The organism is Streptomyces sp. NPDC053426 (assembly GCF_055585405.1).
In genome coordinates, this window is record NZ_JBVJKE010000007.1 from 172,304 (window position 1) to 227,344 (window position 55,041).

A 55,041-nucleotide genomic window follows, 5' to 3' on the forward strand; every position below is an offset into this window, starting at 1 on the left:
CGGCATCCCCTGGTGGTACTTCCACCGGCACGGCGGGCCGTACGACGGCCGCCGCCTGGAGAGCGTGGACCCGCGGGGCGCGGTCAGCGCGGTGCTCGCGCCCGAACGGGCCGTCGGCTGCGTCGTCTACGCGGCCACCGAACTCGAACAGCCCGGTGTGGTACGCCATGTGGAAGGCACCCGCTTCTCCATCGGCGAACCGGACCGCAGCGTCTCCGCGCGCTGTCTGGCCCTGAGCGAGGCGATGCGGGCCGGGGGCCTGAAGTGCCCGGTCGAGCCGGACCTGCGCAACGACATCTGGCTGAAGCTGCTGGGCAACATCTCCTTCAACCCGATCAGCGCCCTGGCGCGCGCCACCATGCGGCAGATGTGTCTGCACGGCGGCACCCGGCAGGTCATCGAGACGATGATGGCCGAGACGCTGGCGGTCGCCGGGGCCCTCGGCTGCGAGGTCGGCGTCTCCATCGAGCGCCGGCTGGCGGGCGCGGAGAAGGTCGGCGACCACCGCACCTCCACGCTCCAGGACCTGGAGCGCGGCAAGCCGCTCGAACTCGACGTCCTGCTCGCGGCCGTCGTCGAGCTGGCGGAGATCACCGGTGTCCCGGTGCCCACCCTGCGCACCGTGCACGCCCTGTCGGACCTGCTCGCGCTGAGGAGCGCCGCATGAGGAAACCCGCCCGCGGGCAACGCGACCGAAGCCCGAAGACCTACACCCGTCTCACCCACCCCCTCGTCCGGGACTCGCGCGACGCGCCCTTCCGCCGGGCGGGCTGGGACGAGGCGCTGGACCGTACCGCGCGGGGCCTGGCGGCGGCGCGCGGCGCGTTCGGCCTGTTCTCCTGCTCCCGCGCGACCAACGAGATGAACTACGTGGCGCAGAAGTTCGCCCGGGTCGTCATGGGCACCAACAACGTCGACTCCTGCAACCGCACCTGCCACGCCCCGTCCGTGGCCGGCCTGTCGGCCGCGTTCGGCTCGGGCGGCGGCACGTCGTCGTACGAGGAGATCGAGCACACCGACGTCATCGTGATGTGGGGCTCCAACGCCCGCTTCGCCCACCCGATCTTCTTCCAGCACGTGCTCAAGGGCATCCGGGGCGGCGCCCGGATGTACGCGGTCGACCCGCGCCGGACCTCCACCGCCGAGTGGGCGGAGAGCTGGCTCGGCCTGAACGTCGGCACGGACATCGCCATGGCGCACGCGATCGGCCGCGAGATCATCCACGCGGGCCTGGTCAACGAGGCGTTCGTCCGGCGGGCCACCACGGGGTTCGAGGAGTACGAGGCGCTCGTCGAACCATGGACGCTCTCCCTGGCCGAAAAGGTGACGGGCGTACCGGCGGCCGCCATACGGGAGTTGGCGCACGCCTACGCCCGCGCGGAGCGCGCCCAGCTCTGCTGGACCCTCGGCATCACCGAGCACCACAACGGCACCGACAACGTCCGCGCCCTGATCAACCTCTCCCTCCTGACCGGCCACGTCGGCCGCTACGGCTCGGGCCTGCAGCCCCTGCGCGGCCAGAACAACGTGCAGGGCGGCGGCGACATGGGCGCGATCCCCAACCGCCTGCCCGGCTTCCAGGATCTCCTCGACCCCGGCATCCGGCTGAAGTTCGAGTCGGCCTGGGACACCGTCATCCAACCGCACCACGGGCTGACCCTGACGGAGATGTTCGAGGCCATGGAGGACGGCTCCCTGCGGGCCGTCTACTGCATCGGCGAGAACCCGGCCCAGTCGGAGGCGGACAGCGAACAGGCGGTACGGCGCCTGCGGGAGCTGGACTTCCTGGTGGTCCAGGACATCTTCCTGACGAAGACCGCCGAACTCGCCGACGTCGTCCTGCCCGCGACCGCCGGCTGGGCGGAGACCGAGGGCACCACCACCAACAGCGAGCGCCGGGTGCAGCGGGTGCGCCGGGCCGTGGTCCCGCCCGGCGAGGCGCGCGAGGACATCGACATCCTCTGCGACCTCGCCACCCGCCTCGGCCACGACTGGAAGTACGCCGGCGCCGAGGCGGTGTGGAACGAGCTGCGCTCGGTCTCCCCGGACCACTACGGCATGACGTACGAGCGTCTGGACGAGCACCAGGGCATCCAGTGGCCGTGTCCGAGCACGGACGCGCTCGAACCGACGTACCTGCACGGCCGTCTGTGGGACCCGGACCCGGCCGGGCGCGGCAGGCCCGCGCCCTTCGGCATCGTGCGGCACGACCCGCCGGTCGACCTCACCGACGAGCACTACCCGATCCGGCTGACCACGGGCCGCCGTCTCGACTCCTACAACACGGGTGTGCAGAGCGGCGGTTTCGCGTCACCCCTGCGGCGCGGCGAGTACGTCGAACTGTGCCCGGAGGACGCCGAGCGCTACGGGGTGGTGGTCGGCGAGGAGGTGCGGGTGACCTCGCGGCGCGGCTCGGTGCTGGCGCCGGTCTGGGTGGACACGGGACTGCGGCCGGGCCTCGCGTTCATGACGTTCCACTTTCCCGACGAGGTGGACACCAACCTGCTGACGATCGAGGCGAACTGCCCGATCGCGGGGACGGCGGAGTTCAAGGCGTCGGCGATCCGGATCGAGAAGGTGAGCACCCATGGACCTGCACTTCGGTGACAGCAAGCCGACGGACGAGGAGCGCGCGGCCGTCGACGCCCTGCTCGGCCCTCCCGAGTCCTCCTGGGAGGGCGCCGACCGCTCCGACGCGGACCTGCGCTGGGCCCGCGGCGGCAGGGAGGCCCGCGACCGCCGCGACCTGCTGCTGCCGGGGCTGCACGCCGTCAACGACCGGGTCGGCTGGATCAGCGAGGGCGCCCTGGACTACCTGTGCCGCCGCCTGACGGTCCCCCCCGGCGGAGGCGTACGGCGTGGCCACCTTCTACGCGATGTTCTCCCTCCGCCCCCGCCCGGCGACGGTCCTGCACGTGTGCACGGACCTGGCCTGCACGGCGGCGGGTGCGACCGAGCTCTGCGCGGACGTCGAATCCCGCCTGACCCCGGATTCCGGCGTCCAGGTGGAACGCAGCCCCTGCCTGGGCCTGTGCGAAAGAGCCCCGGCAGCCTTGGCGATCCGGGCCGGCGAAACAGCCCGTCCGGCACTTGAGCACAAGGCCCTTTCAGGGCCGAACGGGGGGTCCGGGGGCAAAGCCCCCGGGGACGATGGGGGTCCCTCCCGCTCGAGCGAAGCCGAGAGTGGGGGAGGGAAGGGGCGGCGGGGGCGAGAAACCACGAGGGCCACCGCAGTCTGCGCCCCGGCCACCCCCGAAACCGCAGTCCGAGCAGCCACCGCCCCCGAAACCGCACCCCCCGAACCCCCACCCACCACCGCGGTCCCCCAGGCCGGAGCCGGAACCCTCACCCTCCTCCACCGCATCGGCACAACCGACCCCACCGACCTGGACGACTACCGGGCGAACGGCGGCTACACCGCCCTCCGCCGCGCCTTCGCCCTCGGCCCCGCCGCCGTCATCCGCGAGGTCACCGACTCCGGCCTCCTCGGCCGAGGCGGCGCCGCCTTCCCCACCGGCCGCAAGTGGCAGGCCACGGCCTCCCAGCCGGACCACCCCCACTACCTCGTCTGCAACGCCGACGAATCCGAACCGGGCACCTTCAAGGACCGCGTCCTCATGGAGGGCGACCCGTTCGCGCTGGTCGAAGCCATGACCATCGCGGGCTACGCGACCGGCGCCCACCGCGGCTACCTCTACCTCCGCGGCGAATACCCCAGGGCCCTGCGCCGCATGGAACACGCGATCGCGCAGACCCGCGCCCGCGGCCTGCTCGGCGACGACATCCTCGGTCAGGGCTACGCCTTCGACATGGAGATCCGACGCGGCGCGGGCGCGTACATCTGCGGTGAGGAGACGGCCCTCTTCAACTCCATCGAGGGCTACCGGGGCGAGCCCCGCACCAAGCCCCCCTTCCCGGTGGAGAAGGGCCTGTTCGGCAAGCCGACAGTCGAGAACAACGTGGAAACCCTGGTCAACGTCCTGCCCGTCCTGACCATGGGCGCCCAGGCCTACGCGGCGATCGGCACGGAGAAATCCACCGGCCCCAAACTCTTCTGCGTCTCGGGCAGCGTCGCCCACCCCGGCGTCTACGAACTCCCCTTCGGTGCGACCCTGGGCGAACTCCTCCACCTCGCCGGCGTCCGCGACAACCTCCGCGCGGTCCTCCTCGGCGGAGCCGCCGGCGGCTTCGTACGCCCCGACGAACTGGACGTCCCCCTCACCTTCGAAGGCACCCGAGCAGCGGGCACCACCCTCGGCTCCGGAGTCGTCATGGCCTTCGACGACACCGTCCCGCTCCCCCGCCTCCTTCTCCGCATCGCCCAGTTCTTCCGCGACGAGTCGTGCGGCCAGTGCGTCCCCTGCCGCGTCGGCACCGTCCGCCAGGAGGAGGCGCTGCACCGGATCGTCGACCGCACGGGCGCCGACGCCGCCACCGACATCACCCTCCTGCGCGAGGTCGGCCGCGCGATGCGGGACGCCTCGATCTGCGGTCTGGGACAGACCGCGTGGAACGCCGTGGAATCCGCCATCGACCGTCTGGGGACGTACGAATGACCGTGACACCGCTGGGGATCCCCCGCCGCCTGCTGGAGTTCACCCTCGACGGCGAGCCGGTCCGGGCGCCCGAGGGATCGACGATCCTGGAGGCCTGCCGGGCGGCCGGGAAGGACATCCCCACCCTCTGCGAGGGCGACACCCTGGCCCCGAAGAACGCCTGCCGGGTCTGCGTCGTGGAGGTCGAGGGCTCCCGCACCCTCGTCCCCGCCTGCTCCCGCCGGGCCGAGCCCGGCATGGAGGTGCGCACCGGCACCGAGCGGGCCCGGCACAGCCGCAAGATCGTGCTCGAACTCCTCGCGTCCTCCGTCGACCTGTCGACGCCTCCCCGGGCCGCCGAGTGGATCGAGGAGTACGAGGCGAAACCGGACCGCTTCGGCCCGGACGCCGCCCGCCTCAACGAGGAACCGAGGGTCGACAACGACCTCTACGTCCGCGACTACGACAAGTGCATCCTCTGCTACAAGTGCGTGGACGCCTGCGGCGACCAGTGGCAGAACACCTTCGCGATCTCGGTCGCGGGCCGCGGTTTCGACGCCCGGATCGCCGTCGAGCACGACGCCCCGCTGACCGACTCGGCGTGCGTGTACTGCGGCAACTGCATCGAGGTCTGCCCCACCGGGGCCCTGTCGTTCAAGTCGGAGTTCGACATGCGGGCGGCGGGTACCTGGAACGAGTCGCGGCAGTCGGAGACGACGACCGTGTGCGCGTACTGCGGTGTCGGCTGCAACCTCACCCTCCATGTGCAGGACAATGAGATCGTGAAGGTCACCTCGCCGCACGACAATCCGGTGACCCACGGCAACCTGTGCATCAAGGGCCGCTTCGGCTACCAGCACGTACAGAACCGGGACTGAGCGGAACTGGTGGGAACATGGGACGAGTCACGGAACGACGCAAGGTGCTCCGCATCCGGGACGGAGCGGTGTCCAGCCGCCCGGACACACTCGTCGCCGAGGAACCCATGGAGATCCGCCTCAACGGCAAGCCCCTCGCCGTCACCATGCGCACACCGGGCGACGACTTCGCGCTGGCGGCCGGGTTCCTGGTGAGCGAGGGGGTCCTCGCGACCGCCTCCGACCTGCAGAGCGTCGTCTACTGCGCCGGGGCGACGGGTGGGGGAGGGTCGAACACCTACAACGTGGTCGACGTGAGGACGGCCCCCGGCGTGGTGATCCCGGACATCACGCTGGAACGCAACGTCTACACCACCTCCTCCTGCGGCCTGTGCGGCAAGGCCAGCCTGGACGCGGTGCGCACCACGGCCCGCCACCCCATCGCCGACACTCCCCCGCTGCGCGTGGAGCCGGAGCTGCTGGCGAGCCTGCCCGACCGGCTGCGCGCGTCCCAGCGGGTCTTCGACCGCACGGGCGGCCTGCACGCGGCGGCCCTGTTCGACGAGGACGGCGAGCTGCTCGACGTACGGGAGGACGTGGGCCGGCACAACGCGGTCGACAAGCTGGTCGGCCGTGCCCTGCAGAGCGGGAACCTGCCGCTGTCCCGGACGATCCTGCTGGTCTCCGGCCGGGCCTCGTTCGAGCTGGCGCAGAAGGCGGTCATGGCCGGCGTTCCGATGCTGGCGGCGGTCTCGGCGCCGTCCTCGCTGGCCGTGGACCTGGCGGCGGAGACGGGCCTGACCCTGGTGGGCTTCCTGCGGGGCGGTTCCATGAACGTGTACGCGGGTGAGGACCGTATCGCCCTGCGGGCCGCGGCCGCCCGGGGCTGACCGGTTCCTCCTCGCTGCACGGCGGCGGGGCCCCATCCGGCGGGGAGCGCCCCCTGCGCCGCGGGGTCCCGCCTCGGCGTGAGGCCCCCATGGACCCGGGCGGTCCGGTGCCCGGCCACGACGTGAACCTGCTGCGGGTGGCCGTACCGCTCAGCCGGAACGTGTCCCCGTACCGACCCCGGTCCGCGGACGTCCGGCTCGGTCCTGGACGGTGGCCTCCGGCTCCTCGACGGGGTCGTGCGAGCGGCGCCTGGCGATCACCGCGCACACCATCAGCTGCATCTGGTGGAACAGCATCAGCGGCAGCACGGCCAGCGAGGCCTGCGCCCCGAACAGCACGCTCGCCATGGGCAGCCCGGCGGCCAGCGACTTCTTCGAGCCGGCGAACTGGATCGCGACCCGGTCCTCCCGGCCGAACCGCAGCGCCTTGGCGCCGTACCAGGTCAGCAGCAGCATCACGGCGAGCAGGACGGCCTCGACGGCGAGCAGTCCACCGAGCCGGGCGGGGCTCACCCGGTGCCAGACGCCCTGCACCATGCCCTCGCTGAACGCGGTGTAGACGACGAGCAGGATCGAGCCGCGGTCGACCAGCCCCAGCACCTTCCGGTGCCGGGAGACGAATCCGCCGATCCAGCGGCGCAGCAACTGCCCGGCGACGAACGGCACCAGCAGCTGGAGCACGATCCTCACCACCGACCCGGCGGAGAACCCGCCCCCGCCGCCGCCCAGCAGCGTCGCCGCGAGCAGCGGGGTGACGACGATGCCGACCAGCGAGGAGAAGGAGCCGGCGCAGATCGCGGCGGGCACGTTGCCGCGGGCGATGGAGGTGAACGCGATCGACGACTGGATGGTGGACGGGACCAGGGTGAGGAAGAGCAGGCCCTGGTAGAGCGGGTCGGTCAGGAACACCGGGACGAGTCCGCGGGCGGCCAGGCCCAGCACCGGGAAGACGACGAAGGTGCAGGCCAGCACGGTGACGTGGAGCCGCCAGTGCTTCAGCCCGTCCAGGGCCTCGCGGGTGGAGAGCCGGGCGCCGTAGAGGAAGAACAGGAAGGCGATCGCGGCGGTGGAGGCGCCGGAGGCGATGTCCGCGCCGGTCCCCCGCGCGGGGAGCAGCGCGGCGAGGCCCACGGTCCCGAGCAGCAGCAGGACGTACGGGTCGATCGGCATCCAGTTCGGCCAACGCAGGCGTTTCACGGTGCTCCACTTGCTCCTGTGCTCGGTGCCCGGGTGTGCACGGGCGTCCCCTCCCCATCCTGCTCCCTCCCGCCGTGATCGGGAATCCGGTATACCGCTCTCACTGTCATCACGTTCCGCGATGACCGCCGCTACCCTGGCCGCATGTACGACCCGACGCGGTTGCGGACCTTCCTGTCGGTGGCGCAGACCCTGAGCTTCACGCAGGCGGCGCGGCGGCTCGGGCTGCGCCAGTCGACGGTGAGCCAGCACGTGCGGCGGCTGGAGGAGGCCACCGGGCGGCAGTTGTTCACGCGGGACACCCACTCGGTGGAGCTGACCGAGGACGGCGAGGCGATGCTCGGTTTCGCCCGGCGCATCCTGGACGTGCACGAGCAGGCGGCGCAGTTCTTCACCGGTACCCGGCCGCGCGGACGGCTGCGGTTCGGCGCGTCGGAGGACTTCGTGCTGACCCGGCTGCCGGAGATCCTGGAGCGGTTCCGGCACGAGCACCCGGAGGTCGATCTGGAGCTGACGGTCGAGCTGTCGGGCATCCTGCACGAGCGGCTGGCGGCGGGCCGGCTTGACCTGGTGCTGGCCAAGCGGCGGCCGGAGGATCCGCGGGGCGAGCTGGTCTGGCACGACGAGCTGGTGTGGATCGGCGCGCCGGGGCTGCGGCTGGACCCGAACCGTCCGGTGCCGTTGATCGTCTATCCACCGCCGGGCATCACCCGGGCCCTGGCCCTGCGGGCGCTGGAGCGGGAGGGCCGCCAGTGGCGCATCGTGTGCACCAGCGGCAGCCTCAACGGGCTGCTCGCGGCGGCCCGCGCCGGGCTCGGCGTGATGGTGCACTCGCGCGGGCTGATCCCGCCGGGGCTGGTGCGGATGCCGGAGCGGGCGGGGCTGCCGGAACCGGGCGAGGTGGACTTCGTGGTGGTGCACGGGCGGCGCCGTCCCTCCGCGCAGGGCGCGGCGGACGCGTTGGCGTCGGCGATCCTCGCGGGCGGCGACCGGCTGCACCGGGGCGGGCGGGGGTGACGTTCCGGGCGGCGCGCACGCTGGGACCGGTGGGGCCCGTACGACGCCCCAAGGGGCGGTCATGGGGTCGTACAGATTCGGTGGAGATTGCTCCACCGAAACTTACTCCTCGGTCAGGTTTCTGTCCGACCCTTCCCCATGTGAGCGCATTTTCCTCCCCTGACCAGCGCGGACGAGAGCTCCGCCCGGGTTTCGGCCCCCTCCCGCCCTCCGTCCGCGTGGGGTAGCTTTCACGGCGCCGTGCGGGACGAGGGCGTCGCCGCACCATTCCGGCGCCGAGGAGCGGAGGGCGGGAGTGCGCGAGTTCACCAACCCTCCGTCGGCCTTGGAGCCTCCGGTGGGCGGTCTGGCCGACGTGGTCTTCCGGTATGCCGAGGAGGACCCGTCGCGCGTCGCGCTCGGCCGCAAGGACGACACCGGCCGGTGGCGGGACGTGACCGGCGCGGAGTTCCGCGACGAGGTGCTCGCCCTCGCGAAGGGCCTCCTCGCGGGCGGCGTCCGGTTCGGCGACCGGGTCGCGATCATGTCCCGTACCCGGTACGAGTGGACGCTCTTCGACTTCGCGCTGTGGACGATCGGCGCGCAGGTCGTGCCCGTCTACCCCACGTCCTCCGCCGAGCAGTGCCTGTGGATGCTGTACGACGCGGAGGTGACGGCCGCGATCGTGGAGCACGAGGACCACGCGATGACGATCGCCACCGTCATCGACCGGCTGCCGCGGATGCGCCGGCTGTGGCAGCTCGACGCGGGCGCGGTGCAGGAGCTGTACGACGCGGGCGCGCACCTCGACGACGAGGTGGTGCACCGGCACCGGCAGGCGGTCACTCCCGACTCCGTCGCGACGATCATCTACACCTCGGGCACCACCGGCCGCCCCAAGGGCTGTGTGCTCTCGCACGGCAGCTTCATGTACGAGGCGGACACCGTCATCGAGCGCTGGGAGCCGGTGTTCCACTCCCGCCGGGGCGACGAGGCGGCGACACTGCTGTTCCTGCCGCTCGCGCACGTCTTCGGGCGGATGGTGGAGGTCGCGGCGATCCGCGGGAAGGTGAAGTTCGGCCATCAGCCGCAGCTGAACGCGGCGGCGCTGATGCCCGATCTGGCCGCGTTCCGGCCGACGTTCTTCCTGGCCGTGCCGTACATCTTCGAGAAGGTGTTCAACGCGGCGCGGCGCAAGGCGGAGCGGGAGGGCCGCTCGGGGCCGTTCGAGAAGGCCGTCGAGGTGGCCGTCAAGTACGCGGACGCGATGGAGGCGAGGGCCTGGGGCACCGGGCCCGGCCCGTCCGCGGCGCTGCGGATGCAGCACCAGCTCTTCGACAAGCTCGTCTACGCCAAGATCCGGGCGGCGATGGGCGGCAGGATCCGGCACGCCATGTCGGGCGGTTCGGCGATGGACCGCCGGCTCGGGCTGTTCTTCGCGGGCGCGGGCGTGCACGTCTACGAGGGGTACGGCCTCACGGAGTCGACGGCGGCGGCCACCGCCAACCCGCCCGAGCGCACCCGGTACGGGACGGTCGGGCAGCCCATCCCCGGGGTCACCGTGCACATCGCGGACGACGGCGAGATCTGGCTGCACGGCGACAACGTCTTCGACGGCTACCTCAACGACCCCGAGGCCACCGGCGAGGCCCTGCACGACGGCTGGCTGGCCACCGGCGACCTCGGCTCCCTCGACGAGGACGGCTATCTCACCATCACCGGCCGCAAGAAGGAGATCCTGGTGACCTCCGGCGGCAAGAGCGTCTCGCCGGGGGTGCTGGAGGAGCGGGTGCGGGACCATCCGCTGGTCAACCAGTGCGTCGTCGTCGGCAACGACCGGCCGTACGTCGCCGCGCTGGTCACCCTGGACCAGGAGGCCGTCGAGCACTGGCTGGCGATGCGCGGCAAGGCGCGGATGTCACCGGCCGAGCTGGTGCGCGACGCGGATCTGGAGACGGAGGTGCGGCGGGCCGTGGTCGCGGCGAACACCCTGGTCTCGCAGGCCGAGTCGATCCGTACGTTCCGGATCCTGGCGCAGCCGTTCACCGAGGAGCACGGGCTGCTCACGCCGTCGCTGAAACTGAAGCGGAGGGCGATCGAGAAGGCGTACGGGGCCGAGGTCGAGGCGCTCTACCAGGCATGAATTTCCCGGTCAGGAATGCGCCACGGGCCGTGATCGTTGACGATGGGGGTAACACCTGTAGTACCTGACCACAACCGAAGGATCGAGAGCTCGTGAGCAAGGTCCCCCCGATCATCCTGAACAACGGCGTCGAGATGCCCCAGCTGGGTTTCGGCGTCTGGCAGGTGCCGGACGCGGAGGCCGAGACGGCCGTGGCGACGGCGCTGGAGGCCGGCTACCGCAGCATCGACACCGCGGCGGCCTACGGCAACGAGGAGGGCACCGGACGGGCCCTCGCGAAGTCGGGCGTCCCGCGCGAGGACCTCTTCGTCACCACCAAGCTCTGGAACAGCGACCAGGGGTACGACTCCACCCTGCGGGCGTTCGACACGTCGCTGTCGAAGCTCGGTCTCGAGTACGTGGACCTGTACCTGATCCACTGGCCGACGCCCGCCCGGGACCGGTACGTCGACACGTACAAGGCGTTCGAGAAGCTGCTCGACGACGGCCGGGTCCGCGCCATCGGCGTGTCCAACTTCCTGCCGGAGTACCTGGAGCGGCTGATCGCCGAGACGTCGGTGATCCCGGCGGTCAACCAGATCGAGCTGCATCCGCATCTGCAGCAGCACGCCTCGCGCGAGTACCACGCGGAGCAGGGCATCGCGACGGAGGCGTGGTCGCCGCTCGGTTCCGGCAAGGGGATCCTGGAGATCCCGGCGATCGTGGCGATCGCGCAGAAGCACGGGCGTACGGCGGCACAGGTGGTGCTGCGCTGGCACCTTCAGCTGGGCAACGTCGTCATCCCGAAGTCGGTGACGCCGTCCCGGATCGCGGAGAACATCGACGTGTTCGGGTTCAGTCTGGACGCGGAGGACCTCGCCGCGATCAGTGCGCTGAACGAGGACCGGCGGATCGGGTCGCATCCGGCGGAGTTCAACGGGGGCTGACCGCAAGCGACGTCGGGGTGGGCCGGGGGTGGGTCGCGCGGCCCGGCGCTGACGGGGTGCCTCCCCCGCCGCCCACCCGTGCCGCCCTGGGGGTGCCTCCCAGGCCTTCAAGACACTGGGGGAGGCACGATTTGCCCGCGGAGACCGTCACACGGGGCGTGTCGCCGTGTGGACCGTGTGGGCCGACAGGACGAATACGTCCGGGCGGTGGTGGACGCTTGCCTTGTCGGCGGGGTCCAGGAGGCGGTCGAGGGTGGCGCGGTCGTCGGCGTCCAGGTCCTCACCGATGACCTCGCGGGTGCGGGTGAGGACGGTGATCACGTGGGCGCGGGCGCGGTCCGTGGCCGGGGCGGGGAGGTCGAGGAGGAAGGTGCGCGAGCGGGTGTGGCGCAGGCCGGCCGAGGTCAGCAGGGCCGGCCAGTCCTCGACGACGGCCACCGAGCCCGGCAGCTCTGCCCGCATCCGGCCGAACCGCTCCTCCTGCACCGCGTCGATGCGCGCCTGGAGACCGGGCCGGCCGAACCCGATGTCGCGGGGCAGGAACCGGGGAGGCAGTCCGCCCTCCATCACGGCCAGCGTGCCGCCGGGCGCCAGCCGCTCCGCGCAGGCGGCCAGCGCCGCGCCCTGGTCCCCGAGGTGGTGCACGCTGCGGCTGGCCCACAGCAGGTCGGCCGGGTAGTCCAGCTCGCCGAGCGCGTCGGGGAGTTCACCGGTGAGGGTGTCGAAACGGTCGCCGACGCCCTGGCGTCCGGCCCGGTCCCTGGCCCGCTCCAGCAGCGGTTCGCTGCCGTCGACGGCCAGGACCCGCGCGCCCGGGAAGGTCTCGGCGAACAGGCACGAGATGACGCCGGGGCCGCTGCCCGCGTCCACGATCAGTCCCGGTTCCGTCACCTCCTTCGCCAGCCAGTTCAGGGCCCGCTCGTAGAGCGGTGTGAACAGCTCCGCCTCGGATTCGAGCAGGGGGGCCATCTCGGCCCAGTCGATGTCGCCGTGGTCGTGCCCGTGCCCGTGCTTGTGCTTGTGGTCGTGCTTGTGGTCGTGGTCGTGCTTGTGGTCGTGGTCGTGCGCCATGGTGCTCAGCCTCTCCGCTCGGATGCCGCCAGAGTGCGACGGCGCACCGACGGAGGGCAAACGGCCTTGCCGTTCCCGCAAAAGGTGCCGTGCAAAGAGACGTGCGGCGGTCCGCCGGGGCAGGGCCCCGGCGGACCGGTGGTTCAGCCCGTCACGACAGCGGCGGGTACGCGTTCTTCATCAGCTCCTGGAACTGGGCGGAGAACCAGTGCCCGGAGATGGGGGCGTTGTCCAGCGCACCCGACATGTTGTTGTCGTTCCGCGGGTTGCCGGTGTACGTCGGGTCGCACATCCGGTCGAAGCCCTTGCCCTCGTCGTTGTCGATCGGCTCGCTCGCCCCGTCGGACTCGCCCGGAGGCTTCATCCAGACGTAGGCGTCGATCCCGGGCTCCGGGGAGGCCTGGGGCCGCTCACCGAGGCCGGCTCCCGACTGGTTGCACCAGTTGCCGGTGTTGAAGCGGCGGTCGTAGCGGCCGCCGTCGACGTAGGTGTCCACGCTGGTGGTGGCGCCGGGACCGGTGGGCCGGTTCGCGCCGCCCCAGCCGTTGCGGGAGGTGTCGATCAGCATGCCGATGTTCGAGTCGAAGCCGAGCGAGACCAGTTCCTCGCGCAGCGCCTGGGCGTACGACAGCTCGTCGACGTAACGGTTCCAGCTGACCCACTTGGACTCGCGCACCGACTTGCCGGCCACGTTGTCGTCGATGGAGAAGTGGTCCTCCTTCAGCGCGCTGTAGTTGGCCGTGTTGGCGATGAAGCCGTGCACGTCGGCGACGGTCGCGCCCTCGGCGGTCGCCGCCTGCTTGAACATCTGCGCGGAGGCGCCGAAGTTGTCGTCCCAGCCCAGCCAGCCGTGGTGGCCGGCGTCCACGTAGTTGTAGACGTTGGGGGCGTCGCCGAGCTTGTTCAGGGCGTAGCCGACGCCCTTCACGTAGTTGCCGTTGGCCTTCATGACGTCGCAGTTCTCGGTGACGGTGGGCCGCGGCGACACGTTGGTGACCAGGTTGGGCAGGGAGTCGATCTCGACCGTGGTGACGATCCGCAGTGAGGCGTACTTCGGGTCGGAGAGGATCTCCGCGATCGGGTCGATGTACTCCGTCTTGTAGCGGTCGATCTCCGTCGGGCCCAGCTCGCCGTTGGAGGCGAGGGCGGCGCAGTCACGGCCGGGCAGGTTGTAGATGACGAGCTGGACGACGAGCTCGCCGGAGCCCTTCTGGGTGAGGGCCTCGTCGAGGTGGTCGCGCAGGCCCATCTTGCCGTTGGCGCCGTTGATGGCGGCGATGCGGTCCAGCCAGACACCGGTGGGCTCGTCGGCGATGCGGCTGCCGCCCGGCTCGGCGGCGGCGTTCGCGGACCACTCGGGGTTCACGTACACCTGGGCGCCTTCATAGGGGTTGTTCACCCGGTCGCCCGGCTCCGGCGGGTCGGTCGGGTCCGGCGGGTCGGTGGGGCCGCCGGAGTCGACGTTGCAGGTCACACCGTCGAGGGTGAAGGTGGCGGGGACGGCGTTGCTGCCGCTGTAGGTGCCCTGGAAGCCGAAGGAGGTCGAACCCCCGGTGGCGAGGGTGCCGTTGTAGGACTCGTTGGCGGCGGTGACGTTCGCGCCGGACTGGCTCACCTTGGCGTTCCAGCCGCTGGTGACCCTCTGGTTGCCGGCGTAGGACCACTGCAGCGACCACGACGACTTGGCGGCGCTGTTGTTGGTGATCGTCACGGATGCGGTGAAGCCGGAGCCCCAGTCGTTCTGCACCTTGTAGTCCACGGTGCAGGGGACGGCGGCAGCCGCGCCGGGGGCGGCGGCGATCGCCGTCCCGGTGACGCCGGCGACCAGCGCCATGGCGGCGAGAAGCGCGGTTCTGGTGCGACTCATTGTGCGGGTTTCCTATCCGTAGGGGGCTGTCCTTCTTGGGCGCGCGCAGACGATCGCGCGGCCTGGTGCCTCACGGGTGGGGATGCCGTTCGGACCTGATGGGGGCAGGCCTGCGGTGCCGGCCGGGAGTCTCCGGGCAGCACGGACGACACATGGATCCCACGGGAACGAGCGACCCCGCGTCAGGTGCTCCACACGTGCACGGGGGTGGCTAAAAGTACTGAACGCGGGGGGTGGCGCATTGAGCGACTCCTTGCAGCTCGGACGCGTCGTGACGGACGCGTCGACTGATGGAACCGCTCCCACTGGTGTACATGAAGTTAGCGCCAAGTCACGGTGAAGAACAGAGGGGTCGCCGACTTTCACACAAGTTGAACCGTCGAATGTTTTCGATTCGCCACAAGCCTTGACCGCCCCCCACCCCATCCTCACTATGGGAGCGCTCCCACTGGTTCAAGGCTTGTCATGTCCGAGTCGCAGGAGGAACCAGCACCATGCATCCCCCACCCAGGAGACGCAGAGGCTTACGGCGGTCGCTGACGGCCGTCGCCGCTGCTCTCGCGCTTCCGCTGACGATGCTCTCGACCGGCTCGACTCCCGCTCAGGCGGCGGCCGTTCAGTGCAGCGTCGACTACAAGACGAACGACTGGGGTTCCGGATTCACCGTGGATCTGACCCTCACCAACCGCGGTTCGGACGCCATCGACGGCTGGACCCTGACGTACGACTACACGGGCAACCAGAAGCTTTCGAACGGTTGGAACGGCAGCTGGTCGCAGTCCGGCAAGACCGTCACCGTGGAGGACGCCGGGTACAACGCCCGGATCGCCGCCGGCGCCGCCGTCACGACCGGCGGCCAGTTCACCTACAGCGGCAGCAACGCCGCTCCCACGTCGTTCGCCATCAACGGCACCACCTGCGTCGGGGCCCACCAGCCGCCGATCACCGTGCTGACCAGCCCGGAGGCCGGCGCCGTCTACACGCAGGGCGAGACGGTCCCGCTCGCCGCCACCGCGGCGGCGGCCGACCAGGCCACCATCACCAAGGTGGAGTTCTACGACGACACCGAGCTGCTGGGCTCCGACACCAGCTCGCCCTTCGCGCTCTCCGTCGGCGGTTTGGCCGTGGGCAGCCATTCGCTGGTGGCGAAGGCGTACGACAGCATGGGCGCCTCCGCCGACTCGACCCCGGTCGGCATCACGGTCGCCTCGGGTCCCGCCGTGGTGGCCACGCCGTCCCAACTCGGCGTCCAGCAGGGCGAGTCGGGCTCGTACGAGGTGAAGCTGTCCAAGCAGCCGAGCTCGAACGTGACCGTCACCACGAGCCGGGCGAGCGGCAACTCGGGACTGTCGGTCTCCGCCGGCGGCTCGCTCACCTTCACGCCGTCGAACTGGAACACCGCGCAGGAGGTGACGATCGCCGCCGACTCCTCGGGCAGCGGCTCGGCGGTCTTCGAGTCCTCGGCACCCGGCCACGCCAAGGCGGCGGTCACGGTGACGCAGCTCGGCGCGGAGAAGACGTACGACGCGCGCTTCCTGGAGCTGTACGGGAAGATCACCGACCCGGCGAACGGCTACTTCTCGCCGGAGGGCATCCCGTACCACTCGGTCGAGACGCTGATCGTCGAGGCGCCGGACCACGGCCACGAGACCACCTCGGAGGCGTACAGCTACCTGCTGTGGCTGCAGGCGATGTACGGCAAGGTGACCGGTGACTGGTCGAGGTTCAACGAGGCCTGGGAGATCATGGAGAACTACATGATCCCGACCCACGCCGACCAGCCGACCAACTCCTTCTACAACGCCTCGAAGCCGGCGACGTACGCACCCGAGTACGACACCCCGAACGAGTACCCGTCGCAGCTCGACTCGGGCGTCTCGGTCGGCCCCGACCCGATCGCGGCCGAGCTGAAGTCCGCCTACGGCACCGACGACGTCTACGGCATGCACTGGATCCAGGACGTCGACAACGTGTACGGCTACGGCAACTCGCCCGGCAAGTGCGAGGCGGGTCCGTCGGACACCGGTCCGTCGTACATCAACACCTTCCAGCGCGGCCCGCAGGAGTCGGTGTGGGAGACCGTCCCGCAGCCCACCTGCGACGCCTTCAAGTACGGCGGCACCAACGGCTACCTGGACCTGTTCACCAAGGACGCCTCGTACGCCAAGCAGTGGAAGTTCACCAACGCCCCGGACGCCGACGCGCGTGCCGTGCAGGCCGCGTACTGGGCGGACCTGTGGGCCGGGGAGCAGGGCAAGGACGGTGAGATCGCCGAGACCGTCGCCAAGGCCGCCAAGATGGGCGACTACCTGCGCTACGCCATGTTCGACAAGTACTTCAAGAAGATCGGCAACTGCACCAGCCCGTCCTGCCCGGCCGGCACCGGCAAGGACGCCTCGCACTACCTGCTCTCCTGGTACTACGCCTGGGGCGGTGCCACCGACACCTCGGCGGGCTGGGCCTGGCGCATCGGCTCCAGCCACGCGCACGGCGGCTACCAGAACCCGCTGGCCGCGTACGCGCTCAGCTCCTACGACGACCTGAAGCCGAAGTCGGCGACGGGCGCGGCGGACTGGGCCAAGTCCCTCGACCGGCAGCTGGAGTTCTACCGCTGGCTGCAGTCCGACGAGGGTGCCATCGCGGGCGGCGCGACCAACAGCTGGGCGGGCCGGTACACCTCACCGCCGTCCGGGACGCCGACCTTCTACGGCATGTACTACGACGAGAAGCCGGTGTACCACGACCCGCCGTCCAACCAGTGGTTCGGCTTCCAGGCGTGGTCCATGGAGCGGGTCGCCGAGTACTACCAGCAGACCGGTGACGCCGACGCCAAGGTCGTCCTCGACAAGTGGGTCGACTGGGCGCTGTCGGAGACCACGGTCAACCCGGACGGCTCCTTCCGGATCCCGGCGACGCTGCAGTGGTCGGGCAAGCCCGACACCTGGAACGCGTCGTCGCCCGGCGCCAACAGCGGGCTGCACGTCACGGTCGCCGACTACACCAACGACGTCGGTGTGGCCGCGGCGTACGCCAAGACCCTGACGTACTACGCCGACCGCTCGGGCGACACGGAGGCGGCCTCGACCGCCAAGGCGCTCCTCGACGGCATGTGGGAGAACAACCAGGACGCGCTCGGCATCGCCGTCCCGGAGACCCGCGCCGACTACAACCGCTTCGACGACCCGATCCACGTCCCGAACGGCTGGACCGGCACCATGCCCAACGGCGACACGATCAACTCGTCGTCGACGTTCGAGTCGATCCGCTCCTTCTACCAGGACGACCCGGCGTGGTCGAAGATCGAGTCCTATCTGGCGGGCGGCGCCGCGCCCACCTTCACGTACCACCGGTTCTGGGCCCAGGCCGACATCGCCCTGGCCATGGGCTCGTACGCGGAGCTTCTCGAATAGCCCCCGCCGACGCTCCGCGTACCGGTTCCGGCACCTGACGCCGGGGCCACAAACGGCCGGGCGGTCCCACTCGCGCACGGTGGGGCCGCCCGGCCCTCGCACGCTCTCCCCACTCCACCTCCCCCCAAGAGGAAGGAACCTCCGTGCGAAGAACCCGTGTCCTCACGACCGTGCTCGCGCTGGCGGCCGGTCTGCTCGCGGGCGGCCCGCCCGCCCTGGCCGCCGGCGCCCCGGAGCCGGCCACCACGCTCGCCGCCGACACCTACACCTGGAAGAACGCGCGCATCGACGGCGGCGGCTTCGTGCCCGGCATCGTCTTCAACCGCGGTGAGAAGAACCTGGCCTACGCCCGTACCGACATCGGCGGCGCCTACCGCTGGCAGGAGTCCACGAAGACCTGGACCCCGCTGCTCGACTCGGTCGGCTGGGACGACTGGGGGCACACCGGTGTGGTGAGCCTCGCCTCCGACTCCGCCGACCCCGACCGGGTGTACGCGGCGGTCGGCACGTACACCAACGACTGGGACCCGGCGAACGGTGCCGTACTGCGCTCCACCGACCGGGGCGCGAGCTGGCGGAAGGCCGAGCTGCCGTTCAAGCTGGGCGGGAACATGCCGGGGCGCGGCATGGGGGAACGGCTGGCGGTCGACCCCCATGACAACGACGTGCTGTACCTGGGCGCGCCCAGCGGCCACGGCCTCTGGCGGTCCACCGACGCGGGCGCCACCTGGTCCGAGGTGACGGCGTTCCCCAACCCGGGGAACTACGCGCAGGATCCGAGTGACACCTCCGGGTACGCGTCCGACAACCAGGGCATCACCTGGGTCACCTTCGACGAGTCGACGGGCGGCGCCGGGACGGCGACGGAGACGATCTACGTCGGGGTCGCCGACAAGGAGAACGCCGTCTACCGTTCGACGGACGCGGGCGCGACCTGGCAGCGGATCGCCGGGCAGCCGACGGGCTACCTGGCGCACAAGGGCGTCCTCGACGCCGAGAACGGCTACCTGTACCTCGCGTACAGCGACACCGGCGGCCCGTACGACGGCGGCAAGGGCCGGCTGTACCGGTACGCGACGGCGACCGGCACCTGGACGGACATCAGCCCGGTGGCGGAGGCCGACACCTACTACGGCTTCAGCGGCCTGACCGTGGACCGGCAGAACCCGGGCACGGTGATGGCGACGGCGTACAGCTCCTGGTGGCCGGACACGCAGATCTTCCGCTCGACGGACAGCGGCGGCACGTGGACGCAGGCGTGGAGCTACACCTCGTACCCGAACCGCGAGAACCGCTACACGATGGACGTCTCCTCCTCCCCGTGGCTGACCTGGGGCGCCAACCCGTCGCCGCCCGAACAGACCCCGAAACTGGGCTGGATGACGGAGGCGCTGGAGATCGACCCGTTCGACTCCGACCGGATGATGTACGGGACGGGCGCGACGATCTACGGCACCCAGAACCTGACGAACTGGGACGACGACACGTCGTTCACCATCACCCCGATGGTGCGCGGTCTGGAGGAGACGGCCGTCAACGACCTGATCTCTCCCCCGTCGGGCGCCCCGCTGATCAGCGCGCTCGGTGACATCGGCGGCTTCCGGCACACGGACCTGACGAAGGTGCCGTCGATGATGTTCACCCAGCCGAACTTCACGTCGACGACCAGTCTGGACTTCGCCGAGTCGAACCCGGACACGGTGGTGCGGGCCGGCAACCTGGACTCCGGTCCGCACATCGCGTTCTCGACGGACAACGGCGCCAACTGGTTCGCGGGCACGGACCCTTCGGGCGTGAGCGGCGGCGGCACGGTCGCGGCGGCGGCCGACGGCAGCCGGTTCGTGTGGAGCCCGCAGGGCGCGGGCGTGCACCACACGACCGGGTTCGGCACGTCCTGGTCGGCGTCGAGCGGCATCCCCGCAGGGGCGATCGTGGAGTCCGACCGGGTGGACCCGAAGACGTTCTACGGCTTCAAGTCCGGGAAGTTCTACGTCAGTACGGACGGCGGCGCGACGTTCACGGCGTCGGCGGCGACGGGGCTCCCGGCCGGCGACAGCGTGCGCTTCAAGGCGCTCCCGGGTGCGAAGGGCGACGTGTGGCTGGCCGGCGGGGCGAGCGACGGGGCGTACGGCCTGTGGCACTCCACGGACTCGGGCGCGACCTTCACCAAGCTGTCGAACGTCGACGAGGCCGACACCATCGGCTTCGGCAAGGCGGCGCCCGGCGCCTCGTACCAGACCCTCTTCACCAGCGCGGAGATCGGCGGCGTACGCGGCATCTTCCGCTCCACGGACCAGGGCGCGACCTGGACCCGGATCAACGACGACGCCCACCAGTGGGGCTGGACGGGCGCTGCCGTCACCGGTGACCCGCGGGTCTACGGCCGGGTCTACGTGGCGACCAACGGCCGCGGTGTCGTCTACGGCGACACCTCGGACACCGGCGGCGGCACGGACCCGGAGGAACCGGAAGAGCCCGGGGAGCCCGGTCCGCCGGGCGCCTGCGCGGTGACCTACAAGGTCACCAACCAGTGGGCCGACGGCTTCCAGGCCGACGTCCAGCTCACCAACACGGGCTCGGCCGCCTGGAACGGCTGGTCCCTGAACTGGTCCTTCGCGGACGGCCAGAAGATCTCCCAGCTCTGGAACGGGTCCCCCACCCAGTCCGGTCCGGCGGTGACGGTACGCAACACCGACTGGAACGGCACGGTGGCGGCGGGCTCGTCGGTCGCCTTCGGCTTCACGGCGAGCAGGTCGGCGGCCAACACCGAGCCCACGGCCTTCAAGCTGGGCGAGGAGACCTGCACGGTAAGTTGACCCCAGTGCACCCCGGCCCGCCCGTACCCGGTACGGGCGGGCCGGGGTCGTGAGACCGCCGGGAAGGACACGATCATCATCAAGCTCTTGAAACCCGCCCTCGCTGTCGCGGCGCTGATGTCGCTCGCCGCCTGCGGTGAGTCGTCCGCGCCGAAAGAGCCGGCGGGCGCGACGAACAGTGCCCGGGCCGAGAAGGCACGGCCGTCGGCGGACGCCACGCCGGTCGCCGCCGTGATGCCCGACCTCGTCGGCGGTAACGCCGGGCGTGCCGCCGAACAGATGGGTTCCGGAGGCGATGTGGTCTTCGAGGACGCGAGCGGGCAGGGCCGTCCGGTGGACGACCCTGCCGCGTGGAAGATCTGCGGCTCCCGACCGGGACCGAACCAGCAGATCACCGACTACCCGGTGGTCCTCGACGTGGTGAGGACGTCCGAGAGCTGCGCGTAGGTCAGGGCGTGAACACCGTCGGCCGAGGAGGTGTCGGCATGTCGGCTCCGATGAAGAAGCCGGTGTGCGGGGGCTGGTTGTAGGCGGTGTTCTGCCAGGCCAGGGCCGTGCGGTACAGGGTGTCGTGGAGGAGGGTGGTGATGCGGCGGTCCGTGTCGTGGGGGGTGGAGTAGATGCGCAGGTTCTTGTTGTCGCCGGTGCGCCAGACGACCTCCTCGCGCCAGTCGCCCAGGATGTCACCGGACAGGACCGGGGTCGCCTTGGTGCCGTTGTTCGAGGACACGCCCGAGCCGGTCAGCAGGCGGGTGTCGGAGGACGTGCCGTACTTGTCGATGCGGGTGCCGTCGAGGAGTTCGCGGACCGGGTCTCCGTCCCACCAGGCCAGGAAGTTGGTGGAGGAGGGCTTGCGGCCCTTGGTGCCGCCGCCCTCGTCACGGATGCCGCCGTCGGAGGACGACCACATCTCGGGGCCGGAGTTGCCCGCATGGATGTCCCCCGCGACTCCGCGCCCGTTGTCGCAGCAGGCGGAGAGCTTCCAGCGGACCGCGCCGTTCGCGGGGTCGATGTACAGGGCGGCGGGCTGGCTCGTGGACTCGGAGACCTTGTAGTACTCCAGGCCGGACGTCGACGCGTCGAGGTCGCCGAGGTGCTGGGCGTCGCCGTGGCCGGTCCTGGTGGTCCACAGGCCGTACCCGTTGTCGTCGACGGCCATCGAGCCGTAGACGATCTCGTCCCGGCCGTCGTTGTCGACGTCCCCGACGGACAGGCTGTGCGAGCCCTGACCGTCGTACCCCTTGCCCTTGTTGGTGGAGGAGTCGGTGTCGAAGGTCCAGCGGCGGGTGAACCGGCCGTCCCGCCAGTCCCAGGCCGCGATGACCGTGCGCGTGTAGTAACCGCGGGCCATGATCAGGGAGGGGCGGGCGCCGTCCAGGTACGCGGTGCCGGCGAGGAAGCGGTCGACCCGGTTGCCGTAGGAGTCGCCCCAGGAGGAGACCGTGCCGCGGGCCGGGACGTAGTCGACGGTGCCCATCGCCTTGCCGGTCTGCCCGTTGAACATCGTCAGGTACTCGGGGCCGGACAGGACGTACCCGCCGGAGTTGCGGTGGTCGGCCGAGGAGCTGCCGATGACCGCGCCGGTGCCGTCCTTCGTGCCGTCGGCGGTCTTCATGGCGACCTCGGCCTTGCCGTCGCCGTCGTAGTCGTACACCTGGAACTGCGTGTAGTGGGCGCCGGAACGGATGTTGCGGCCCAGGTCGACGCGCCACAGCCGGGTGCCGTCGAGCCTGACGCCGTCGACGACGGTGTTGCCGGTGTAGCCGGACTGGGAGTTGTCCTTGGCGTTGGTGGGCTGCCACTTGAGCACGATGTCGAGGGCGCCGTCGCCGTCGAGGTCGCCGACGGAGGCGTCGTTGGCCTCGTAGGTGTAGGAGACGCCGTCGGGGGTGGTGCCGCCGGACGGAGCGCTGATCGGTACGTCCTTGTAGCCGGCGCGGAACTGGATCGCGTGGACCGAGTCGCCCTGCTCGGCGCCGTTCACCACCGCGCGGACGGTGTAGTCGGCGTGCGAGGGCGCGCCGGAGTGGAAGTAGGTGGTGGAGCCGGTGATCGGACTGGAGTTGACCTTGGTGCCGGCCCGGTAGACGTTGAAGGCGACGTCGTCCGGGTCGGTGCCGAGCCAGCGCCAGCTGACCAGGTTGCCGCTGCCGGTGTGGACGCTGACGACGCCGCGGTCCAGCTTCTCGACCTGCCGTGCGGTGGCGGCCTCGGCGGGCGCCTGTGACAGCGCGGTCAGACCGGCGCCGGCCAGCGCCGCCACGGCGAGTGCCGCGGGCAGGACGACACGGCGTCTGCGGTGCCTGTGGGGGTGTGTCACGGGACGGACCTCCTGGGAGGACGGATGGGTTCCGCCCCTCAGTCGCCGCCGGGGCCCTCCGGGTTGCCGTCCTTCCGCTTCCGGTACGCCCGGAGACTGAACACGGGGTCGGGGCGGGGCCGGTCCTGGTCGGGGAGCCGGGCCAGCCGGGCGGCGAACTCCTCGGCGATCGGTTCACCCGGCGGCAGGGTGACGAACCATCCGCGCCGCAGGTCGTCGATGGTGCGGCGGGGGCTGCGGCCCTGCCCGTGCCCCCGGAAGCGGGCCCGCCCCGCGGGCAGCAGACCGTGGGCCGCGGCGCAGGCGTCGACGGCGTCGGGGGCGTCGGGGACCGGGCTGCGCGGGCGGGCGGCGAGGACCGCGTCGATGTCGCTGCCGACGTTGTGCGAGGCCCCCTTGTGGACGGTGGTGACGTACACCCCGCCGGGCCGCAGCACGCGGGCGCACTCGGCGACGACCGCCCGTACGTCCTCGGGCCCCGGCATCAGGTGCAGCAGCCACACACTGGCCACGGCGTCGAACCGGGCGTCCCCGAAGGGCAGCCGGCGGCTGTCCGCGCGGACCACCGCGCCCGGCAGCCGGGCGACGGCCGTCCGGGTCATCGCCGGGGAGAGATCGACGCCCGTCACCCGCAGACCGGCGCGGGCGGCGGCCAGCCGCCGGGTCACTATGCCGGTGCCGCACGCCACGTCCAGCAGCTCCCGCGCCGGCGCCGGTACGAGGCTCAGCACGGCCTCCGCGGCGGCCGCCGCCCGGGGTTCCCCGCCGCGCAGGACGTCGTACCGTTCCGCTTCCTCGTCGTAGTCCAGCACGCGCCTCAGTGTGCACCGTGGCCGGGGGCCAGGTCCTCCACCCTGCGGGCGAGCTCGAAATCCTTCTCGGTGACGGCGCCGCCCGCGCTGTGGGTGTGCACGGACAGGGCCACCGTGTCGTAGCCGAGGGTGAGGTCGGAGTGGTGGCCGAGCTCCTCCTGCACCTGGGCGATGTGGACGGTCATCGCCGTCGCCGCGAAGTGCGAGCCGAGCCGGTAGGAACGGGTGAGCCGGTCACCGTCGAGAGCCCAGCCCGGCAGCCCGGCCAGCCGGTCCTCGGTCTCCTTCTGCGACAGCGGTTCGACGGGCATGGGCTGCGCTCCTTCGCCGGTTCGGGTCTCGTGGTCCCGTGGTCTCGTGCGGGACTCCCAGGCTGCCACAGAAGACCACCCGGAGCCCTGGCGGGAAGCGGGCGGCTCCCCGGTACGGCCGTTTCTCGATTACCGTCCTGGCATGACCACTGTCACGTCCGGTACCGCTTCCCGCACCGGGGGCGTGGGCCCGCTGCTGCGCGCCTGGCGGGAGCAGCGTCGGGTCAGCCAGCTGGAGCTGGCCCTGCGCGCCGACTCCTCCGCCCGGCACATCAGCTTCATCGAGACCGGCCGCTCCCGGCCCAGCGAGGAGATGGTGCTGCGGCTGGCCGAGCACCTGGACGTGCCGATGCGGGAGCGCAACGCGCTGCTGCTGGCGGCCGGTTACGCGCCGCACTACCCGGAGACCCCGCTGGACGATCCCGCGCTGGAGGTGGTGCGCGACGGCATCGAGCGGCTGATCAGCGGGTTCGAGCCGTATCCGGCGCTGGTGGTGGACGCGATGTACGACGTCGTGGCGGCCAACCGGGGGGTCATGACGCTGTTCGACGGCGTGCCTCAGTCGCTGCTGACGCCGCCGCTGAACGCGGTGCGGCTCACCCTGCACCCGCAGGGGCTGGCGCCGCGGATCCGGAATCTGCGGGAGTGGCGCGGGCACCTGCTGGAGCAGATGCGGCGGCACATCGCCCTGCACCGCTCGGAGCGGCTGCGGGCGCTGTACGACGAGGTGGCGGCGTTCCCCGTACCGGACTCCGCCGGCCTGCCGGAGGAACCGGCCGAGCCGGTGGCGTACTTCGCGCTGCCGATGGTGATCGAGCACGAGGGGCGGACGCTGTCGTTCGTGTCGTCGATCTCCACGTTCAACACGCCCATGGACGTGACCGTCGCCGAGCTGGCCGTGGAGACCCTGCTCCCGGCGGACCCGGCGACGGCCAAGTACCTTCAGTCCTGGCTGAGCTGACGCGCCTTCAGCGCCATGTGCTGGAGCAGGGCGAAGCCCGCCACGGTGAGCGCCTGGAGGACCGTCCACACCGCGCCCGCCGCGGTCGGGGTGAGCCACAGCGCGAGGGCGGCGAGACTCACCGCCGTCCAGGTGAGGTTGGCCTCGACGACGATCCGCACGCCGAGGGCGGGCGGGTGCGGCCGGGCGGCCAGCAGGCCCACGCCGGCGGCGTACACGGCGAGGAACGCGCCGAGTCCGAGCAGCAGACCGGAACCGGCCCCGAGGAACCGGCCGAGCGGTCCGGCCAGGGCGAGGTAGGCGACGGCGTTGGCACCGGTCACCACGGCGTCGAGGGCCAGGAAACGGCGCAGCATCCGCTGCGGCTCCACGGTCCGGGCGAGTACGGCGAGCTGGGTCGCGGACATGACGCATCATCCTCCGTCGGGGTCGGTGGCCGGGTCCCGGGCCGGAGTGCGCCGGCCCGGAACCCGGTGCGTCCACGATCCCGGGCACGCGGCGCCGGGTCGATTACCTGTCGGGTAATACGGCGGACCAGCGAAACTGGGCGGTTTCCCGTGGCCCGTGAGAGTGTCGGAAGAACATGACAGACTGAGCGCATGCCCGGGCGCGTTGGGGAGGCGTGGCGTGAGTGAGCGGCGGGCCGCACCCACCGTGGGCCAGGTGGTCCTGGGAAGGCGGCTGCAGGAACTGAGGGAGGCGGCGGGCCTCTCACGGGAGGAGGCCGCCCGCGTCCTGCGGGTGGCGCCCGCGACCGTACGGCGGATGGAGACCGCCGAGGTCGCGCTGAAGATCCCGTACGTCCAGCTCCTGCTGAGCGCCTACGGGGTGCCCGAGGGCGAGTCCGCCGCCTTCGTCGAGCTCGCCGAGGAGGCGAACCGGCCGGGCTGGTGGCAGCGGTACGGCGACGTGCTGCCCGAGTGGTTCAGCATGTACGTGAGCCTGGAGGGCGCCGCCCGTATCATCCGCTCCTACGAGCCGCACTTCGTGCCGGGGCTGCTGCAGACCGAGGGGTACGCGCGTGCCGTGCTGGAGGCCGGGACGATCGGGAACATCGGGCCCGACGTGGTCGAGCGGCACGTGGCGCTGCGCATGGAGCGCCAGCGGCTGCTGGAGCGACCCGATCCGCCGCACCTGTGGGTGCTGATGGAGGAGACGGTGCTGCGGCGTCCGGTGAGCGTCGACGGCCGGGTGATGCGCGACCAGCTCGACAAGCTCCTGGAGTACTCCGCGCGGGACCGGATCACTCTCCAGATCGCCGAGTTCGCGGACGGGCCCCACCCGGGTACGTACGCGCCGTTCTCGCTGTTCCGGTTCGCCGAGCCGGAGCTGCCGGACATGGTGTTCACCGAGTATCTGACCGGCGCCCTGTACCTGGACTCCCGCAAGGAGGTGTCGGCGCATCTGGAGGTCCTGGACCACATGACGGCGCGGGCGGCCTCGACACAGCGCACCGAGAAACTGCTGCGGGAGTGCCGCGAGCACTACTGAGCCGCGCGTCCGAGCAGGCCTTCGCACCCTTTCGACCCCTGAGGAGAAGACCGCCCATGACCGGATCCGACACCGCGCCCGCCCGCATCGACACCAGTCGGCCGCATCCGGCCCGGGTCTACGACTGGTGGCTCGGCGGCAAGGACAACTACCCGGTCGACGAGGAGCTGGCGCGGAGGATCCTCGCGGCGGACGGCACGGTGTTACGCGGGGCGCGGGCCAACCGCCGGTTCATGCACCGGGCCGTGCGCACCGTCGCCGAGGCGGGGACACGCCAGTTCCTGGACATCGGCACGGGCATCCCCACGGAGCCCAATCTGCACCAGGTGGCGCAGGGCGTCGCCGCGGAGTCCCGCGTGGTGTACGCGGACAACGACCCGATCGTGCTGCGGCACGCCGAGGCGCTGCTGCACGGCACCGCCGAGGGCAGCACGCGGTACGTGCACGCCGATGTGCGGGACGCGGACACGCTGCTGCGCCGGGCCGCCGAGTCGCTGGACCTCGGCCGGCCCGTGGCGCTGTCGCTGGTCGCGCTGACCCACTACCTGGACGACGATCCGGACGGCGACGACGTGTACGGCCTGCTGGAGCGGTACACGGCCGCGCTCGCGCCGGGCAGCTTCCTGATCCTCTCCCAGGTCACGCCCGATCTGAGCCCCGAGGCGGTCGGGCAGGCGGCGGAGCACTTCCGGCGCGGCGGCACGCCCTTCCACCCGCGCTCGCTGGCCGCCTTCTCCCGCTTCTTCACCGGTCTCGAACTGCTGGGCCCGGGGGTGATCCCGGTGCACGGGTGGCGCCCGGAGGCGGAGGACGTGGCGGCGCAGGCGGAGGGCATCGTGCCGGTGTACGCGGGGGTCGCCCGCAAGCCCTGACCGCTGCGGCGTACGGCGGTCAGGCCGCGCCGTCCTCCCGTCGGCCGGTGTCCTTGTCGTCGTCGACGATCTCCGCGTCGACGACGCCGTCGTCGTCCTGCGGCGGGGTGTGCTGTCCGGTGCCCTCCGAGGGGGTCTGCTGGGCCTGCGCGTACATCGCCTGGCCCATCTTCTGGCTGACGGAGGCGAGTTTCTCGACGGCGGCGCGCAGTCCGGCGGTGTCGGAGGACTGCTGCTCCAGCAGCCGCTTCACCTCCGTGACGGCCGACTCGACCTCGGCCCTGGTCTCGCCGGGCACCTTGTCGCCGTTGTCCCGCAGGAACCGCTCGGTCTGGTAGACGAGTTGTTCGGCCTGGTTGCGGGTCTCGGCGGCCTCGCGGCGGTTGCGGTCCTCCTCGGCGTACTGCTCGGCCTCGCGCATCATGCGGTCGATGTCGTCCTTGGGGAGGGCCGAGCCGCCGGTGACGGTCATCTTCTGTTCGCGTCCGGTGGCGAGGTCCTTGGCGGAGACGTGCATGATCCCGTTGGCGTCGATGTCGAAGGCCACCTCGATCTGCGGGACGCCGCGCGGGGCCGGGGGCAGACCGGTGAGGTCGAAGACGCCGAGCTTCTTGTTGTAGGCGGCGATCTCGCGTTCGCCCTGGTAGACCTGGATGCCGACCGAGGGCTGGTTGTCGGTGGCGGTGGTGAAGATCTCCGAACGCCGGGTGGGGATCGTGGTGTTGCGCTCGATCAGCCTGGTCATGATGCCGCCCTTGGTCTCGATGCCCAGGGACAGCGGGGTGACGTCGAGGAGGAGGACGTCCTTGACGTCGCCGCGCAGGACGCCCGCCTGGAGGGCGGCGCCGAGGGCCACGACCTCGTCGGGGTTGACGCCCTTGTGCGGCTCCTTGCCGGTGAGTTCGCGGACCAGGTCGGTGACGGCGGGCATCCGGGTGGAGCCGCCGACCAGGATGACGTGGTCGATCGCGGAGAGCTTCACGCCGGCGTCCTTGACGGCCTGGTGGAAGGGCTTCTTGCAGCGCTCCAGGAGGTCCTCGGTGAGTTCCTGGAACTGGGCGCGGGTGAGCTTCTCGTCGAGGTGCAGGGGCCCTTCGGCGGAGGCGGTGATGTAGGGCAGGTTGACGGTGGTCTCCGACGAGGAGGACAGTTCGATCTTCGCCTTCTCGGCGGCCTCCCGCAGCCGCTGCACCGCCATCTTGTCCTGCGCCAGGTCGACGCCGTACTGCCCCTTGAAGCGTTTGGCGAGGTACTCCACGACGCGCTGGTCCCAGTCGTCGCCGCCGAGGTGGGTGTCGCCGTTGGTGGCCTTGACCTCGATGACGCCCTCGCCCATGTCGAGCAGCGACACGTCGAAGGTGCCGCCGCCCAGGTCGAAGACGAGGACGGTCTGGTCGTTCTCCTTGTCCAGGCCGTACGCCAGGGCCGCCGCCGTGGGCTCGTTGATGATCCTGAGCACCTTCAGGCCGGCGATCTCCCCGGCCTCCTTGGTGGCCTGCCGCTGGGTGTCGTCGAAGTACGCCGGTACGGTGATGACCGCGTCGGTGACGTCCTCGCCGAGGTAGGACTCGGCGTCCCGGCGCAGCTTCTGCAGCACCCGGGCGGACAGTTCCTGCGCCGTGTAGCGGGTGCCGTCGACGGAGCCCTGCCCGGGGAAGCGCCAGTGCGCGTCGCCCATGTACCGCTTGACCGAGCGGGCGGTGCGTTCGACGTTCGTCACGGCCTGCCGTTTGGCGACCTCGCCGACCAGCACCTCGCCGTTCTTGGCGAAGGCCACCACCGAGGGGGTGGTCCGGGCGCCCTCCGCGTTGGCGATGACGGTGGGCTCACCGCCCTCCAGCACGGCCACCACCGAGTTCGTGGTTCCCAGGTCGATTCCGACCGCACGTCCCATCGCTGTCCCCTTCCGCCAGGGCACCTCTCCGGAATTCCAGCACAAAACTTGAGTGGCCCATTGTCAATAGTTTGAGCGGGTGGTTGTCAATGAGAGGGGTGTGCGTCACGCAGGGCCACGGCACGGCGGGGCCGGTCGGTGATCAGCACGTCCACGCGCGGATCGCCGAGGAAGCCGCGCAGCGCCGCGTCCTCGTTGACCGTCCACACCATGGTGAACAGTCTGTTACGGGCCGCCTCGCGCAGCACGCCGGCGCGGGCCAGCCGCCAGTGCGCGGCGACGCCGTGGGCGCCGCAGGCGCGGACGCGGCGCATGGGCAGCAGCTCGCCGATCCGGGTCCGCACCAGCCGGCCGCGGGCGATGTCCTTGCCGTCCCGGCCGAGGGACAGCACGGTGCGCACGCGCGGACGGGCGGCGGTGAGGGCGGCGACGGAGCGGTCCTCGAGGGTGGTGGCGACGAGTCCGTCCTCGCCGAGCAGGGCGACCGCGCGGTCGATCAGCTCCCGCTCGTGGCCGGTCTCCTTGAGGTCCAGATGGGCGACGAGCTTCCCGGCGACCAGTGCCATGACCTCGTCCACGACGGGCACGGGGTATCCGGCGCGGTCGTTCAGCTCGGCGTGGGTGAGCGTGGACAGCGGCGGGCCGGTGCGGCGTACGCGGGGATCGTGGTGGACGACGAAGATCCCGTCCGCCGTGCGCCGTACGTCGAACTCGACGTACTCCGCGCCGGACGCGAGCGCGTCCTCGTACGCCTCCCGGGTCGCCGGGGCGGCGCGCTCGGAGCCTCCCTGGTGGGCGGAGACGGCGGGGCGTGGCGTCATGGTGGTGCGGCTCCGGGGTGGGACGTGCCGCAGGCCGCCCCGGAAGGGGGGCGGCCTGCGGTGGTGCGGCGCGGCGAGCGGGTCAGGCGAGCTTCGCCGTCAGGGTGATGTTCGTGCCCTTCAGCGCCTGACTGACGGGGCAGTTCACCTTGGCGTCCTCGGCGGCGGCGACGAAACCGGCCTCGTCCAGGCCGGGGACGGTGCCCTCGACGGTGAGGTGGATGCCGGTGATGCCCTCACCGGGCACGAAGGTGACGTCGGCGGAGGTGGTCAGCTTGGTCGGCGGGGTGCCGGCCTTGTCGAGGCCGTTGGACAGGGCCATCGAGAAGCAGCTGGAGTGCGCGGCGGCGATCAGCTCCTCCGGGCTGGTCTTCCCGTTCGCCTCCTCGGCCCGCGACGCCCAGGTGACCGGCTGCTCGCCGATGCTGCCGGAGGAGTCGAAGGCGACGACCCCGCTGCCCTTGAACAGGTTGCCTTCCCAAACGGTGTGTGCGGAGCGCGTGGCTGCCATGACGCATCCTTTCGAAAATGTCCGGCCGTGTGTCCGGCGGTGCTCGGTCCGGGCGCCCGGATCACCGGGTGCCCGCCCCCCATCCGATCACATCACGGCTCAACTCACCCGGAAGACGGGCCCCCTCGCGGTGAACGGCAGCCGCGCGCCCCGCGGGATCAGATAGGCGTGCTCGCGCCGGACCCGCAGCACGTCGCACCAGCCGTCGGTGATGACGAGGACCGGCGCGGCGGGCGGGAAGTCGTCGGCGCGCTGGAGGAGGTCGATGCCGGGCTGCAGGACGGTGCCGCCCCGGCCGTGCACCCGCACCCGCCCCGCGATCTCGGTGACCGGTACGTATCCCGCGTCGTGCGGCGCCGCGTCGCAGAACACCACGCGGGCGGCCGGTACGTCGCGGGCCTCGGCGTAGGAGGCGATGGCGCCGAGCGCCTTGCCGAGCAGGACCCGGTCCATGGAGCCGGAGGTGTCCAGGACGACGCCGAAGGTGCAGCGGGCGATCTCCTCGGGCGGGAAGTAGCGTCCCGCGCGGGGGATGTCGGGGGTGGACGCCTGGCGCCGGGAGGGACGCGCGTACGACCGGAGCGGTTCGGGGCGGGGCACGAACTCGTCGAACCAGCGGGCGAGCCGGGCGTCCCAGGGCACCGGCGGATGGCTGAGCGCGCGGATCTCCTCGACCAGGCCGCCGGGCAGGAAGCCGCGCTCCTGCCGGTCGTGCAGGTCCAGGCCCTGGGCGAGGCCCCGGCGGTAGAAGCCGTCGAGGTCGACGTGGTCGCGGGGCGGGCCGAGCGGGCCGCCGAGGATGTCGCCGAGGCCCTTGCCGCGCAGGGTGGCCAGCCGGCGCATGCGCCGGAGGTCGACGGCGATCCGGTCGTAGACCTCCTCCGCGGACAGTCCGGCGAGCTCCTTGTCGTACAGCAGGCCCTCGGGCATGGTGCCGACCCGCATCTCCTCCAGCCAGCCGTTGACGACGTAGTCGCAGGCGACGTTGAACAGGTACGGGTCGCGTCCGCCGCGGCGGTCGCCGTGGCGCAGGGCGGCGTGGAGCATCTCGTGGGCGAGGACGAACCGCCATTCCTCCTCGTCCAGCCGTCGCAGCGGGTTGACGTAGATCTCGCCCGCCTCGGCGTCGACGGCGGCGACGGAGATGCCGTGGGCGCGGGCGAGTTCGGCGTCGGCGACGAGGGTGATGCCGGCCGCGATGCCGCCGAGCAGCGGGTAGGAGGAGACGAACCAGCCGAGCGCGCGCTCCCAGGGGCGTCGTGGGGCGGGCTTGCCGTCCAGGCTGTCGAGGCGGCCGGCCGCCATGTCCATCGCGGCGGACACGGTGCGGGTGAGGGCGGTGGCGAACGCGAGCTGGTGGTCCGGCGGCTGCCCGTACCAGCCGTACCACTCCACGAGCAGCAGGTCCGCCTCGCCGCCGGCCGTGCCGCAGCGTTCGTACACGGCCGGGACCCCGTCCCGCCGCCAGCGGGCGGCGAGCCGTTCCTCGTCGCCGTCGGGGTAGGCGGCGGGCAGGTGGTCGGGCGTCCTGCCGACGGGGAAGCCGAGCAGGAAGCGGTTGACGACCACGCAGCGGGCGGCGAGCTCGCAGTGGTCGGGCTGCTCGCGCGTGCCCTTGGCGGCCGGGACGTGGCCGAAGCCGAGGTGGAGGACGGCGTGGGCGAGGGCCCACGCCCAGGCCTCCGGGTCGGCCATGCGGTCCGGGTGGGCGTGCAGGACGGCCTCGGAGTCCACGCGCACCAGTCCGTCCCGGGGTGCGAGTTCGCAGTTCTCCCGGCGGCAGACCTCGAACTCGACGGCGGCCAGCGCGGGGTTGGCCCGCACCAGCCGCAGCCCGGCGTCGAACGCCTCCCCCGCGAGGTCCCGCTTCTTCGGCCCCTTCGCCCGGCCGCGGCTCACCGGCGCGCCTCCACCAGCCGGGGCATGTCGCGGGCCGCCTCGACGAGGAACCAGGACGGCAGGACCGGGTTGCCGTCGTCGTCGGAGGCGATGACGGTCTGGGCGACCTCGACGGAGATCTCGGCGAGCTGCACCAGCAGCGACTTGGCGCGGTACGCGGTCTGGCGGCCGTTCGCCGACATGTGCTCCTTGGTCGCCGGGAGTTCCTTGACGAGGCGTCCGCGGAAGGACTCGGCGAGGTAGTACAGCAGGTCGCGGTCCTCGACGCGGTGCGGCCAGCGGGCCTCGCCCTTGATCACGGCGTCGATGCCGAAGCGGCTGCGCACGATCTTGACGTAGCCGCAGAAGGCGGTGGCGTGCGCGGGGGTGAGCGTGCCGTGGGCGAGGACCTTCAGGGTGTCCTCGTCGAGGTCGCGGCCGAAGGAGTGCAGCGCGTCGGAGAGCATGTGCCAGGAGCGGGGCGTGGAGAACGGCTCCTCGGTCTTCGGCGGCTTGGACCACAGGTGGTCGGGGCGGTCGGTGAGGTGGTCGGTGATCCACGGGTGGATGCCGTTGTTCGCCGCCCACACCAGCCAGTCCTTGGGGGACGCCTCCAGGTGGACGTGGGTGAGGCGGTTGACGAGCGCGGAGGCGATGGGGCGGGCGAGCGCGTTGTCGGTGGCGCGGTTGCCGGCGCCGATGACGATGGAGCCCTTGGGCAGCTCGTAGTCGCCGATCCGGCGGTCCAGGATCAGCGAGTAGAACGCCTTCTGCACGTCCGGGGTGGCCGCGTTGAGCTCGTCCAGGAAGAGGCAGTAGGGCTCGTCGCGGGCGATGGACTCGGGCGGGCAGAACACCGAGCGGCCGTCGCGGATCTGCGGGACGCCGATGAGGTCCTCGGGGGCGAGCTGGGTGCCCAGCAGACTCACGCACTCCAGCCCCAGTGACTCGGCGAACTCCCTGACCAGGGAGGACTTGCCGATGCCGGGCGCTCCCCAGAGGAACACCGGCCGCACGGTCGCGAGACCGAGCAGCAGCTCCGGGATGCGGGCGGGGGTGACGGTGACGGCTGCCTGCACGCAGCGGCTCCTGGGGTTCGGCGGGCTGGAGGGGGCGCACGGATCGCCGGCGGTCGGGCCGGGCACGCGGATCCACCGCGGGCGCCGGGACCAGTGAACTGCGCCCGGACGCGCCGGGGCAACGCGTTTTCACGCGGTCGTCCCCGCCGGGCGCGGTCGTGGGCCTCGGCGGCCCGGTGGCCCGGCGGTGGGCCCCCCGGGGAAACCGGGCCGGCTCCCACGGGCCGGCCCGCTCAGGCCGCGCGTTCCCGGTCCGGCTCCGCCGGCACTTCCGCCTCGTCCGACTCGGTCAGCCAGCGGCGCAGCACCCGGTGGATCTGTTCGGCGCCGATGAGGTCCCCTCCGTCGTGGACCGGTGCGGACAGGGCGAGCGGGGACAGCAGGAAGGGGCGGGACTGGGCGCCGCCGAGGCCGCCGTGGGAGCCGATCTGCTCCTCGAAGGCGAGGACCTCTCCGTCGGCGGGGTCGTGGAAGGAGTTGACCATGATGTCGGCGGTGTGCGGGAAGGTGTGGGTGCGGCGCACGACGTCGGCGGCTCCGGGGCCGAACGCGGCCAGCGGGCCGGGGTCGTCGTCCAGCTCGTCCAGCGGTATCTCCGCGCCGTACGCGCCGAGGACGACCCCGCCGTGGCGTTCGCTGCGGACGAGGAGGAAGCCGATGCCGGGGTGGTTGGCGAGGGTCGCGAGGAGCGCGGGGTGGCGGGCGTCGATCTCCTCCTTGGTCATCCGGTGCGGCACGTCCGGGAAGGAGACCAGGCCCAGGTTGCCGGAGGCGAGCACGACGGGTTCGGAGCCGCGGGAGGGGCGGTAGTGCTCGGTGCCCTCCTCGACGGGCCGGCGCAGCGCCGCGCGGACGGCGGCGCGGGCCTCGGCGCCGCTGTGGGTGCGCTGGGCGCGGCGCGGCACGGGCAGTCCGCAGCCGGCCCGCACCAGGTCGCCGAGGGTGAGGCCGTAGCGGGAGCGGAAGGTCTCGCCGGGGCTCTGCCCGTGGTCGGAGAGGACGACTATGCGGTAGGGGCGGGGGGCGTGCTCGGCGACGTTCTCGATCAGGGCGAGGGCGCGGTCGAGGCGCTGGAGGACCTTGTCGGTGTCCCGGCCGACGGGCCCGGAGTGGTGGGCGACCTCGTCGTAGGCGACCAGGTCGGCGTAGACGGCGGTGCGGCCGGCCAGCAGGTCGCCCGTCACGGCGGCGACGACGACGTCCCGTTCGACGACGGTCGCGAAGGCCCGTACGAACGGGTAGAGCCCGCCGCGCGAGACGCGCGGGCGCTGCTCCCGGAACCGGGCCCGGGTGGACTGGCCGATCTCCCGGCCCACCTCGGCGACGAAGGACAGCGCGGTGCGCACCGCGTTGGCGGGGTCGGAGAAGTAGGCGAAGTAGCCCGCGCGGGAGCGGGCCGCCGGGCCGCGGCGGCGGGTGGCGATGGAGAGCACCAGGGCCTGCTCGTCGGCGCCGCCGCTGAAGAGGTTGCCGCGGCTGGCGCCGTCGGTGGCGAGCAGTCCCGCGTGGCCGGAGTACTCGATGGCGCGGGCCTGGAGTTCGGCGGCGCTGGTGGGCCGGTTGCAGACCATGACCTCGCGGCGGGCCTTCTCGTACCAGCGGAAGGCGGGGACGTCGTGGTTGCTGCCGTGCAGGATGCCGAGCTGGCTGGCGCCGGTCTGGCTGGACCAGTCGGTGCGCCAGGGGGTGAGGCGGTGGGAGGGGTGGTCGCCGCCGGTGCCGGTGCCCAGCCAGCGGGCGACGGTGGGCATCAGTCCCTTGTCGACGGCGGCCAGCAGCACGTCGTGGCCGACGCCGTCGAGTTGCAGGAAGACGGTGCCGGGGGTGGCCGGGCAGGGCGGGGCGGAGCCCCGTCTGCGGTCGGCGAGGCGGTAGAGGCGGCGACGGTAGGCGTCGTCGTCGCGTACGGCGAGGGCGGCGCCGGTGGCGGAGGCGACGGCGGACATCACGGCGGCGACCACGACCGCCGTCTCCGGTGCGGCGGTGCCGCGTTCGACCGGGGTGACGTGCAGCGCCAGCCACAGCAGGGCGCCGTTGAGGAAGAACACCAGCAGGCCCAGGACGAGCGCCGGCACGAGCAGCAGCAGACGCACCAGCAGCGGCCAGACCAGGGCGGACAGCAGACCGAAGGCGCCGGCGCCGAAAGCGGCGGTGACCGCGATGTCGGTGGCGCTGTCGCCGTCGGCCGAGCGCAGCCGGAAGTCGGGCAGGATGCCCGCGAGCAGCAGCATGGTGAGCGTGGAGACCACCCACACGGCGACACTCCGCCCGATCTGACTGGCGACCCGTCGCCACCGCCCGCCACCCACGCCCCGCACACCTCACGTCCCGGCCGACCTGGCCCGTCTCCACCCTGTCACAACGGCCGGACGGGGCGTTTCGTCCCCGGTCGCGCGGACCGCCGACGGCTCAGCGGCCGTCGTACCCGGCCGTCGGCAGCGACAGCCGCCGGTGCACACGGGCCTTCATCGCCGCGTCGTACGACGGTTCCGCGCGGCCGACCGTCTCCACGCGCACCCCGCGCCGCGCGCACTCCCTCGTGAACTCCTCCACGGAGGACAGCGCGCGTTCCAGTACCCGCAGACTGGGCGCCACGAACAGGTCGGTCCCGGGCCGCACTCCGTCCCACAGCGCACCGTGATCGGGCCGCAGTCCCCGTACGAGGAGTTCCCGGGCCACCACATAGCCGTGCTCGGCGGCCCAGCGGGCGCACATGGCGTGCTGGCCGCGGGAGTCCACCAGGAAGGGCTCGGCGTCCAGTTCCTCCAGCGGTGTCAGACTCGCGATCGCCGTCACCCGCACCGGCCCCATGGCGCCCCCCTCACCTCCGGTTTTCGCCGCCGACCCTACTCCTGCGCGTAGGCTTCGGGGAGTCGCGCGAAGGGGGCGGAAGAGGTGCCGGTGGAGGTCACCTGGTGGGGTCACGCCACCTGCACGGTCGAGGACTCGCACACCCGTGTGCTCACCGACCCCCTGTTCGCCCGCCGGCTCGCGCATCTGCGGCGCCGGCGCGGTGCGGTGCCGCCGGCCGAGGCCCGGCACGCGGACGTGGCCCTGGTCTCCCATCTGCACGCCGACCATCTGCACATACCGTCGCTGGCCCGGCTCGCCCCGGGTACGCGCCTGCTCGTGCCCCGGGGCGCACCACGCGCGGTGCCGGGGCTGCGCCGGCTCACGCACCTCGGGGTGAGCGAGGTGGCGCCCGGCGATGTGACGAGGGTCGGCGGACTGGTCGTACGGGCCGTGCCCGCGCGGCACGACGGGCGGCGGCTGCCGGTCGGACCGCACCGCTCCCCCGCCCTCGGCTACGTCCTGGAGGGCGAGGCGCGGACGTACTTCGCCGGGGACACCGGTCTGTTCGACGAGATGGCCAAGGAGGTCGGGCCGGTCGACGTGGCGCTGCTCCCGGTGGGCGGCTGGGGTCCGTACCTGGGCGAGGGCCATCTGGACGCGGGGCGCGCGGCCGAGGCGCTGGCCCGGCTGGGGGCGTCCAGCGCGGTGCCGGTGCACTACGGCACGTACTGGCCGATCGGGATGGACGCCGTGCGCCCGCACGAGTTCCACGCGCCGGGGCACGAGTTCGAGCGGCAGGCGGCCCGGCACGCGCCCGGCGCGTCGGTGCACCGGCTGGAGCACGGGGAGCGCGTGCGCCTGGAGGTCGCGCGGTGATCCTTACCGCCGCCCCGGTCGTGGCGCCCGAGTTCACCCAGCAGGCCGTCGGCTATCCCTCCCTGTTCCTGCTGGTGCTGATCGGCGCGCTGGTGCCGGTGGTGCCGACGGGCGCGCTGGTCAGTTCGGCGGCCGTGGTCGCCTTCCACCGGGCGGCGCCGTTCTCGATGGCGCTGGTGTTCGTGACGGCGTCCCTGGCGGCGTTCCTCGGGGACGTCGCGCTGTACTGGCTGGGGCGGCGCGGGATGAGGTCGAAGAACGGCTCCCGCTGGCTGGAGGCGATCCGGGAGCGCGCCCCGGAGGACCGGCTGGCGCAGGCGCAGCACAAGCTCGCTGACCACGGGGTGGCGGTGCTGGTGCTGTCCCGGCTGATCCCGGCCGGGCGGCTGCCGGTGATGCTGGCCTGTCTGGTCGCGAAGTGGCCGGTGCGGCGCTTCGTGCGGGGCAATCTGCCGGCCTGTCTGGCCTGGGCGGCGACGTACCAGCTGATCGGGGTGCTCGGCGGTTCGCTGTTCGACCGGCCGTGGCAGGGCGTCCTGGCGGCGATCGTGCTGACGGTGCTGATCAGTGTGGCCCCGGGCCTGTGGCGGCGGATGCGGGGGACGGCGGCGGGGTGAGCCGGTCCCGGTGACGGCGGTCCCGGTGACGGCGGTCCCGGTGACGGCGGTCCCGGTGACGGCGGTCCCGGTCAGGCGGGGATCCGGTCAGGTCAGGATCCGGGAGCCGCCCACCGGCAGGTCCCACAGGTGGTCGCGGGGCAGGCCCGTCCGCTCCCAGGCGGCACGGACCCGGGTGAGCGGTTCCAGGACCGGCTCCGCGGACAGGACGAACGTGCCCCAGTGCATGGGGGCCATGTGGCGTGCGCCGAGGTCCTGGGCGGCGCGCACCGCCTCCTCCGGGTCGCAGTGGACGTCGGCCAGCCACCAGCGGGGGTCGTAGGCGCCGATGGGCAGCAGGGTGAGGTCGATGCCGGGACAGCGGCGTCCGATGCGGGAGAACCAGTGGCCGTAGCCGGTGTCGCCGGCGAAGTGGACGCGCCGCCCGTCGGGGCCGGTGAGCACCCAGCCGCCCCACAGGGAGCGGCAGGTGTCGGTGAGGGTGCGCTTGGACCAGTGGTGGGCCGGTACGAAGTCGAAGCGGACCCCGTCGAGTTCGGCGGCCTCCCACCAGTCGAGCTCGGTGACGCGGGTGAACCTGCGGCGGTGGAACCAGGGGGCGAGCCCGGCCGGCGCGAACACGGGGGTGTCGCGCGGGAGCCGGCGCAGGGTGGGGGCGTCCAGGTGGTCGTAGTGGTTGTGGCTGATGACGACCGCGTCCACGCGCGGCAGGGCCTCCCAGGGGACGCCCACAGGGGTGATCCGGGCGGGGGTGCCGAGGATGCGGCGGGACCAGACCGGGTCGGTGAGCACGGTGAGCCCGCCGATCCGCAGCACCCAGCTCGCGTGCCCCACCCAGGTGACGGCGACCGTGCGGGCGTCGACGCGGGGCAGCGGGCCGGGGGCGCGGGGCAGCAGGGGGACGTCGGCGAGACCGTCCGGGACGGGCCGTACGGCGCCCTCGCGGGCGAAGCGGGCGAGGGCCTTCAGGCCGGGCAGCGGGGACGTCAGCCGGTCGTGGAAGGTGCGGGGCCACAAGCGGCGTTCGGCGAGCGGGCGGGGTGCGGCCAGTGGCGGGTACGGGGCGGACGGGCCGTCGGCCTCCCGGGCGCCGGATCCGGGGAGGGCCGTCCTCACGGCCGGCTCGGGGCGCCGCGTCATCGGGGGGACTCCCGTCGCCGGGCGCCGTCGCGGAGTTCACCGAGGACCGTTGTCAGCCGGGTCAGCGCGCGTCGTACCTGCGGCAGTTCCAGGGGCGCGGGTGAATCCAGGCCTTCCGCGCGCAGTTCGGCGGTGTCCCCCAGCAGGGGGGCGGTGGACAGCCGTACGCGCGGTGCTTCGAGGTCGTCGCCGAAGCGGTGACCGCCCGGCGCGGGCATGCCGAGCCGGGCGGTGAGGAAGTCCTCCAGTTCCTGGGCGTCACCGACGCCGTGCGCGCGGAGCGCGGGGGCCAGGGGGGTGAGGTCGACGTACAGGTGCCGGCCGCAGCAGGGGGGCCGGGCGAGGGCGCCCGCGGCGACGACGGCGTGGTGGGCGGCGGCGGCCACGCGCGCGTGCAGGCGTACGGCGGCGGCGACGCGCGCGGTGACCGGTCCGGGCTCGGACAGCGCGTACACCGCGGCGGCGGCGACCGGGGAGGCGACGCGCGCGTCGAGCGCGGTGAGCACGTCGAGCACGCGCGCGTGGAGCGCGTTCCCCTCCTCGCCGGCCGGGAAGCGGGCCACCGCCGCCGGCCAGCCCGGCGGGAGCAGGGCGCCGGCCAGGTCGGTGACGACGGTGACCCGGTCGGGCAGCATCTCGGCGGGGCTGAGCAGCACGGTGCCGTGCGGGTCGTGCAGGGTGTCGCGCCAGGTCTCGTCGCTGACCAGGTGCAGCCCCTCGCCGACGGCGGCCTCCAGGGTCTCGTGCAGCAGCTCGGGCGGGGCGACCCCGGCGGTGGGGTCGTCGGCGACGGAGAGCACCAGCAGACGCGGGTCGCCGCCCTCGGCCCGCAGCCGGCGCACGGTCTCCAGCAGGGCGTACGGGTCGGGGACGCCGCCGCTCTCGGCCGGGGTCGGCACATGGAAGGCGGGGCGGCCGAGCAGGCGGGCGTAGGGGGCCCACCAGGCGGCGCAGGGCCGGGGCACCAGGACGTCACCGCCGAGGGCGGCGGTCAGCGCCACCAGCAGGGCGGGGGCGCCGGGGGCGACGGCCACCCGGTCGGGGGCGGCGGGCAGTCCGCGCCGGTCGCCGTAGCCGCAGGCCGCGTCCAGCAGGGCGGGCCCGCCGCCGACCGGTTCGGCGGCGGCGCGGGAGGCCGCGGCGGCGAGTACGGCGGACAGCTCGGGCAGGACGGGCAGCCCGTCCTCGGGGAGCGCAGGCCCGAACCGGACGGGGCCGTGGCCTTCCGGATCCGTCCGCCGCATCCCTACCTCCGCGCGGTTCCCCGGCGTCGTGCCCGGCGCCGGCTCGTGTTCCGGGTCCTGTCGTCACGTCCCCGCCGTCCGCCCGGAAGGCGGGGACGTGACGACAGGCCCAAGCCAGTCAGTACCCAGCGTGCCGCGTGCCATGGGTGCCGGGTGGATCGCGCTGTCCACACGTGGGGCGGCCCGTGTCAGCCGTCCGCGCGGGTGGTGCGGTCGCGGTACACGCGGTGCGCGGCGGCGCCGAACGCGCCCGCGATCAGCAGCCCGCCGGCGGCCAGCGCGGGCACGGAGTCGGTGAAGGCACCGCCCGCGCCGGCGTGGACGCCCTGGTGCGCGGGGGCGGTGGGGCAAGGGGTGCCTTTCGACTCGGTGGGCTTGGGCTCGGGGGTCTTGGAGGCGGGGACCCTGGACGCGGTGGGCCTGGACTTCAGGGCCTTCGGATCGGCGGGCTCCGGGTCGGCGGGGTCGCTTTCCTGAGGAGCGGGAATCTCCGTCCCGGTGCCGGGTCCGGCGTCGGCATCGGGCCCGGCGTCGGTGCCGGTGCCGAGCTCGGCACCGGATCCGGCACCGGTGTCAGCGTCGGTGCCGGGCCCTGCGTCGAGTCCGGCACCGAACTCGGCGTCCGATCCGGCGTCGGTGCCGAACTCGGCATCGGATCCGGCACCGGTACCGAACTCGGCGTCGGCACCGAGCTCGGCTTCCGGCTCGGCCTCGAGCTCGTCCAGCGCCGTGCTCTTCGGTACGGCCGCCTCGGGCCCGGCGGGTTCGAGGGCGGCGTCCGGTTCCCACGCGTGCCCCTCCGGCCGCGGGCAGGGCGAGGGGGAGGCGGTGCCCCAGGAGGCCCCGTCGTCCGGAACGGTGCCCGCCGACGCGGCCGGTGCGAGCGCCGCGAGGGCGGCACCGGTGGCGGCGGCGAGGGACAGGGCACGGGCGGTGCGGCGCATGGTGCGGGCTCCTTCGAGCGACGGCGGGGGCACGGCGTTCGGTCACGCCCCACAGCCATCACAGCCCCGTCGCCGCCGCGCCGCTCGCCGCCGGACACCATTGGCGGGACCGGGCGCACCCGAGCGGGTGAAGGGCCCGCGCTACTCCTCCCCGTCCCGCATGACCTGTTCCCGTACCCGGCCGCAGCAGCGGCTGATCAGGCGGGAGACGTGCATCTGCGAGATGCCCAGCTCCTCGGCGATGCTGCTCTGCGTCATGTCGCCGAAGAACCTCATGTAGAGGATGGCCCGCTCCCGCTCGGGCAGCGCGGCCAGCCGTTCCTTGACGGCCTCGCGGTCGACCACGGTGTCCAGCGCCGGGTCGGGCGCGCCGAGTGCGTCGCCGAGCGAGTAGCCGTCGTCGCTGCCGGGCAGCTCGGCGTCCAGGGACAGCGCGGAGAAGCTCTCCAGCGCCTCCTGTCCGGTACGGACGTCCTCCTCGCTCAGATCGGTGTGCTCGGCGATCTCGGCCACGGTCGGCCGGCGGCCGGAGGTGGTCTGGGACAGGTCCTGGGAGGCGTGCCGGACGCGGTTGCGCAGGTCCTGGACCCGGCGCGGTACGTGCAGGGTCCACATGTGGTCGCGGAAGTGCCGTTTGATCTCGCCGGTGACGGTCGGCACGGCGTAGCTCTCGAAGGCGTTGCCCAGCTCGGGGTCGTACCGGTCGACGGCCTTGACCAGGCCGAGCGCGGCGACCTGGCGCAGGTCGTCGAAGCTCTCGCCGCGGCTGCGGAAGCGTCCGGCGAGGCGGTCGGCCATGGGCAGCCAGGCCTCGACGATCTCGTCACGGAGCACGTCCCGCTCCGGCCCCGGGGGCAGTGCGGCGAGCCTGTGGAAGGCGGCCGCGGTGTCGGGGGCGTCGTCGTGCGGGTGTTTCGCGGTCGCTCGGGTCGGCATGGTGCGTCGCAGCTCCCTCGGGGGGCCAGGTCCCGTCGTCGCCTTCCCGTCGCCGGCCCGGACGCCGCCGGGCAGGCGGGAAGGCGACTACAGGATCCAGGGGACGGACGGTCACCGTGGTGAGCGCGCCGGCCGGGGACAGGTGCGCCCGAAGCGGCGTGACGCCGCCTCCACGGGCGTGCCTCCTGTCCGAAGCACTGGAGGTGCGCCTGCCCCCGCTTCACCGTCCCAAACTTCCCCACCGGGTTTCGGGCGGGTCGGCCTCGGGCGGTGCGGGCGGGAGCACGAAGTCCTCGTAGCGGCCCAGCATCAGGATCACGCCGAGCATGAGTGGCGGGATGAGCACGGCGAGCACCGCCATGGCCTGTCCTTTCCGGGAGGCACGTGGGGGGCGTGGGGATGCGGGTCTCCCGCCCTCCGGCGGCCAAACCCCGGCCCGTGACGATCCGGCACCCGAACTCCCGTGTCGCCCTCCGCTCCCCGGGTACGCGGTGCGCACCCCGAAGGATCTGGAGGGAGACATGCAGCGAGGCAGCGACCGGCTCAGCGTCCACCGCGACGACGAGATGAAGCACGAACTGCAGGGTCTGCTGCGGTCCGGGCACCCCACCCGCACCGAGGAGTGGCACGACCCGGAGCCGTTCGCCGACGACGACCCCGAGGTCGCGCGCGGTCCGGTGACACCGGGCCGCGGCCCGACGTCACTGGAGTCGGTGCGGCTGGAACTGGCCAGGATCCTGGGCCGCGGGGCGTTCCCCGCGGGTCCGCGCGAGCTGATGCGCGCCCTGGACCGGCGGTACGCGCCCGACGCGCTCATCGAGGCGCTGGAGCGGCTGCCGCGCCAGGCCCGCTACAACAGCGTCCAGGAGCTGGCCGAGGCGCTGACCCGGTCCCGGGAGACGGAGACCGCGTAACCGGCCCGTCCGGGGCGCCGCGGCAGGTCCGCGGTGCCCCGGCGGCCGGGATCGACAGGAAGGGCCCAGGTCATGGCCGAGTTCGTCAAGGACGTGATGACTCCGGGCGTGGTCGCCGTACGCCCGGACGCCTCGATCGTCGAGGCGGCGCAGCTGATGCGCACCCAGAACATCGGCGACGTGGTGGTGGCGGACGGGCAGCGGGTCGTCGGCGTGCTCACCGACCGCGACATCACGGTCCGCGCGATCGCCCGGGGCGCGGATCCGCTCGGGACGAGCGCGGGGTCGGTGTGCACGCCGGACCCGCTGACGCTCGCCCCGGACGATCCGGTGTCCTCGGCCGTCGCCCTGATGCGGGAGCACGCGATACGCCGGATCCCGGTGGTCGAGGGCGGTCTGCCGGTCGGCCTGGTGAGTCTCGGCGATCTGGCCGAGGCGCGGGAGCCCGGCTCGGCGCTGGCCGACATCAGCCGTGCGGAACCGGACGGCAAGAGCTGAACGAGCGGAACGAAGGGACGTAGTGCCATCATGCGAATCGCATTCCTGACCGCGCCCGAGGGCGTCGAGCAGGTGGAGCTGACCGAGCCGTGGCAGGCGGCCGTGGACGCCGGTCACGAAGCCGTGCTCGTGTCGACGAGGCCGGGGAAGATCCAGGCGTTCAACCATCTCGACAAGGCGGACACCTTCCCCGTGCAGGAGGTCGTCGGCGAGACGTCGGCGGACTCCTTCGGCGGGCTGGTGCTGCCGGGCGGGGTGGCCAATCCGGACTTCCTGCGCATGGACGACAAGGCCGTCGCGTTCGTGCGGGACTTCTTCGAACAGGGCCGGCCGGTCGCCGCGATCTGCCACGCCCCCTGGACCCTCGTCGAGGCCGACGTCGTCCGGGGCCGGGTGCTGACCAGCTGGCCCAGCCTGCGGACCGACCTGCGCAACGCCGGCGCCACCTGGGTCGACGAGCAGGCGAAGGTCTGCGACCACGGGCCGAACAAACTGGTCACCAGCCGCAAGCCGGACGATCTGAAGGCCTTCTGCGAGACGTACCTCGAGGTGTTCGGGGCCGAAGAGGCCTCGTAAGGGGCCGAGGAGGCCTCGTAAGGCCCGGGGCCCGGGATCAGGTGCCCGGAGTCGTGGGTGTCGTGGTGTCCGCGGCGCCCCGCTCCCGGGCACCTTCGCGTGTGCGGCCCGCGGCCACCGGGCGGCGCGGATTGCGGCGCAGGTACTCGCCCTCCAGTTGCGCCATCCGCTCGTTGTGGACGCGCAGCGCGTCGTTGGAGCCGTACAGCAGTGTGTCGTGGCGCGTGCGGTGGATGGTCTCCAGCTCCTTCATGAGCTGCTGGTCGTCCAGGCGGTCCGGCTCGACTCCGGTCATCGTGGTGCCCCGCTCGTCGTGTGTGTCCATGCGGTCCGGGTACCCGCCCGACCGGTACAAGCACTACCCCGAACGGCAACCGGGAGGGAGCCATGGAACTCGCTTTCCTGCATCCACTCTACGAACGTCCCGGCCCCTGGGCCTCCGTCTACGTCGACACCTCCCGGCACACGGAGCACACCCCTCAGGAACGGCGGCTGACCGCCCAGGCGATGGCCCAGGAGCTGGCCGACCAGGGCGCGGACGAGGCGACCTGCCAGGCGGTGCGCCGTGCGCTGGAGGAGCTGCGGCACTCCACCGAACCGCACGGCCGCGCGCTGTTCGCCCGGGACGGCGAGGTGGTGCTCGACCCGCCGCTGGCCCGGTCCCCGCAGCGCGACTGGGCCCAGTGGGCGCCGCTGCCCCGGGTCGCGCCGCTGCTGGAGCTGGCCGGCGAGGACCCGGTGTGCATCGTCGCGTACGTCGACCGCAGGGGCGCGGACTTCGAACTGCGCAGCGCGCTCGGCCGGGACGACGCCGGCGGTGTCACCGGGCGGCAGTGGCCGCTGCACCGGACCGGTTCCGTCGACTGGTCGGAGCGCCACTTCCAGCTGCGGGTGGAGAACACCTGGGAGCACAACGCCGCGGAGATCGCCGACGCGCTCGCCGTCTGCCACGAGGAGACCGGCGCCGATCTGCTGATCCTGGTCGGTGACGACCGGGAGCGGCGCGCCGTGCGCGAACGGCTGCCGCAGCGGCTGCACGACCTGGTGGTCGAGGCGTCGCGCGGGGCCGGCAGCAGGCTGCTCGACGAGGACGTGGAGCGGATCCGCGCGGAGCACGTCGGCGACCGGGCCGCGGCGGAGCTGGAGCGGTTCCTCGCCGCCCGCAGTCCCGACGACGAGGGCCGCGCGGCTGCCGTGGAGGGCGTGCCGGCGCTGGTCGAGGCCGCGCGCGAGCACCGGATCGACGAACTGCTGATCCGGCCGGACTCGGCCGACGCGCACCGTGAGGTGTGGATCGGTGAGGATCCGGACCAGCTCGCGGTGCGGCGTACGGACCTGAAGGTGCTCGGTGAGCAGAACTCCTGGTCGGCGCGGGCGGACGACGCGCTGATCCGGTCGGCGGTCGCCACGGACGCGCCCGCGCTGTCGGTGTCCCTGGCACCGGGTGTGCGGGACGACACGCCGGTCGGCGGTCTGGGCGCGCTGCTGCGCTGGAAGTGAGCCCCTCTAGCGCGCTCGTTCCACCCGGCGTTCGTCCCACACCGGTTCGGGAGTCTCCCTGACGCGGCCGTCGCTGCCGAAGACCAGGAAGCGGTCGAAGGAGCGGGCGAACCAGCGGTCGTGGGTGACGGCGAGGACCGTTCCCTCGAAGCCCTCCAGGCCCTCCTGGAGGGCTTCGGCCGATTCCAGGTCGAGGTTGTCGGTCGGCTCGTCGAGGAGCAGGGCCGTGACGCCCTGGAGTTCCAGGAGCAGGATCTGGAAGCGGGCCTGCTGGCCGCCGGAGAGCCGGTCGAAGGTCTGCTCGGCCTGCTGGGTCAGTTCGTAGCGGCGCAGACGTGACATGGCGGCGCCCCGGTCCTGGGAGTGTTCGGTCCACAGGATGTCCAGGAGGGTGCGGCCCAGCAGTTCGGGGTGGGCGTGGGTCTGCGCGAAGTGTCCGGGCAGCACGCGCGCGCCGAGTCTCCAGTTCCCGGTGTGGGCCACGCCGTCGCCGGCGAGCAGGCGCAGGAAGTGCGACTTGCCGGAGCCGTTGGAGCCGAGCACGGCGACCCGTTCGCCGTAGAAGACCTCCAGGTCGAAGGGTTTCATCAGACCGGTGAGTTCGAGCCCCTCGCAGGTGACGGCGCGCACACCGGTACGGCCGCCCTTGAGGCGCATCCTGATGTCCTGCTCGCGCGGGGGCTCCGGCGGGGGTCCGGCCTCCTCGAACTTGCGCAGCCTGGTCTGGGCGGCACGGTAGCGGGACGCCATGTCCGGGCTGTTCTCGGCGGCCTGGCGCAGCGTCAGGACCAGCTTCTTGAGCTGGGCGTGCTTCTCGTCCCAGCGGCGGCGCAACTCCTCGAAGCGGGCGAAGCGTTCCCGCCGGGCCTGGTGGAAGGTGGCGAAGCCGCCGCCGTGCACCCATGCGTCGGCACCCGCGGGGCCCGGTTCCAGGGAGACGATCTTCTGGGCGGCGCGGGCGAGGAGTTCGCGGTCGTGGGAGACGAAGAGGACGGTCTTGCGGGTCTCGGCGAGCCGTTCCTCCAGCCAGCGCTTGCCGGGTACGTCGAGGTAGTTGTCCGGCTCGTCGAGCAGCAGCACCTCGTCGGTGCCGCGCAGGAGCGCCTCCAGGACCAGGCGCTTCTGTTCGCCCCCGGAGAGGGTGCGGACCTCGCGCCACTGCGCCTTCTCGTACGGCACGCCCAGCGCGGCCGTGGTGCAGATGTCCCACAGCGTCTCGGCCTCGTACCCGCGCGCCTCGGCCCAGTCGGCGAGGGCCTGCGCGTACGCCAGCTGGGCGGCCTCGTCGTCGACCGTCATGATCGCGTGTTCGGCGGCGTCGACGGCGCGGGCGGCCTCGCGGATCCTGGGCTGCGCCACGGACACCAGCAGGTCCCGTACGGTCGTGGCGTCCCGTACGGAGCCGACGAACTGGCGCATGACGCCGAGGCCGCCGGTGACGGTGACGGAGCCGCCGTGCGGCTTCAGCTCGCCGGAGAGGAGGCGCAGCAGGGTGGTCTTGCCCGCGCCGTTGGGTCCGACGAGGGCCACGACGGCCCCCTCCCCCACCCGGAAGGAGACATCGCCCAGCAGCGCCCTCCCGTCGGGGAGGTAGTACTCGAGGTGCGCGGCTTCCAGATGACCCATGGTGGGGATTGTGCGGGGTCGTCGGCGCAGGTGGCAAACGGGTTTCGACCGGAACGACGTCCAGAATGTGAAACTCGGGTCTCATCATGCGGCTGTCGGGCGTAGCGTGAGGGCCCTCCTACGAGAGTGGAAGGGGTGGGTTCGTCATGCCGGAAGCGCGGGAGACCGCCGTCTACACGCACGGCCACCACGAGTCGGTGCTGCGGTCGCACACCTGGCGGACCGCCGAGAACTCGGCGGCGTATCTCCTCGGGGTGCTCGAGCCCCACATGCGGATCCTGGACATCGGGTGCGGGCCCGGCACCATCACCGCGGATCTGGCGGGGCTCGTTCCCGACGGGCACGTCACCGGTCTCGACCGGGAGCCGGGGATCCTGGAGCAGGCCCGCGCGGTGGCCGGCGAACGGGGGCTGACGAACACCGACTTCGCGGTGGGGGACGTGCACGCGCTGGACTTCCCGGACGACACGTTCTGCGTGGTCCACGCCCATCAGGTGCTCCAGCACGTGGGTGATCCGGTGGGGGCGCTGCGCGAGATGCGGCGGGTGACCAGGCCGGGCGGGTTCGTCGCCGTCCGGGACTCGGACTACGCGGCGATGACCTGGTATCCCCTGTCGGCGGGCATGGACGACTGGCTGGACCTCTACCGGCGGGTGGCCCGGGCCAACGGCGGCGAGCCGGACGCCGGGCGGCGGCTGAAGTCCTGGGCGCTCGCCGCGGGCTTCACGGACGTCACCGCGACCTCCGGCACCTGGACCTTCTCGACCGCCGGGGAGCGGGCGTGGTGGAGCGGCCTGTGGGCGGACCGCACCGTGGCGTCGGCGTATGCCGAGCGGGCGGTCGACGGCGGCCACGCCACCCGGCAGCGGTTGCGGGAAGTGGCCGGGGCGTGGCGGGAATGGGGCGCCCGGGACGACGGCTGGTTCAGTGTGCTGCACGGCGAAATTCTCTGCCGCAAGGAAGTCTGAACCGCGTTTTCCGGGACATCAGGATGTCAGGAGGTTGACATTATGGTTCCCATTCTTCTGGTCCTGCTGCTGGCGCTGATCCTTTTCGGCGCCGGATTCGCGGTAAAGGTTCTCTGGTGGATTGCCCTGGCGGTCCTGATCGTGTGGCTCCTGGGATTCTTCATGCGCAGTACGTCGGCGGGCGGGGGCAGGGGCCGCTGGTACCGGTGGTGAGATGACGGAAAAGCCCCTGGGACCCGGTCCCAGGGGCTTTTCCGTGGCTCATTCCCGGGGAAGCAGCGGTCCGAGCGGCCCGAGGTCCAGATTCAGGTCCTCGGGCCGCAGTCCGTAGCGGTTCCGCAGTTCCGCCATGCGGTCCTCGAGCAGCATCAGGGTGAGCCCGACCCGCTCCTCCTGCTCCTCGGTCAGGTCGCCCTCGTCGAACCGGCGCACCGCCTGCCGCTCCATGAGCTGGCGCAGCAGTTCCACGACGGTGAGCACCAGTTTGATCAGGTCGCGTTCGACCGTGTCCGGCTCCAGGTCCAGGCTCCTGCGCCGGCTGCCGTGCGGCTCGACGTGCCGGTCGTCGGGGGCGGCCGTCACAGCGACTCCTCGAAGGGGGACGGGACCCGCGCGTTCACCGAGCTGATGAGCGCGTTGAGGTCGATACGGACCAGGTCGACGTCCGCGATGCGCAGCGTGATGTCCCCCTTGATGACGACCCCGCCGGCCAGGAGCCGGTCGAGCAGGTCCACCAGGGCTATCTCGCGGCGTTCGACGACGGTCACGGGCCCTCCTCCTCGGCGATTTCCTCACCGGCGAACGAATAGGCCGCCCAGGGCCCGGTGAGTTCTACACGTATTCCGGGCGCACCGTCCTTCGTACGCTCCACCTTTTCCACGAATTCCTCGGAATGCACACGGGGGACGAGGTAGGCGGCATTGAGCACATTGCGCCCGGAGGCACCGGAGAGCGTGGGGTTCTGCGGGGCGTGCAGCCGGGAGTCCTCGGCGGCCCCGGAAAGGGTCTCGTGCAGCCGGGTCGCGAACGTCTCGGCGCGCTGCCACAGGTCGTCCTGTGATTTCGTCCGCTCCCGCCGCTGCCGCAGATAGTCCCGGCCGGACACCGGTTTCGGCGCGGGCGCGGGCGCGGCGGGAGCGTCCGGTGCCCGGTCCGACTCGACGTAGACCTTGACGCCCCACTCGACCCGGCCCTCCAGCCGGTCCAGGGTGCGCAGGAAGCTCTCCTCGCGCGCTTCCATCATGGTCCGTACGCCGCTGTCGTCGCGGAACACGGTGCCGAGCCGCAGCGGCAGCGGGGTCGTGACGGTGGTGAGCGCGTCGATCACGCCCTGGTGGGCGCGGGCGACCGCGGTCAGCCAGTCGAGGTCCTCCAGATGCGCGCGCAGCGGTTCCTCCGCGAAGTCCGCCTCGGGCACATGGCTGACGACGGCCACCAGGCCGTGGTGGGTCAGCAGCCGGGGCGGATCGCCCCCGACTCCGGTCAGCTGTGACTGGAGCGGTGTGCCGTAGGGGCGGCAGACCGCGTAGACGTACCGCAGTCCGGTCACGGTCCCTCCTCCTGCACGCGGCGGGGCTCCAGTCCCAGTTCCTCCAGCCGGGCCAGCCGTTCGCGCAGCTCCGCGTTCTCCCTGGCCAGTTCGTCGCGCCGGGCGCGCGAGGAGAGCGCCGGGTCGGACTCCCACCAGTCGATCCCCATCTCCTTCGCCTTGTCGACGGAGGCGACGACGAGGCGCAGCTTGATGGTGAGGAGTTCGATGTCCAGCAGGTTGATGCGGATGTCACCCGCGATCACGACGCCCTTGTCGAGCACCCTCTCCAGGATGTCGGCGAGATTGGCGCCGCTGCCCTGGCCGTACGGCTCGGGAAGCCGGCTGGGGGTCGTCATCGGCGGCTCCGGCTCTCGGGCTGCTCGTCCTCGATCTCAGCCTCGTCCTCGTCGTCGTACGTGTACTCGTCCTCCGGGTACTCGTCCTCCTCGTCCTCCTCGGCCGCCTCCGGTTCCTCTTCCCCTTCTTCCTCTTCCTCCTCGTCCTCGGACTCCGGCTCGTACTCCTCCTCGGGCTCGTCCTCGTACTCGCCCTCGGGTTCCTCTTCGCGGTCGTCGGCGGGGGTCTCGTCCTCCTCCTCGGCGAGGGCGTCCTCGTGGCTGCGGACCACCTCGCCGTCGCGGATCTCGCCCCGCCAGCTGTCCTCGGCCTCGCCCTTGATGGTGATGAAGCGGGCGAAGTTCTTCAGGTCGAGCCGGGCTCGGCGGCCCTGGGCGCGCCAGATGTTGCCCGTCTTCTCGAAGAAGCCCGTCGGGTAGTACTCGATGACCAGCAGCACGCGGGTGAGGTTGTCGTCGAGCCGGTGGAAGGAGACGACACCCTTCGTCGTGCCCTTGGCGCCCTCCGAGGACCAGGCGATGCGGTCGTCGGGGACCTGTTCGGTGGTCTTCGCCTTCCAGCTGCGGTTCGACCACCAGATCTTCGCCTGCCAGTCCGACGTGGTGTCGTCGGCCTTGTTGGCGCTCTTGACACCCTTGGCGAAGGTGCTGAAGTCCTGGAACTGGGTCCACTGGTCGTACGCCGTGCGCAGCGGGACCCCGACATCGATCTGCTCCATGATGACGGTGGGCTTCTGGCCGGCCGAGCCCTTGCGCTTGCCCTTGCCGCCGCCCAGGCCCTTGAGCGCGCCCATCACGTTGTCCTTGGCCCGTGAGGCGCCGAGTTCGACGGCGCTGCGCAGCGGGCTCTTGCCCTCGGCGATCTTGCGGCCGCCGTCGAGGGCGAGCTTGGCGAAGCCCGGACTGTTGCCCTCGGCGATGTCGTTGAGCTTGTTCGTGGTCTCGCCGAGCTTGTGGCCGAGGCCGGTCAGCAGCCGGGTGGCCTGGGCCGCGAGGTAGTCCTGCAGTTCGGCCTTGAGCCGGTCGGCGGCCTCGCTGTGGGCCACGTCGGCGAGCGGGTTCTTCGCCGCCCCGTCCGCGCTGTCACGCGCGGCGGAGCCGGCCCGCCCGAGGGTCTCGGTCATCGCTCACCGCCTCCCTTCGCCGTGCGGGAGCGGGCGCCGCGGGCCGCGGCCGCGGTCTTCTTGGCGGCCGTCCTCTTCGCCGGAGCCGTCTTCTTCGCCGCCTTCTTCGCGGGGGCGGCCTTCTTCGCCGGGGCCTTCTTGGCCTGTGCCTTCTTGGCCGGCCGCTCGGGGGCCGGCTCGTCCGGCGGCTCCCGGTCCTCCGCGTCCTCGACGTCCTCGGCGTCCTCGGCGTGTTCCGCGTCGGCGTCGTCCCGCGGACCGGCGCCCGTCAGCCGGTCCCGCATGTCGGCGGTACGGCCGTGCAGCCGGTCGGCGAGGGAGTCGAGCTGCCTCTCGACCAGCGCGCCGGAGGCCGCCTTGCCGACGCCCCGCAGATCACCGCGCAGCTGGTCGCCGATCTCCTTGAACTGCGGATTGTCCCGTAGCTGCTGGGACACCAGGTCCGCGACCATGCGCGGACCGAGGTTCAGCTTCTTGCCCGCCACCAGGCCGCCGACGGCGACCGCCATCTTCAGTTTCTTCGTCCGTCCGAGGAGGTATCCGGCCCCGATCGCGAGGCCCAGTCCCATTCGGTTCATCGTGGTGCCGTCCCGTCCCCTGTACCCGCGCCGGTGCGCGTTGCGGTCTCCAACCGGTCGAGGAGTTCGTCCTCCTGCCGGTCGAACTCCTCCTCGGTGATCTCTCCGGCCTCCAACTGCTCCTCGAGGCGTGCCAGCTCGGCCCGTATCGTGGCGGGGTCGTAGTAGATGCGCTCCGCTTCCCTGAGCACCTGCTGGACGACCCAGCCGCTGCCGCGCACCGGGGCGAACGGCAGCAGCAGCACCTCCGAGATCAGGCCCATGTCGTCACCCCGCTCCGGCGTCCGCTCCGCCGGCCGCGGTGCCCGCCGGCTCGGCCGGGCCGGGCTCGACGAAGCTGTACGGCGGAAGTGGGCCGTTCAGACGCACTTCGAGGTGGGGCAGGTCCTTGCGGGCCTGTTCCACCGCCTCCAGGAACTCCGCCGCCGCCTCCCGCTTCACCAGGTAGGACACATTGGCGAGCCAGCCCGTGGACTCGGGGCCCACGCTCACCGCGTCGGCGGCCGGTTCCAGGAGCCGCTCCAGCGCGCCGGCGTCCTCGGCCTCCTTGGCCTTGACGGCGGCGGCGACCATCTCGCCGAGCTGGATCTTCTGCTCGTAACTGCCGCCCCCGGCCTTCCGGTTGGACTCCGCGAGGGCGCGGATCTCCGGGTTGCCGGCCATCACGTGGTGCAGGACGGCGTCCTCGACGTGGTTGGCCTTGACGTTGTACTCGACCCTGCCGTCCAGGGCCCGCAGCCGCTCCCCGTAGTGCTCGGCGCGCTCGGCGAGGACACCGGTGACGGCGTCGTCGTCCGGGGCGACGCTGCCGAAGCGCATGGGCAGCACGCAGCCGGCCGCGCCGGCCTCGCTGAGCACGTTCTGGTGGGCGAGCAGTTCCCTGCGCTTGGGGCGCAGGCCCTCGGGGGCGTCACTGACCAGGGCCGCCAGTTCGCCCTCGCGCAGGACGCGCACCGGCAGCGGCGGGTCGCCGATGCCGCTCACGCCCTCCGGGAGGCCGGGGTGCGAGGTCGCCGTGATGCCGTAGATGTACGTGCTCACTCCTGCTCCTCCTTCCGGCGGGCCGAGGTGCTCTTGCGGGGCCGCGGACGCGACTCGGTCTCACGCTCGGAACCGCCCTCACGTGCCTGCCTGAAGGCGTCGGAGACGGTCTCGGCGGCGCCGGACAGCGCCCCCTTGGACTTGCCGCGGGCCCCGGACTCGGTGACCTCACCGACGATCTCGGGCAGGCCCGGGCTCTTGCGGGGTCCCGCCTCCAGGTCGAGGCGGTTGCACGCCTCGGCGAAGCGGAGGTAGGTGTCGACGCTGGCGACGACGACACGGACGTCGATCTTGAGGATCTCGATGCCGACCAGGGACACGCGCACGAAGGCGTCGATGACGAGCCCCCTGTCCAGAACAAGCTCAAGCACGTCGTAGAGGCCGCTGCTGCCGCCTCCACCGCCGGTCTGCTGTGCCGGTACGACTGTCATTCCGGCTGTTCCTCCTTGTCTGTGGGTGTGGGTCCGGCCGGGCGGCCTACCGGCCGCCGGGCCGGTGCGAGTCGGCCCGCCCGCGCTCGTAGCGGCGGACGCGCCGGTACCCGGTGAGCTCGCCGTCGGGGTCCAGCTCGACCTGGTAACTCGCCATCAGGCTCATCGTGTCGGGCACCCGCTCGAGTTCGAGGACCTCGACCTCCAGCGCCCAGCCCTCCTCCGTCTGCTCGAAGGACGACACGGATTCGGCTTCCATCCCGGTGAGTTCCGCGAGCTGGCCGCGCGCCCGGCGCAGCAGCTCCATCGGGCTCGGCCGTTTGGTGGTTCTGGTGCCTTCCGATGATTTGTGGGTTTCCTGTGAGTCCTGGGTTTCCTGTGAACCCTGTGGCTCTTCGGTGTTCTTCGTGTTCGACATGGCCACCTCCCCCTCCGTGTGGCCGCAAGTGTGTTCGCCAAACCTCCGTGCGCTCGGCCGTTCCCCGCGGCCGGGCATCGTGCCCGGTCAAAGGGGTGCCGGCGCCGCTCAGTCCCGGAGCGCGGCCAGCCGTCGGCGGGCCGGCCCGAGGGAACGGCCCCGGCTCGGCAGGCCGGCCCACGGGTCGGTGCGGGCCTGCTCGACGGCGTCGGCGACGGTCCAGCGGCGGGCGTGCAGGTCCGGGTCGTCGAGCTGGTCCCAGGAGACGGGCACGGCGACGGGGGCGCCGGGCAGGGCGCGGACCGTGTAGGGCGCGACGGCGGTCTGCGCGTAGGCGTTGCGCTGCACGTCGAGGTAGAGCCGGTCGCCGCGGTCCTTCTTGCGGGCGGCGGTGGTGAGCCGGTCGGGGTGGGCGGCGGCGAGGGTGTCGGCGGCCTCGCGGGCGAAGGCGCGTACGTCGTCGAAGTCCTGGGTCGCGCTCAGCGGCACGACGACGTGCAGGCCCCGGGAGCCGGTGGTCATCAGGGCGGACGGCAGGTCCAGCTCGTCCAGCAGTTCCCCCAGCAGCCGCGCGGCCTCCCGCACCGTCCCGAAGTCGTCGCCGGAGGGGTCGAGGTCGAACACCAGCCGGTCCGGGCGGTCGATCCGGGCGGTGCGGGACAGCCAGCGGTGCAGGGTGATGCTCGCCTGGTCGACGAGGTAGAGGAGGGTGGCGGTGTCGTCGCACACGGTGTGCGTGACGGTGCCGCCCTCCTTGGCGACCTCGGCGCGGGTGATCCAGTCCGGGTAGCCGTCCGGGGTGTTCTTCTGCATGAACGTGGGGCCGTCGATGCCGTCCGGGCGCCGGTCCAGCATCAGCGGGCGGCCCCGCAGGTGCGGCAGCATGAACGGGGCGACGGCCCGGTGGTAGTCGACGAGGTCGCCCTTGGTGTACTCCTTCGCGTCCCCGCCGCCGGGGAAGAGCACCTTCCCCGGCCTGCGGATCTCCACCGAGCGACGGCCGGCCCGTACGGTGCGCGCACCGTCGTCGCTCACGACACGATCGCCTCCCCCACCAGCAGCCGGCCGGCCGCCGCGATCGACTCGGCGTCGATGCCGGCGGCGCGCAGCTGCTCCTCGGGGGAGGCCGAGCCCGGCATGTCGCGCACGGCGAGGCGCACCAGGCGCGGTACGGGACTCCCGTCGGCGAAGGCCTCCGCGACCGCGTCCCCGAGGCCGCCCTCCGGGTGGTGGTCCTCCACCGTCACCAGACAGCCGGTCTCCTCGGCGGCC

The 55,041-nt window shown here is 72.3% G+C and carries 54 protein-coding genes and 1 pseudogene (2 of these 55 only partly in view); 22 read left to right on the forward strand and 33 right to left on the reverse strand.

Translation table 11 applies throughout. The features are described from left to right. The 5 genes and pseudogenes from ACZ62B_RS16460 to fdhD all read left to right on the forward strand — a co-directional run. Positions 1-667 carry the 3' portion of a 2-dehydropantoate 2-reductase gene (locus ACZ62B_RS16460; RefSeq protein ID WP_468719033.1) on the forward strand. It extends 305 nt beyond the left edge of the window, so only the last 667 of its 972 coding nucleotides appear in the window; its start codon lies beyond the left edge, outside the window; the stop codon is at positions 665-667. Continuing rightward, positions 664-2,607: a molybdopterin oxidoreductase family protein gene (locus ACZ62B_RS16465; protein ID WP_344558310.1), complete on the forward strand. Its 1,944-nt coding sequence runs from the start codon at positions 664-666 to the stop codon at positions 2,605-2,607. The genes ACZ62B_RS16460 and ACZ62B_RS16465 overlap by 4 nt, the downstream gene beginning before the upstream one ends. Next, a pseudogene (locus ACZ62B_RS16470) lies at positions 2,588-4,556 on the forward strand (NAD(P)H-dependent oxidoreductase subunit E). Before ACZ62B_RS16465 ends, ACZ62B_RS16470 begins: the two are co-directional and overlap by 20 nt. Next, positions 4,553-5,413 (forward strand): 2Fe-2S iron-sulfur cluster-binding protein, encoded by an 861-nt coding sequence (locus ACZ62B_RS16475; RefSeq protein WP_469690828.1) that lies wholly within the window; start codon positions 4,553-4,555, stop codon positions 5,411-5,413. The pseudogene ACZ62B_RS16470 and the gene ACZ62B_RS16475 overlap by 4 nt, the downstream one beginning before the upstream one ends. Positions 5,414-5,430: 17 nt before the next feature. Beyond that, a complete protein-coding gene (gene fdhD, locus ACZ62B_RS16480; RefSeq protein ID WP_344558304.1) occupies positions 5,431-6,282 on the forward strand; it encodes a formate dehydrogenase accessory sulfurtransferase FdhD in 852 nt (283 codons plus the stop codon). A gap of 150 nt (positions 6,283-6,432) precedes the next feature. On the opposite strand, the gene ACZ62B_RS16485 is transcribed toward fdhD, so the two are convergent. Further along, entirely contained in the window at positions 6,433-7,452 is a 1,020-nt protein-coding gene (locus ACZ62B_RS16485) for a bile acid:sodium symporter family protein (protein WP_344558912.1), read from the reverse strand. A 171-nt stretch (positions 7,453-7,623) separates the two neighbouring features. Here ACZ62B_RS16485 and ACZ62B_RS16490 point away from each other — a divergent pair, with 171 nt between their 5' ends. The 3 genes from ACZ62B_RS16490 (at position 7,624) to ACZ62B_RS16500 (ending at position 11,544) form a co-directional block, all read left to right on the forward strand. Then, entirely contained in the window at positions 7,624-8,496 is an 873-nt protein-coding gene (locus ACZ62B_RS16490; RefSeq protein ID WP_344558302.1) for a LysR substrate-binding domain-containing protein, read from the forward strand. Between the two features lie 295 nt (positions 8,497-8,791). Next, entirely contained in the window at positions 8,792-10,618 is a 1,827-nt protein-coding gene (locus ACZ62B_RS16495; RefSeq protein ID WP_344558300.1) for an AMP-dependent synthetase/ligase, read from the forward strand. Positions 10,619-10,752: 134 nt separating this feature from the next. Beyond that, positions 10,753-11,544 carry an aldo/keto reductase gene (locus tag ACZ62B_RS16500; protein WP_468878087.1) on the forward strand — a complete coding sequence of 264 codons (792 nt, stop codon included), beginning with the start codon at positions 10,753-10,755 and terminating at the stop codon, positions 11,542-11,544. A gap of 147 nt (positions 11,545-11,691) precedes the next feature. Here ACZ62B_RS16500 and ACZ62B_RS16505 read toward each other — a convergent pair whose 3' ends face one another. Continuing rightward, positions 11,692-12,615, reverse strand: coding sequence for a class I SAM-dependent methyltransferase (locus ACZ62B_RS16505; RefSeq protein ID WP_468877762.1), 924 nt, complete (start codon positions 12,613-12,615; stop codon positions 11,692-11,694). Positions 12,616-12,766: 151 nt separating this feature from the next. After that, positions 12,767-14,482 (reverse strand): glycoside hydrolase family 6 protein, encoded by a 1,716-nt coding sequence (locus ACZ62B_RS16510; RefSeq protein ID WP_468719027.1) that lies wholly within the window; start codon positions 14,480-14,482, stop codon positions 12,767-12,769. A gap of 494 nt (positions 14,483-14,976) precedes the next feature. On the opposite strand from ACZ62B_RS16510, the gene ACZ62B_RS16515 reads away from it, so the two are divergent. From ACZ62B_RS16515 to ACZ62B_RS16525, 3 genes are all read left to right on the forward strand, one after another. Then, a complete protein-coding gene (locus tag ACZ62B_RS16515) occupies positions 14,977-17,892 on the forward strand; it encodes a glycoside hydrolase family 48 protein (protein WP_344558294.1) in 2,916 nt (971 codons plus the stop codon). A 143-nt stretch (positions 17,893-18,035) separates the two neighbouring features. Beyond that, complete coding sequence (locus ACZ62B_RS16520) at positions 18,036-20,708, forward strand: cellulose binding domain-containing protein (RefSeq protein WP_468888391.1); 2,673 nt, start codon at positions 18,036-18,038, stop codon at positions 20,706-20,708. Positions 20,709-20,795: 87 nt separating this feature from the next. Then, positions 20,796-21,155, forward strand: a complete 360-nt coding sequence (locus ACZ62B_RS16525) for a hypothetical protein (protein ID WP_344558290.1) — start codon at positions 20,796-20,798, stop codon at positions 21,153-21,155. A gap of 1 nt (position 21,156) precedes the next feature. On the opposite strand, the gene ACZ62B_RS16530 is transcribed toward ACZ62B_RS16525, so the two are convergent. From ACZ62B_RS16530 to ACZ62B_RS16540, 3 genes are read right to left on the reverse strand one after another with little or no spacing between them, the layout of a single operon-like run. After that, entirely contained in the window at positions 21,157-23,028 is a 1,872-nt protein-coding gene (locus tag ACZ62B_RS16530) for a rhamnogalacturonan lyase (RefSeq protein ID WP_344558288.1), read from the reverse strand. 38 nt (positions 23,029-23,066) lie between these two features. Further along, the gene (locus ACZ62B_RS16535) at positions 23,067-23,840 is read right to left on the reverse strand and encodes a class I SAM-dependent methyltransferase (RefSeq protein WP_344558286.1); all 774 of its coding nucleotides are present in this window, start codon (positions 23,838-23,840) and stop codon (positions 23,067-23,069) included. Between the two features lie 5 nt (positions 23,841-23,845). Beyond that, complete coding sequence (locus ACZ62B_RS16540; protein ID WP_344558284.1) at positions 23,846-24,151, reverse strand: 4a-hydroxytetrahydrobiopterin dehydratase; 306 nt, start codon at positions 24,149-24,151, stop codon at positions 23,846-23,848. A gap of 142 nt (positions 24,152-24,293) precedes the next feature. On the opposite strand from ACZ62B_RS16540, the gene ACZ62B_RS16545 reads away from it, so the two are divergent. Further along, complete coding sequence (locus ACZ62B_RS16545) at positions 24,294-25,112, forward strand: helix-turn-helix domain-containing protein (protein WP_344558282.1); 819 nt, start codon at positions 24,294-24,296, stop codon at positions 25,110-25,112. Here the strand turns inward: ACZ62B_RS16545 and ACZ62B_RS16550 are convergent. Further along, on the reverse strand, positions 25,094-25,519 hold the full coding sequence (locus ACZ62B_RS16550) for a hypothetical protein (RefSeq protein ID WP_468877778.1): 426 nt from the start codon (positions 25,517-25,519) through the stop codon (positions 25,094-25,096). The two genes, ACZ62B_RS16545 and ACZ62B_RS16550, sit on opposite strands and share 19 nt — an antisense overlap. 220 nt (positions 25,520-25,739) lie before the next feature. Between ACZ62B_RS16550 and ACZ62B_RS16555 the strand changes: the two genes are divergently transcribed. Beyond that, entirely contained in the window at positions 25,740-26,603 is an 864-nt protein-coding gene (locus tag ACZ62B_RS16555) for a helix-turn-helix domain-containing protein (protein ID WP_344558278.1), read from the forward strand. Between the two features lie 56 nt (positions 26,604-26,659). Beyond that, positions 26,660-27,475 carry an SAM-dependent methyltransferase gene (locus ACZ62B_RS16560; RefSeq protein WP_344558276.1) on the forward strand — a complete coding sequence of 272 codons (816 nt, stop codon included), beginning with the start codon at positions 26,660-26,662 and terminating at the stop codon, positions 27,473-27,475. 19 nt (positions 27,476-27,494) lie between these two features. Here ACZ62B_RS16560 and dnaK read toward each other — a convergent pair whose 3' ends face one another. The 7 genes from dnaK to ACZ62B_RS16595 form a co-directional block, all read right to left on the reverse strand. Further along, the gene (gene dnaK / locus ACZ62B_RS16565; RefSeq protein WP_469690835.1) at positions 27,495-29,369 is read right to left on the reverse strand and encodes a molecular chaperone DnaK; all 1,875 of its coding nucleotides are present in this window, start codon (positions 29,367-29,369) and stop codon (positions 27,495-27,497) included. Positions 29,370-29,455: 86 nt separating this feature from the next. Beyond that, the gene (locus ACZ62B_RS16570) at positions 29,456-30,190 is read right to left on the reverse strand and encodes a glycerophosphodiester phosphodiesterase family protein (RefSeq protein WP_468719013.1); all 735 of its coding nucleotides are present in this window, start codon (positions 30,188-30,190) and stop codon (positions 29,456-29,458) included. 82 nt (positions 30,191-30,272) lie between these two features. After that, positions 30,273-30,701 (reverse strand): OsmC family protein, encoded by a 429-nt coding sequence (locus ACZ62B_RS16575; RefSeq protein WP_344558263.1) that lies wholly within the window; start codon positions 30,699-30,701, stop codon positions 30,273-30,275. 99 nt (positions 30,702-30,800) lie between these two features. After that, on the reverse strand, positions 30,801-32,600 hold the full coding sequence (locus ACZ62B_RS16580) for a vWA domain-containing protein (RefSeq protein ID WP_344558253.1): 1,800 nt from the start codon (positions 32,598-32,600) through the stop codon (positions 30,801-30,803). Beyond that, positions 32,597-33,658: an ATP-binding protein gene (locus tag ACZ62B_RS16585; RefSeq protein ID WP_344558251.1), complete on the reverse strand. Its 1,062-nt coding sequence runs from the start codon at positions 33,656-33,658 to the stop codon at positions 32,597-32,599. The genes ACZ62B_RS16580 and ACZ62B_RS16585 overlap by 4 nt, the downstream gene beginning before the upstream one ends. A gap of 233 nt (positions 33,659-33,891) precedes the next feature. Continuing rightward, entirely contained in the window at positions 33,892-35,976 is a 2,085-nt protein-coding gene (locus ACZ62B_RS16590) for a phage holin family protein (RefSeq protein WP_344558249.1), read from the reverse strand. A 91-nt stretch (positions 35,977-36,067) separates the two neighbouring features. Beyond that, positions 36,068-36,469, reverse strand: coding sequence for a hypothetical protein (locus ACZ62B_RS16595; RefSeq protein WP_344558247.1), 402 nt, complete (start codon positions 36,467-36,469; stop codon positions 36,068-36,070). A gap of 84 nt (positions 36,470-36,553) precedes the next feature. On the opposite strand from ACZ62B_RS16595, the gene ACZ62B_RS16600 reads away from it, so the two are divergent. Together ACZ62B_RS16600 and ACZ62B_RS16605 are read left to right on the forward strand one after the other, a co-directional pair. Continuing rightward, entirely contained in the window at positions 36,554-37,327 is a 774-nt protein-coding gene (locus tag ACZ62B_RS16600) for an MBL fold metallo-hydrolase (RefSeq protein WP_344558245.1), read from the forward strand. Further along, positions 37,327-37,944 carry a DedA family protein gene (locus tag ACZ62B_RS16605; RefSeq protein ID WP_344558901.1) on the forward strand — a complete coding sequence of 206 codons (618 nt, stop codon included), beginning with the start codon at positions 37,327-37,329 and terminating at the stop codon, positions 37,942-37,944. The genes ACZ62B_RS16600 and ACZ62B_RS16605 overlap by 1 nt, the downstream gene beginning before the upstream one ends. Before the next feature lie 87 nt (positions 37,945-38,031). On the opposite strand, the gene ACZ62B_RS16610 is transcribed toward ACZ62B_RS16605, so the two are convergent. The 5 genes from ACZ62B_RS16610 to ACZ62B_RS16630 form a co-directional block, all read right to left on the reverse strand. After that, positions 38,032-39,084 carry an MBL fold metallo-hydrolase gene (locus ACZ62B_RS16610; RefSeq protein WP_468877795.1) on the reverse strand — a complete coding sequence of 351 codons (1,053 nt, stop codon included), beginning with the start codon at positions 39,082-39,084 and terminating at the stop codon, positions 38,032-38,034. Continuing rightward, positions 39,081-40,328 (reverse strand): aminotransferase class I/II-fold pyridoxal phosphate-dependent enzyme, encoded by a 1,248-nt coding sequence (locus tag ACZ62B_RS16615; protein WP_468719004.1) that lies wholly within the window; start codon positions 40,326-40,328, stop codon positions 39,081-39,083. Before ACZ62B_RS16615 ends, ACZ62B_RS16610 begins: the two co-directional genes overlap by 4 nt. Positions 40,329-40,516: 188 nt before the next feature. After that, complete coding sequence (locus ACZ62B_RS16620) at positions 40,517-41,272, reverse strand: hypothetical protein (RefSeq protein ID WP_468728171.1); 756 nt, start codon at positions 41,270-41,272, stop codon at positions 40,517-40,519. A gap of 141 nt (positions 41,273-41,413) precedes the next feature. After that, entirely contained in the window at positions 41,414-42,208 is a 795-nt protein-coding gene (locus tag ACZ62B_RS16625) for an RNA polymerase sigma factor SigF (RefSeq protein WP_344558239.1), read from the reverse strand. A 220-nt stretch (positions 42,209-42,428) separates the two neighbouring features. Next, positions 42,429-42,569: a hypothetical protein gene (locus ACZ62B_RS16630; RefSeq protein WP_344558237.1), complete on the reverse strand. Its 141-nt coding sequence runs from the start codon at positions 42,567-42,569 to the stop codon at positions 42,429-42,431. A 160-nt stretch (positions 42,570-42,729) separates the two neighbouring features. On the opposite strand from ACZ62B_RS16630, the gene ACZ62B_RS16635 reads away from it, so the two are divergent. From ACZ62B_RS16635 to ACZ62B_RS16645, 3 genes are all read left to right on the forward strand, one after another. Continuing rightward, on the forward strand, positions 42,730-43,122 hold the full coding sequence (locus ACZ62B_RS16635) for a DUF2795 domain-containing protein (RefSeq protein ID WP_085575465.1): 393 nt from the start codon (positions 42,730-42,732) through the stop codon (positions 43,120-43,122). Positions 43,123-43,194: 72 nt separating this feature from the next. Further along, on the forward strand, positions 43,195-43,620 hold the full coding sequence (locus tag ACZ62B_RS16640; protein ID WP_468728181.1) for a CBS domain-containing protein: 426 nt from the start codon (positions 43,195-43,197) through the stop codon (positions 43,618-43,620). 30 nt (positions 43,621-43,650) lie between these two features. Further along, positions 43,651-44,196 (forward strand): type 1 glutamine amidotransferase domain-containing protein, encoded by a 546-nt coding sequence (locus ACZ62B_RS16645; RefSeq protein WP_469690841.1) that lies wholly within the window; start codon positions 43,651-43,653, stop codon positions 44,194-44,196. Positions 44,197-44,233: 37 nt separating this feature from the next. Here ACZ62B_RS16645 and ACZ62B_RS16650 read toward each other — a convergent pair whose 3' ends face one another. Then, the gene (locus ACZ62B_RS16650; protein WP_344558225.1) at positions 44,234-44,521 is read right to left on the reverse strand and encodes a DUF6158 family protein; all 288 of its coding nucleotides are present in this window, start codon (positions 44,519-44,521) and stop codon (positions 44,234-44,236) included. 62 nt (positions 44,522-44,583) lie between these two features. Here ACZ62B_RS16650 and ACZ62B_RS16655 point away from each other — a divergent pair, with 62 nt between their 5' ends. Next, on the forward strand, positions 44,584-45,696 hold the full coding sequence (locus ACZ62B_RS16655; protein ID WP_344558223.1) for a baeRF2 domain-containing protein: 1,113 nt from the start codon (positions 44,584-44,586) through the stop codon (positions 45,694-45,696). Positions 45,697-45,702: 6 nt separating this feature from the next. On the opposite strand, the gene ACZ62B_RS16660 is transcribed toward ACZ62B_RS16655, so the two are convergent. Next, the gene (locus ACZ62B_RS16660; protein ID WP_344558221.1) at positions 45,703-47,322 is read right to left on the reverse strand and encodes an ABC-F family ATP-binding cassette domain-containing protein; all 1,620 of its coding nucleotides are present in this window, start codon (positions 47,320-47,322) and stop codon (positions 45,703-45,705) included. 146 nt (positions 47,323-47,468) lie between these two features. On the opposite strand from ACZ62B_RS16660, the gene ACZ62B_RS16665 reads away from it, so the two are divergent. Then, on the forward strand, positions 47,469-48,290 hold the full coding sequence (locus tag ACZ62B_RS16665) for a class I SAM-dependent methyltransferase (protein WP_468728189.1): 822 nt from the start codon (positions 47,469-47,471) through the stop codon (positions 48,288-48,290). Positions 48,291-48,332: 42 nt separating this feature from the next. Further along, positions 48,333-48,503, forward strand: coding sequence for a hydrophobic protein (locus tag ACZ62B_RS16670; protein WP_073931265.1), 171 nt, complete (start codon positions 48,333-48,335; stop codon positions 48,501-48,503). Positions 48,504-48,551: 48 nt separating this feature from the next. Here ACZ62B_RS16670 and ACZ62B_RS16675 read toward each other — a convergent pair whose 3' ends face one another. The 12 genes from ACZ62B_RS16675 to ACZ62B_RS16730 form a co-directional block, all read right to left on the reverse strand. Then, a complete protein-coding gene (locus ACZ62B_RS16675; protein ID WP_469690845.1) occupies positions 48,552-48,872 on the reverse strand; it encodes a gas vesicle protein K in 321 nt (106 codons plus the stop codon). Continuing rightward, complete coding sequence (locus tag ACZ62B_RS16680) at positions 48,869-49,057, reverse strand: gas vesicle protein (protein ID WP_073931264.1); 189 nt, start codon at positions 49,055-49,057, stop codon at positions 48,869-48,871. Before ACZ62B_RS16680 ends, ACZ62B_RS16675 begins: the two co-directional genes overlap by 4 nt. Then, on the reverse strand, positions 49,054-49,839 hold the full coding sequence (locus tag ACZ62B_RS16685) for a GvpL/GvpF family gas vesicle protein (protein WP_344558215.1): 786 nt from the start codon (positions 49,837-49,839) through the stop codon (positions 49,054-49,056). Before ACZ62B_RS16685 ends, ACZ62B_RS16680 begins: the two co-directional genes overlap by 4 nt. Continuing rightward, a complete protein-coding gene (locus ACZ62B_RS16690) occupies positions 49,836-50,177 on the reverse strand; it encodes a gas vesicle protein (RefSeq protein ID WP_344558213.1) in 342 nt (113 codons plus the stop codon). Before ACZ62B_RS16690 ends, ACZ62B_RS16685 begins: the two co-directional genes overlap by 4 nt. Continuing rightward, entirely contained in the window at positions 50,174-51,301 is a 1,128-nt protein-coding gene (locus tag ACZ62B_RS16695; protein WP_344558211.1) for an SRPBCC family protein, read from the reverse strand. The genes ACZ62B_RS16690 and ACZ62B_RS16695 overlap by 4 nt, the downstream gene beginning before the upstream one ends. Then, positions 51,298-51,879 carry a DNA primase gene (locus tag ACZ62B_RS16700; protein ID WP_469690848.1) on the reverse strand — a complete coding sequence of 194 codons (582 nt, stop codon included), beginning with the start codon at positions 51,877-51,879 and terminating at the stop codon, positions 51,298-51,300. Before ACZ62B_RS16700 ends, ACZ62B_RS16695 begins: the two co-directional genes overlap by 4 nt. After that, entirely contained in the window at positions 51,876-52,142 is a 267-nt protein-coding gene (locus ACZ62B_RS16705; RefSeq protein ID WP_344558207.1) for a gas vesicle protein GvpG, read from the reverse strand. Before ACZ62B_RS16705 ends, ACZ62B_RS16700 begins: the two co-directional genes overlap by 4 nt. 4 nt (positions 52,143-52,146) lie before the next feature. Then, a complete protein-coding gene (locus ACZ62B_RS16710; RefSeq protein WP_344558205.1) occupies positions 52,147-52,920 on the reverse strand; it encodes a GvpL/GvpF family gas vesicle protein in 774 nt (257 codons plus the stop codon). Beyond that, the gene (locus ACZ62B_RS16715) at positions 52,917-53,351 is read right to left on the reverse strand and encodes a gas vesicle structural protein GvpA (protein WP_073931257.1); all 435 of its coding nucleotides are present in this window, start codon (positions 53,349-53,351) and stop codon (positions 52,917-52,919) included. The genes ACZ62B_RS16710 and ACZ62B_RS16715 overlap by 4 nt, the downstream gene beginning before the upstream one ends. A 46-nt stretch (positions 53,352-53,397) precedes the next feature. Continuing rightward, the gene (locus ACZ62B_RS16720) at positions 53,398-53,769 is read right to left on the reverse strand and encodes a gas vesicle protein GvpO (RefSeq protein WP_469690851.1); all 372 of its coding nucleotides are present in this window, start codon (positions 53,767-53,769) and stop codon (positions 53,398-53,400) included. Between the two features lie 108 nt (positions 53,770-53,877). Beyond that, on the reverse strand, positions 53,878-54,804 hold the full coding sequence (ligD, locus tag ACZ62B_RS16725; RefSeq protein WP_344558200.1) for a non-homologous end-joining DNA ligase: 927 nt from the start codon (positions 54,802-54,804) through the stop codon (positions 53,878-53,880). After that, a protein-coding gene (locus tag ACZ62B_RS16730) for a transketolase (RefSeq protein ID WP_344558198.1) crosses the window boundary here: on the reverse strand, positions 54,801-55,041 show its 3' portion. Its footprint extends 1,607 nt past the window's final position; 241 of the gene's 1,848 nt are visible here — the last part of the coding sequence; its start codon lies off the right edge, out of view — the gene reads right to left on this strand; the stop codon is at positions 54,801-54,803. Before ACZ62B_RS16730 ends, ligD begins: the two co-directional genes overlap by 4 nt.

Excerpts from the sequence above, each read along its gene's own strand:
- ACZ62B_RS16465 (WP_344558310.1), top strand. The coding sequence starts at position 664 with ATGAGGAAACCCGCCCGCGGGCAACGCGACCGAAGCCCGAAGACCTAC.
- ACZ62B_RS16475 (WP_469690828.1), top strand. The coding sequence starts at position 4,553 with ATGACCGTGACACCGCTGGGGATCCCCCGCCGCCTGCTGGAGTTCACC.
- fdhD (WP_344558304.1), top strand. The coding sequence starts at position 5,431 with ATGGGACGAGTCACGGAACGACGCAAGGTGCTCCGCATCCGGGACGGA.
- ACZ62B_RS16485 (WP_344558912.1), bottom strand. The coding sequence starts at position 7,452 with ATGCCGATCGACCCGTACGTCCTGCTGCTGCTCGGGACCGTGGGCCTC.
- ACZ62B_RS16490 (WP_344558302.1), top strand. The coding sequence starts at position 7,624 with ATGTACGACCCGACGCGGTTGCGGACCTTCCTGTCGGTGGCGCAGACC.
- ACZ62B_RS16500 (WP_468878087.1), top strand. The coding sequence starts at position 10,753 with ATGCCCCAGCTGGGTTTCGGCGTCTGGCAGGTGCCGGACGCGGAGGCC.
- ACZ62B_RS16505 (WP_468877762.1), bottom strand. The coding sequence starts at position 12,615 with ATGGCGCACGACCACGACCACAAGCACGACCACGACCACAAGCACGAC.
- ACZ62B_RS16510 (WP_468719027.1), bottom strand. The coding sequence starts at position 14,482 with ATGAGTCGCACCAGAACCGCGCTTCTCGCCGCCATGGCGCTGGTCGCC.
- ACZ62B_RS16515 (WP_344558294.1), top strand. The coding sequence starts at position 14,977 with ATGCATCCCCCACCCAGGAGACGCAGAGGCTTACGGCGGTCGCTGACG.
- ACZ62B_RS16540 (WP_344558284.1), bottom strand. The coding sequence starts at position 24,151 with ATGCCCGTCGAACCGCTGTCGCAGAAGGAGACCGAGGACCGGCTGGCC.
- ACZ62B_RS16545 (WP_344558282.1), top strand. The coding sequence starts at position 24,294 with ATGACCACTGTCACGTCCGGTACCGCTTCCCGCACCGGGGGCGTGGGC.
- ACZ62B_RS16550 (WP_468877778.1), bottom strand. The coding sequence starts at position 25,519 with ATGTCCGCGACCCAGCTCGCCGTACTCGCCCGGACCGTGGAGCCGCAG.
- ACZ62B_RS16560 (WP_344558276.1), top strand. The coding sequence starts at position 26,660 with ATGACCGGATCCGACACCGCGCCCGCCCGCATCGACACCAGTCGGCCG.
- dnaK (WP_469690835.1), bottom strand. The coding sequence starts at position 29,369 with ATGGGACGTGCGGTCGGAATCGACCTGGGAACCACGAACTCGGTGGTG.
- ACZ62B_RS16570 (WP_468719013.1), bottom strand. The coding sequence starts at position 30,190 with ATGACGCCACGCCCCGCCGTCTCCGCCCACCAGGGAGGCTCCGAGCGC.
- ACZ62B_RS16575 (WP_344558263.1), bottom strand. The coding sequence starts at position 30,701 with ATGGCAGCCACGCGCTCCGCACACACCGTTTGGGAAGGCAACCTGTTC.
- ACZ62B_RS16595 (WP_344558247.1), bottom strand. The coding sequence starts at position 36,469 with ATGGGGCCGGTGCGGGTGACGGCGATCGCGAGTCTGACACCGCTGGAG.
- ACZ62B_RS16610 (WP_468877795.1), bottom strand. The coding sequence starts at position 39,084 with ATGACGCGGCGCCCCGAGCCGGCCGTGAGGACGGCCCTCCCCGGATCC.
- ACZ62B_RS16615 (WP_468719004.1), bottom strand. The coding sequence starts at position 40,328 with ATGCGGCGGACGGATCCGGAAGGCCACGGCCCCGTCCGGTTCGGGCCT.
- ACZ62B_RS16620 (WP_468728171.1), bottom strand. The coding sequence starts at position 41,272 with ATGCGCCGCACCGCCCGTGCCCTGTCCCTCGCCGCCGCCACCGGTGCC.
- ACZ62B_RS16625 (WP_344558239.1), bottom strand. The coding sequence starts at position 42,208 with ATGCCGACCCGAGCGACCGCGAAACACCCGCACGACGACGCCCCCGAC.
- ACZ62B_RS16630 (WP_344558237.1), bottom strand. The coding sequence starts at position 42,569 with ATGGCGGTGCTCGCCGTGCTCATCCCGCCACTCATGCTCGGCGTGATC.
- ACZ62B_RS16635 (WP_085575465.1), top strand. The coding sequence starts at position 42,730 with ATGCAGCGAGGCAGCGACCGGCTCAGCGTCCACCGCGACGACGAGATG.
- ACZ62B_RS16640 (WP_468728181.1), top strand. The coding sequence starts at position 43,195 with ATGGCCGAGTTCGTCAAGGACGTGATGACTCCGGGCGTGGTCGCCGTA.
- ACZ62B_RS16645 (WP_469690841.1), top strand. The coding sequence starts at position 43,651 with ATGCGAATCGCATTCCTGACCGCGCCCGAGGGCGTCGAGCAGGTGGAG.
- ACZ62B_RS16650 (WP_344558225.1), bottom strand. The coding sequence starts at position 44,521 with ATGGACACACACGACGAGCGGGGCACCACGATGACCGGAGTCGAGCCG.
- ACZ62B_RS16655 (WP_344558223.1), top strand. The coding sequence starts at position 44,584 with ATGGAACTCGCTTTCCTGCATCCACTCTACGAACGTCCCGGCCCCTGG.
- ACZ62B_RS16660 (WP_344558221.1), bottom strand. The coding sequence starts at position 47,322 with ATGGGTCATCTGGAAGCCGCGCACCTCGAGTACTACCTCCCCGACGGG.
- ACZ62B_RS16665 (WP_468728189.1), top strand. The coding sequence starts at position 47,469 with ATGCCGGAAGCGCGGGAGACCGCCGTCTACACGCACGGCCACCACGAG.
- ACZ62B_RS16670 (WP_073931265.1), top strand. The coding sequence starts at position 48,333 with ATGGTTCCCATTCTTCTGGTCCTGCTGCTGGCGCTGATCCTTTTCGGC.
- ACZ62B_RS16690 (WP_344558213.1), bottom strand. The coding sequence starts at position 50,177 with ATGACGACCCCCAGCCGGCTTCCCGAGCCGTACGGCCAGGGCAGCGGC.
- ACZ62B_RS16695 (WP_344558211.1), bottom strand. The coding sequence starts at position 51,301 with ATGACCGAGACCCTCGGGCGGGCCGGCTCCGCCGCGCGTGACAGCGCG.
- ACZ62B_RS16700 (WP_469690848.1), bottom strand. The coding sequence starts at position 51,879 with ATGAACCGAATGGGACTGGGCCTCGCGATCGGGGCCGGATACCTCCTC.
- ACZ62B_RS16705 (WP_344558207.1), bottom strand. The coding sequence starts at position 52,142 with ATGGGCCTGATCTCGGAGGTGCTGCTGCTGCCGTTCGCCCCGGTGCGC.
- ACZ62B_RS16715 (WP_073931257.1), bottom strand. The coding sequence starts at position 53,351 with ATGACAGTCGTACCGGCACAGCAGACCGGCGGTGGAGGCGGCAGCAGC.
- ACZ62B_RS16720 (WP_469690851.1), bottom strand. The coding sequence starts at position 53,769 with ATGTCGAACACGAAGAACACCGAAGAGCCACAGGGTTCACAGGAAACC.